Raw genomic sequence first — 56,652 nt, 5'->3', positions numbered from 1 at the left:
GGCCCGCTGAAGGCTGCCGCGCCCCCGCCGAGCAGTGCGAGCAGCAGAAGCCACAGGGCGAGTACGCGCCCTCGGCGGCGGAAGGAGAACCGGCCGAGCCGGTACAGCAGGATAGCCATGCGAAAGAGGCGTCTTTCTCTTCGGTCTGGACGAGACGACTTCTGTCAGCCGGTGGGATGCCCGAGGGTTCTCAGCGCTCCCTGGACCAGTTCGGTGCGCAGGGTGTCCGGTTCGATGCCGACATCGGCCGCGACCGTGACCGCCACACCGCCGATCACCATCTGGGCCATGGCGCGGGCGCGAGGCTGCCGGGACCGCCCGGCCAGCGCGTCCGCGAGCTGGTCGACCGCCTCCGGGATGACGGCGAGCACCGGATGGCTGAGCATGTCGGGAAGTTCGGCGAAGATGATCTTGACTTCCAGGTGGAACCGCATCGCCAGGCCGACGTAGCCCGTCACGGCCGGTTCCACGGCCCGGCCGCCTTCCAGCGGCGCCAACTCCTCCCGCAGCGCGGCGAGTCCCTCCGCCGGCGGGGTCAGCAGCTCGGTGAGGATCGCGTCCTTGCCGGCGAAGTGGTACAGCAGGGACGCCTTGGAGCAGTGGGCCTCGGCGGCGATGTCCTGCAGAGAAGTCCCCTTGAAACCGTGCTCGGCGAAGAGGCGCAGGGCGGAGTCGAGGATGTGCTGTCGCATCGCGGAAGGCGGACGTGGCATGGGCCCACCGTAGCTGACCGATCGGTCAGCCCTGACCGCCCGGTCAGCTACGGTGGGGCCCGGACCTCGCGCCCGTTCCTGTTCCGGGCGTCAACTCCGGTGCTGGCGTTGCCCTTTGGCCTGGGGGAGGACCACGCGTGACGTCGACGGATTTTCGTGTCGGAGGGGACCTGGAGGTGCGGCGGCTCGGTTTCGGGGCCATGCACCTGCCGACGGAACCGGGACCGCCCCGCGAGGGCGCCGTCGCGCTCGCCCGCAGGGCCGTCGAGCTGGGGATCACCCTCATCGACACGGCGTACCTCTACGGCGGCGGAGCCAACGAGGAACTCCTGGCCGAGGCGCTCCATCCGTATCCGGACGGCCTGCTGATCACCACCAAGGTGGGAGTGGCACGCTCGGACGACACCGGCGAATGGGCGCTCGACGGCCGCCCGGCCGTGCTGCGCGACCAGGTGGAGAACGCCCTGCGACGCCTGCGCGTCGAACGGATCGAGCTGCTGCAACTGCATCGGATCGACCCCGCGACCCCGCTCGCCGACCAGGTCGGCGCTGCGGGACCTGCGGACCGAAGGCAGGATCGGGCGGATCGGGCTCTCCGAGGTCACCGTCGCCGAACTCGGCGAGGCACGCGGGATCGTCGACATCGCGAGCGTGCAGAACCGCTACAACCTGCTCGACCGGAAGCACGACCCGGTGCTCACGGCCTGCGAGGAGGCGGGGATCGCCTTCCTGCCGTGGCGCCCCGTCGCCCGGGGTGACGCGGGGGCCGAGGCCGAGGTCACCGCCGTGGCGGCCGAGCTGGACGCCACCCCCACACAGGTGGCGCTCGCCTGGCTCCTCGGCCGCTCCCCGGTCGTCCTGCCGATCCCGGGCACCGGCCGGATCGGCCACCTTGAGGAGAACGTCGCGGCGGAGCGCCTCCAGCTGCCCCGGGCCCACCGTGATCGCCTCGACCGCCTGTCCGGGGCCGGCCGGCCGGACCGCTCGCCCGGTTCATGAGGGGCCCGGCGGCCAGTGCCCGCCGTGCCGCCCGCCGCCCGTAGAGGGAGTGGCCCTACTCCTCCTCGGAGTCCGTGCCCGCGTCGGCCCGCAGCAGCGGGTGCGCCACCCCGGGGAACACCCGCGCCCTGACGACCTCCTCGGCGGCCCCGCCCTGCACGACGGTCTCGGCCACGCCCCAGGGGCGCCCCGCCAGCCGGATGGTCAGGGTGTACGACGCCGAGCAGCCCATGCACTCGTACCGGTCCGCCCACACCTCGACGTCCGTGACGCTGCCCGGGTAACGCTTCACGTGCCGGTGCCGGGCGTGGCAGCGGTCACAGGTCTCGCCCGGCTCGCACGTGCCGCCGCAGGGGCACGGCACGTCCAGGGACTCCGCCGGCTGCCAGCGCTGGACGAGCAGGGCGTCGCGGGTGGCGCCCATGTCCTTCATGGCCTTGAGATTGCGGGCGGCGACGTTGTACGACTCGCCGGTCGCGGCCATCCGGTCCCGGATCACGTCCTTGCGTCCGCGGTTCGTCGTCATGTGTTCCTCCTGGGTGTACGCAGCCCGCCAGGAGGCTCACGAAATCGTCCTCCCTACGGTACCTGCCGCGCCGTGCCCGTGAATCCGGTCCTTGGACGGCCCGGCCGGGGAGACCGGAGCGGGAGCGCCGAGGACACGGAGAATCGCTCCCTCCGGTTCGGAAGGCGGAGCGGCTGGGCAGGACGACGGGGACAGCCCGAGAGAGCTGATGCACCACCTGGGTAAAGGAGCACCCGATGGCAACGCCTCTGTCTGCCGACAAACTGCTCAAGGCCCTGCGGGACGAGGGTCTGCGTGTGGTCGAACACCGGAGCTGGCGCACACACAACCGCAACCACAAAGGCGCGTGGGGCCCCGTGCACGGGGTGATGATCCATCACACCGTGACCTCGGGCACACAGCGCTCCGTGGACCTCTGCTACGACGGCCACTCGACCCTGCCGGGCCCTCTGTGCCACGGAGTGATCGCCAAGGACGGCTCGGTCCACATGGTCGGCCACGGCCGCGCCAACCACGCCGGACTCGGCGACGACGACGTCCTGCGCGCGGTGATCGACGAAAGGGCACTGCCCGCGGACAACGAGGCCAACACCGACGGCAACCGCTCCTTCTACGGCTTCGAGTGCGTCAATCTCGGCGACGGCAAGGACCCCTGGCCCGCTCCCCAGCTGCTGGCCATCGAGAAGGCGTCCGCCGCCGTCTGCCGGGCGCACGGCTGGAACCACCGCTCGGTGATCGGCCACAAGGAGTGGCAGCCGGGGAAGGTCGACCCGCGCGGCTTCACGATGGACTCGATGCGCGGAAGGGTCCGGACCCGCCTCGCCGGCCGCCCGGACGGCCCGCCGCCACCGGCGACGTACGAGCCGTTCCCCGGAGCCGCGTTCTTCCGGGTGGGGCGGCACAGCGCCGTCATCACGGCGATGGGGAAGAGACTGGTGGCCGAGGGCTGCGGACGGTACGCGGTGGGCCCAGGCCCGGACTGGTCCGAGGCGGACCGTGCGTCGTACGCCGCGTGGCAGCGCAAACTGGGCTTCACAGGCAGCGGCGCCGACGGCATCCCGGGCAAGGCCAGCTGGGACCGGCTCAAGGTGCCCAACGTCTGAGCCGCCCGTACCCGGACCGGCAGGTGATCCGCGAGGCTGCCCCCGGGGGCTCTGGGACGACGCCCGGCCGGCGAGCCGGGGGCAGCACGCGGATCACCGGCGGTCAGACGCAGTTCAGTTCCTGCTCCGCGAACGCCACGAACTGCTTCAGGAGGGGAGTCAGGTTCCTCGGCAGCTTGTCGTCCGCCGCGCTGAATGTGCTGATGCGCAGTTCGACGTAGTTCCCGTGTGCGGACGGCGGCTCGGGCGGTTCGCAGACGATGTACGTGAGCACCCCGCCAGGCCAGACGATTCCCTTCTTGCCGACCGGGATGGGGGCGGTCTTCCCCTTCTCGTAGGAGCTCCATTCGATTTGGTCCTCGCGGTCGCGCCGTGTGGCAGCCGCCTGGAAGCGGGTTCGGCCGTCGATGTCGAGTGAGCACGTCGCGCCGTCCAGCTCTTCTAGGAGCACGAAGGTGTCGGAGTAGACGTCGGCTTTGTCGCCGGTCGGCAGGAAAGGAACGACATCCTTCCTGGTGAAGACGTCCCAGCAGATCCGTTCGGGTACCTCCGGGACAGCTTTGATTTCGTCGCTGGAGCAGCCGGTGAGAGTGGCGAGCAGCGTTGCCGTTCCCACGGTTGCCCAGACGTGTGTCCTGAGTGCGTGCACGGTCAATTCCCCTTGGCCTGAGAGCTGGCCACCAGATCGCGCCCGATGGAGTGGGCCGCTGCTGTCTGAGTGGACGCCGACCCCTTGTACGCGTCGATCTGATCAGCGGTGAGGCCGGCGGCTCTGCCGCTCGTCTCGACAGCTGCTGCGGCAGCTCCCCTGGCCGCGCCCTCGGAGTCCGTGTACCCATTGGCGGACTCTCGACGAGCGGCGTCCGACGTGTCGCGATTCGCGCTCTCCAGCGCGGACGCGGTGACATCCTCCTGGATCCATCCCACCACGTCACCGCCCACAGGAATCATCTCGACGTACTTGGCGCCCGCCGCGGTGAGGATCCTGTTCACCCATTTCGCGTTGTCCTCGGTCCCCTTGTTGAACTCATCCGCCTCGTGCGCCTTCGTGTCGTGCACCGCCTGGGCCCGCGCCTCGGTCATGATGCCCGCGATCTCCCCTCCCGGGTGGACTGCGTTCCGCACGGCCTCGCCCATGTCGGGGTGTTTCTCCGGATGGCTGAACACATCGCTCACGAGTGCCGTGGTGTACGCCTGCTGCGCGTTGGTGATCGCACCGTAGGCCTGGGGGTCCTGGGCCACCGCGCTGAGGAATCCTGCCATCCTGGCCTTGTCGAACGTTGCCGCTTCTCCGAACGGCTTGATCAGGCCCGCCTCGTTCTCGGCTGTGGCCTGCAGGTCCGGCATGTACTCGGCGGCCATCTCGCCGAACTGCCGGGAGAGCCCGCTGAGCGGACCGGGTGGATCGCCCGGTCCGGCCGCCACCAGTTGCGGGTCGGTGCCGATCTTGTCGATGACCTTTTCCATGACCTCGCCCATGGCCTTGGAGTGCGGGACCGGGGGCGCGTCGGCGTCGCCCGGCACGCGGCCGGTGACCGCAGCCTCCAGGGCGTTGCCCACAGCGGTCTGGCCGGGGTTGAACTCCCCTCCCACGGCCGTGTCGTACCAGTCCGCGGTCGGCTTCTTGTCGAGCATGTGGTCGACCACGCTCTGGGCGTTCTTGCCCTTGATCTCGGCGTCCGACAGCGTGACGATGCCGTCCTTGTCGGTGTCTTCCCGGACTCCCTCGTTGAAGAACTCCGTGGATGCCGCGGGGTTCTTGCTCATGGCCTCCATGAGGCCGGTCATAGGGTTGAAGCCCTTGCCGCCGGTCTCGTCGAGGTTGATGGCCAGATTCAGGTCGTACGGAAGGTTCTGCGACCAGAGCTCGGGGTTCTTCTTGTCCATCGCCACCATGTCGCGGCCCACCGTGGTGAGGAAGTTCTTGTCGTACGTGCCCTCACGGAGCAGCGCCCCCAGGGCCTGATATCCGTAGACCTTGGTGCCGGAGCCCGCGAAGCCCGAGACGTCGACCTCCTTGCGGCCCGCCTTCATGAGCTCCGTGGTCCAGGTGGCGTCGAGATGGTTCGGCGTCGACGTGTGCGTGGCGAGGCCGAGCATGGCCCCCATGTCGCTCTGCATGTTGCGGACCATGTTCACCCGGTCCTGACCTGCGGGGCCGAGTGCCGTCGCGTCCAGCGACATCTTCGTGTAGGCCTCCAGAGACCCTTCCGCGCCGAGTTTCCGGTAGAAGCCGGTGGCGAACTCGGGGTCGTCGCGGTTGTCGTCGATGATGTCTTCGAGTTCCCTCAGCGCGTCCACGTTGCGAGCGGTGCCGCCCTCGCCCGTGACCTGTCTCGTCAGGTCGGCGGCGCGGGCCACCTGCTCCTCGTCGAGGCTCTCGTACACCGGTGCGGCGAAGTCCTTGCCGTCCTCGACGTTGGCCAGCAGGGCCCGGTTCAGCGACTCGTCGGCGTCGGAGCAGTCCTCGACGAGCCGGTCGACGCGCTTCTGCCAGGCGGTCACCGCGGCCTTCTGCTTGCGCAGGGCCTCCGGATGATCGGGGTCGTTGCGCGCCCCGGCGTCGTCCGCCAGGTCGTACCGGGGTGACACCTTGCCGGTCGCACTCACCACGACGCCGGCTTCCGGCCCCTCCACGTCCCGTACGTGCACGAGAGCGTCCCGGGCCGCCTTGATCGCGGTGTGCGCATCGGCCAGCAGTAGCTTCATGCCTCTGGCCGCTGCCGCGGCGTCCTCGAACTCCTTCGCCGTCTTCGTGACGAACCGCTTGGTGACCCCCGCGTTGACGCCCTCCCACTCAGCCTTGTCCGACTTGGCCTTCATTCCGGTCCGGGCGTCGTCGGCGAGCTGCTCCAGCTTGGTCACCATGTCCGCCCAGTCCTCGGCAGCCGTTCTGAGCTGGTCGACAGGCGCGTTGACGACGTCGTCGAAGTCGAGCACTTCGTTCCCCCGTGAATCCGCGTGGGGCCGGACGATGGCCCGGCCGCGTCACAGCCTAACCGCGCGGAATTTGCCGACGTACGCGAATGCAACGATTTTCGGTCAGCCCCGGCGCACCCGGCCCACGATGCGTTTGCCGAGGCGGCCGAGGGAGCGGGACGGGCGGTTCCATGCGCGGAAGGCGTCGAGGGTGCGGCTGCTCCCCTCGCGCTCCACGGCCTGTTCCACCGCCGAGACGCCCTCGGGTTCCAGCGAGCGAACAGCCGGGCGCAGCACCTCGTCGAGCAGAGCGGTCCGGGTCCGGGTCCAGGCGGGGCCCGCGTGCGGGTGAGCGGTCCACACCGTGTAGCAGTCCGCCACGTACGAGGGGTCGGCCAGCAGCAGGGTCCGTGTCTCCTCGCGGCGGGCCGCCCTGCCGTACGCCGACAGCAGGTCCTCGTCACCGCTGTGGACGAAGGCGTACAGCTCCGCCTCGGGCCGGTCCGGGGCCAGCAGCCGTTCGGCGAGCGCGCCGTAGGCGTGTTCGAGGATCGCGGGCTCCACCGGCTCGGCACGGGCCCGCAGTTCGCGCGCGCGGTCCGCCCAGCCCGGTTCCGCCGTTCCCGTGCGCAGTTCGCGGGCGAAGTCCAGCAGCATCAGGCAGGCGCGCACCCGGGCGGTGATCTCCTGCGGGAAGCCGCGCAGGAGGTCGTGGGCGAGCTGGGGGCCGTCCTCGTCGCCGTAGGGCGCGGCGAGTGCCGCCTCGACGAGACGCGCCCAGGTGCCGGCGGTCCGGTGGGCGTCCGACGTGGTCTCGGTGAGCAGCGACCGGGCCTCGCCCGCCGTGGGGGTCTCGTCGCCCCAGACGAGGCCGACAGCGGTCCGCAGCACCAGCGGTTCGGCGAAGGGGGACATGCCCGCCGCGCGGAGCACCGTGTGCAGGACCTCCACCCGGTCCGCGCCGCGCGCCTTCGCCCCCGGCGCCTCGGCGCACATCCGCAGGTGCGGCAGCGCCTGCGTCCCGGTGAAGGGCAGGGAGACCCGGATCAGCAGCCTCTCCGCACCCGCCGGGTCGTCCGGGGCGAGCCGGTCCAGCTCGCCCAGGAGCGCCGTACGGACGTCGAACTGCTCGTCCAGCAGGTCCAGCAGCGCGGGGCACGCGCCCGCCTCGGGGTCGTCCAGGAGCGCGCGGGCCAGCCGGTGCACCACGTCGGGCAGCAACTCGCCGCAGTCGATGCCGAGCAGCCGCACGATCCGCAGCAACTGCACGGTCCGCGCGACGTCCCGGGAAGCCCCGGGGGAGAGCTCGGCCAGCAGGTCGGCGCCGAGCTCCTCCACCAGCGCGGTCAGGGCGCGCTGTCCGGCGGGCTCCTCGAAGGCCGAGCGCGCGGGCGGCTCCAGGCCGGGGTCGGCGCCCCGTACGGCCTCCGTCACCAGCAGCGCGGCGAGCGGGGCGGTGACGTCGGCGGGGCAGCGGCCGTCGAGGGCGGTCAGCAGCCGGAGCGCGGCGGCGCACTCGCCTGCCGTTCGGTCGTCGGCGGGCGCGGTCAGCGCGTCGGTCAGCTGCCGGGTGCGCTTCTCGTCCAGGGCGTACGGCCGCACGGCCGCCCAGTCGGCGGCCGCGGCGCGCTCGTCGGACCCGAGAGCGATGCCCGCACCCAGCGCGGTCACCGCGAGCGGACCGGCGGCGAAAGGCTCGCCCGGCAGTTCCGCGGCCTCCCGGAACAGCTCGGGGGCGCGGCTGCGCCATATCCGGGCGGCGGTCCCCGCCCAGGCGTCGTCCACCACGCCGGGGCGCGGACCGGAGGCGGCGTGGACGCGGAAACGGGGGTCGCCGAAGTCCGGGGCGTCCTCGGGGAGGACACCGACGACCTGGTGCGTGGTACGCCCGGGATGCCGTGTGTACGTGGTGAAGGTCAGCCGCTCGGCGTGTTCCCTGGGCAGTACGGCCGTGGCGAGCGCGACCCAGCGAGCCACATCCGCGCTCTGCCGTTCCACGAGCACGACCGCGGGCGCTGACGGGTCCTCACTCACCCGGCGCAGATCGCTGAGCACGGCTGCGAGCCACGGGCTGCGGGCCACCGCGAAGTCGCCGAGGCTCTCCCCGGTGAGCCCGCGGGAGGGGCCGTGGGCGGAGCCCATCGTGGTCAGCGGGTCGGGCTGCGCGCGGTCCGGCGTCGCGGACAGCCAGCCGGCGGCGCCCCACGCGGCGACGGGGAGCACCCGGCCCGGCAGCGGCGTACCCGCCGGGAGGTGCACGGCATGGGCGTGGAAGCCGCCCGTGGCGGCCGCAACGGAACGGCTGAGCAGATGGCTGCCGTCGGAGAGCGCCGTGAAGCCGAACGCGACGGGCAGCGCCCGTAGTTGGGAGTCGGTGAGCCGGTCGGGAGTGCCTGCCGGTGCGTCGTAGGCCAGCAGCGGTGCGGCCTCCGCGCGCACCGGCCCGGGTATCGCGGGGGTGACGGCGGTGAACCGGCCGGCGGACTCCCCGTCACCGGCCGCGACGGAGGTGTAGTGCAACTGCGGGAGGCTCATGCGTAGGCCCTCATCGTCCCTGCCACGTGCGTCCCCGTCACACGCACCGGCCGCCGCTCGCCGCCCTGTCGGTGCGGCCCGGCCCGGCGGAGCGACGACCCCGGCGGGGAGCTTTCCGTAGTCGTGCGGGCGACGCTATCAAGCCCTGACGCCCCGTTGGGCCGCGCGCCGTACCAGGACGCCCTAGGTTGGAGGTATGACCGAGGTGACGCTTTCCGCGGGAGTGGTGGAGTACGAGGACACGGGTGGCGACGGGCCCGTGCTGGTCCTTCTCCACGGGGTGGCGATGAACGGTTCGCTCTGGCGTCACGTCGTGGCCGGGCTGCGCTCCGACTTCCGCTGCGTCGTGCCCACTCTGCCGCTCGGAGCCCATCGCAGGCCGATGCGCCCGGACGCCGATCTGACGGTCCTCGGGGTCGCCCACCTGGTGGCGGAGTTCCTGGAGAAGCTCGGCCTCCGAGACGTCACCCTCGTGATGAACGACTGGGGCGGGGCGCAGGCCCTCGTCGCGGAGGGCCGGGACCAGCGGATCGGCAGGCTGGTGATCACCTCCTGCGAGGCGTTCGCCAACTACCCGCCCGGCCTGCCGGGCCGCAACCTGTACGCCGCGGCCAAGGCGCCCGGTGGCCTGAGGGCGGCCTTCGCCCTGCTCAGACTGAGACCGATGCGCAGACTTCCCCTCACCTGGGGGTGGATGAGCAAGCGTCCGGTCCCGCACGAGGTGATGGACGAGTGGTTCACGCCGCTGTGGACCTCCGCCGCGATCCGGCGTGACCTGCGGGCGTACGTGCTGGGGGTGCCCCAGGAGGAGGTCCTCCTGAGCTGGGCCGAAGCCCTGCGTACGTTCGACCGTCCCGCGCTGGTCGTCTGGGCGGCCGAGGACAAGGTCATGCCGCCCGCCCACGGCCGGAGGCTGGCGGACATGCTGCCGAAGGGCGAACTCGTCGAGATCACCGACAGCTTCACCCTCATCCCCGAGGACCAGCCCCAGCGGCTGGCCGAGGCGGTCAGGGCGTTCGTACCGCGGCCCTGACAACGGGCAGGCCGGACGACGGGCAGGCCGGGTACGGGCGCACAGGTGTGCGCGCCCCTACCCGGCCGGGCCGGACGGCAGGGCCCTCAGTCCTCCACGGCCTCCGGTCCGGTCCGGCCGCGCATGCCGATGGCGGCCAGCAGAGCACCGGCGACACACAGGACCGCGGTGACGATCACGGCGGCGTGCACACCGTTCATGAACGCGTTGCCGCTGCCCTCGACGACGGCGGCCCTCAGCTGCGCCGGCATGTCGGCCGACACGGGCGAGACCCCCATCGACACGGCGTCCTTGGCCTCCTGGAAGCCGGCCGCAGCGCCTGCCGGAACACCGGCGGAGGTCAGTTCACCGGTCAGTGTGGACCCCACCTTGCCGCTGATCAGGGAGACCAGGACGGACGTGCCGAGCGCGCCCCCGATCTGCAGCGAGGTGGCCTGCAGACCTCCGGCGACACCCCCGTCCTTCCTGGGCGCGTTGCCGACGATGGCGTCGGAGGAGGCGGACATCACCATGCCGACGCCCAGCCCGATGGCGAGGAAGGGCGGCCACATCGCGGCGTAGGAGGAATCGGCGTCCCAGGTGAGGATCCAGAGGGATGCCGCGGCCTGGAGCACCATGCCGACGGGCATCGTCAGTCGCGGACCGAAGCGCTGGGTGAGGGCGGCGCCGAGCGGAGACGCGACCACGGTGGCCAGGCTGAGCGGCAGGGTGCGGACGCCCGCCTCCACGGGGGTGAAGCCCCGCACGTTCTGCAGGTACAGCATCAGGAAGAAGATGACGCCGAGCAGGACGAAGAAGTTGATCGCGGTGACGGCGGTGCCGATGGTCAGCGACCGGTTACGGAAGAGGCGCATCGGCAGCAGCGGGTGCTCCTGACGGGTCTCGTACCAGCAGAAGACGGCCAGCAGGACCAGACCCGCAGCCATCGACCCCAGCGTTCCGCCGGAGGTCCAGCCCCAGGTCTCGCCCTTGACCACACCGAAGACCAAGGCCACCAGGCCGACCGCGAGCAGGATCACGCCGGGCACGTCGAAACGGTGACTGCCGGTGGAGTCCTTGCTCTTCGGGAGTACGAGCAGGCTGATGACCAGCGCGACGACGCCGATGGGGGCGTTGATGTAGAAGACCGACTCCCAGTTGACGTGCTCGATGAGCAGGCCGCCGACGATCGGTCCGAGCGCGGTGGAGCAGGACGCCACCATGGCCCACAGGCCCACGGCCATGCCGAACTTGTGGGGTGGGAAGACCGCGCGCAGCAGACCGAGGGTGTTCGGTATCAGCAGGGCGGCGAACAGGCCCTGCGCCGCGCGGAAGGCGATCACGCCCTCGATCGAGCCCGAGAGACCGATCGCCACCGAGGCGAGGGTGAAGCCCACGGTGCCGACCATGTAGACCGTGTGGCGCCCGAAGCGGTCCCCGAGCTTGCCGCCCAGGATCAGCAGGGCGGCCATGGCGATCAGATAAGCGTTGGTGACCCACTGGAGGTCGGCGGTGGACGCGTCGAGGTCCCGGCCGATCTCCGGGTTGGCGATCGCCACGACGGAGCCGTCGAGGTTGACCATGAACAGACCGATGGCGACGGCGATCAGCGTCAGCCAGGGATTGGTGCGCCGGCTCTTCCCGGGGGCGCCGGGCGGTGGGGGCCCTGCGGGCATGGAGGACTTGTCCACGGTGGTGGAGGACATGGAGGTGCCTTGTCTGTGTTCGTTACTCGGGGATGCCGGGCGGACGGCGCCCGGGGGCGGCGGCCCGCCGTACGTGTACGGCGGGGCTCGGCCGTGTCCACGCGCACACGTGCCGGCCAGGTGCCCGGGGTGTGTAGACAGCCCGGGAGCCTGGCCGGAAACGGTGCGTGTGTGTCAGCCGGCGGGGGAGTGGAGGCGCCGCGTCAATGACGAGAGTGCGCCCAGAGCCGCACCGAGGGCGTCGAGATCGCCGTCGGTGAGGGTGTTCAGCGCGCGTGCCACGTGCGCTTCCTTGAGGAGGCGCGCCTCGGCGAGACGCTCCCGGGCCGTGGCCGTCGGGTGCAGATGGGCCACCCGCTTGTCGGCGGCGTCCTGCCTGCGCTCCAGCAGGCCGAGCTCGGTGAGCTGCGAGACGAGGGCGCTGACGTTGTTCGGCTTCATCAGCAGGGCCTCGGCCGACTCGCGGACGGTGATCCCCTCGTGCTCCTCGACGAGGAACAGCAGCGCGAGCTGGCCGTCCGGGAGCCGGGGATGCGGGAAGTCCCGCGCGACCTGCCGCTCCATGGCCCGGTGCAGCCCGGGCAGGAACGCCACGAGCGCGGAGGCTACGTGGTCGATGTCCTGCGAAGGCACACGGGGAGCGGGCATCCGCCGACTATAAGTACCAGGTAATAGCTATGTCAAAATACCTAAGTGTCCGCGCCGGGGTGTGAAGCGCAGCTGCGGCGGCGCTTAAGAAATCCTCGATGGACCTGGGGCCCCGCCGTGCGGCACATTTCTCTGTGACGGCGGAGGGCGGCGCCCGCGCACCGGTCCACGGGCGGACCTCAACGCACCGCGCCCCCACTCGCCCGCCGTACCCCCCAGTCGCACCGGGCCGCCGGCCGAATTCGGCGTGCCCGGGACCGGGGTGTTCGCCACGTACCAGGTACAGGGAGCCGCAGCTGTGAAGGCACTCGTGAAGCACAAGGCCGAGCCGGGACTCTGGCTGATGGACGTGCCGGAGCCGGAGACCGGCCCGGGGGACGTGCTCATCAAGGTCCTGCGCACCGGTATCTGCGGCACCGACCTGCACATCCGCGACTACGACGGCTGGGCGCAGCAGGCCGTGCGTACCCCGCTCGTGCTGGGCCACGAGTTCGTCGGCGAGGTCGCGGCGATCGGCGCGGACGTCGTCGACATCAAGATCGGCGACCTGGTCAGCGGCGAGGGCCACCTGGTCTGCGGCAAGTGCCGCAACTGCCTCGCGGGCCGGCGCCACCTGTGCCGCTCGACCCTCGGGCTCGGTGTCGGACGGGACGGGGCCTTCGCCGAGTACCTGGCGCTGCCCGCCTCGAACGTATGGGTGCACCGGGACAAGGTCGACCTCGACGTCGCCGCGATCTTCGACCCGTTCGGCAACGCCGTCCACACCGCCCTGTCGTTCCCCCTGGTCGGCGAGGACGTCCTGATCACGGGTGCGGGCCCGATCGGCATCATGGCCGCCGCCGTCGCCCGCCACGCCGGTGCCCGCAACGTCGTCATCACCGACGTGAGCGAGGCCCGGCTCGACCTCGCGAGGAAGGTCGGCGTGGACCTCGCCCTGAACGTCGGCGGCGCCACCATCGCCGACGGCCAGCGCAGCCTCGGACTGCGCGAGGGCTTCGACATCGGCCTGGAGATGTCCGGACGCCCCGAGGCCATGCGGGACATGATCGCGAACATGACGCACGGCGGCCGGATCGCGATGCTCGGACTGCCGTCCGCGGAGTTCCCCGTCGACTGGTCACGGGTCGTCACCTCGATGCTCACCGTCAAGGGGATCTACGGCCGCGAGATGTACGAGACCTGGTACGCCATGTCCGTGCTCCTGGAAGGCGGGCTCGACCTCGCCCCGGTCATCACCGGCCGGTACGGCTACCGCGACTTCGAGGCCGCGTTCGACGACGCCGCGAGCGGTCTCGGTGGCAAGGTCCTGCTCGACTGGGCCGCCTGACCCCTCTCGTACGCACCCGTATCCACCTGGGAGACACCCGACATGTTCGAATCCGTACGCGACGACCTGCGCACCACCCTCGACGAGATCCGCGACGCCGGTCTCCAGAAGCCGGAACGCGTCATCGGCACCCCGCAGTCCGCCACCGTCGCCGTCACCGCCGGGGGCCGCGCGGGCGAGGTGCTCAACTTCTGCGCGAACAACTACCTCGGTCTCGCCGACCACCCCGAGGTCGTCTCCGCCGCGCACGAGGCGCTGGACCGCTGGGGCTACGGCCTCGCGTCCGTCCGCTTCATCTGCGGCACCCAGGAGGTCCACAAGGAGCTGGAGCAGCGGCTCTCCGCCTTCCTCGGCCAGGAGGACACGATCCTCTACTCCTCCTGCTTCGACGCCAACGGCGGAGTGTTCGAGACGCTCCTCGGCCCCGAGGACGCGGTGATCTCCGACGCCCTCAACCACGCCTCGATCATCGACGGCATCCGCCTCTCCAAGGCGAAGCGGTACCGCTACGCCAACCGCGACATGGCAGACCTGGAGCAGCAGCTCAAGGAAGCCTCCGGTGCCCGGCGCCGCCTCGTCGTCACCGACGGCGTCTTCTCCATGGACGGGTACGTCGCCCCGCTGGCCGAGATCTGCGACCTCGCCGACCGCTACGGCGCGATGGTCATGGTCGACGACTCGCACGCCGTCGGCTTCGTCGGCCCCGGCGGCCGTGGCACCCCGGAACTGCACGGCGTGATGGACCGGGTCGACATCATCACCGGCACGCTCGGCAAGGCCCTGGGCGGCGCGTCCGGCGGCTACGTCGCCGCGCGCGCCGAGATCGTCGCGCTGCTGCGCCAGCGCTCGCGCCCGTACCTCTTCTCCAACTCGCTCGCCCCGGTCATCGCCGCCGCCTCCCTGAAGGTCATCGACCTGCTGGAGAGCGCCGGAGACCTGCGTGAGCGGCTGAATGCCAACACCGCGCTCTTCCGCTCCAGGATGACCGACGAGGGCTTCGACATCCTGCCCGGCGACCACGCCATCGCCCCCGTCATGATCGGGGACGCGGCGAAGGCAGGCAGGATGGCGGAACTGCTCCTCGAGCGCGGTGTGTACGTGATCGGGTTCTCCTACCCCGTCGTCCCGCAGGGGGCCGCGCGCATCCGCGTCCAGCTCTCCGCGGCCCACTCCACGGAGGACGTCAACCGTGCCGTCGACGCGTTCGTCGACGCGCGGGCCGCACTGGAGGCGTGAGCGGCCCCTGCGAACAGGGACAATGAGCGCATGATCGATGTACGGCGGCTGCGTGTCCTGCGAGCGGTGGCCGACCACCGGACGGTGACCGCAGCCGCCGCGGCCATGTACCTCACGCCCTCCGCCGTCTCCCAGCAGCTCGCCGCGCTGGAACAGGAGACCGGCCACCGGCTGGTCGAGCGCGGGGCGAGGGGCACCCGGCTGACACCGGCCGGGGAGATCCTGCTGTCCCACACCAACGCGGTCCTCGCCCAGCTGGAGCGGGCCGAGGCGGAGCTCGCCGACTACGGCGCGGGCGTCGCGGGGACGGTCACCGTCGCCGCGTTCGCCACGGGCATCGGACTGGTCCTCGCCCCCGCCATCGCCGAGCTCACCCGCACCGCGCCCGGCATCCGGGTGCGGGTGCAGGACGCCGAGGGCGACGCGAGCGTGCCCATGGTGCTCGACCGGCTGGTCGACGTGGCGGTCGCCGTGGAGTACCGGGGGGCGCCCGGTGACGACGACCGGAGGCTGACCCGGCTGCCGCTGTACTCCGAGCCCTTCGACGCGGTGCTGCCGGTCGGCCACCGCCTCGCCGGCCAGGAGCACGTAGCCGTCGCCGAGCTCGCCGAGGACGCGTGGATCGGCCCGTACCCGGGCAACCCCTGCCACGACGTGGTCGTCCTGGCGTGCGAGTACGCGGGCTTCGAACCCCGGCTGGAGCACTCGTCCGACGACTTCCACGCCGTGGTCGCCCTCGCCGGAGCGGGGGCCGGAGTGGCGCTGGTGCCCCGCTCGGCCCTGCGCGGCACCGAGCGCGGACGGGTCGTCGTACGCCCCGTCGAGGGTGCCGCCCCGACCCGGCGGGTGTTCGCCGCGGTGCGGCAGGGGGCCGAGGGTCACCCGCTGATCAAGCCGGTCCTGGAAGCGCTGGCCGCGGCGGCGGAACCCGTATGAGAACAGCGGCTCACGCGGGCTGCAGCAGGTCCCAGCGGTTGCCGTAGAGGTCCTCGAACACCGCCACCGATCCGTACGCCTCGTGCCGCGGCTCCTCCAGGAAGCGGACCCCGGCGGCGCGCATCCGCTCGTGGTCGCCGGCGAAGTCCTCCGTGTGCAGGAAGAAGCCGACCCGGCCGCCCGTCTGCGCCCCGACGCTCGCGCGCTGTGCGTCGTCCTTGGCGCGGGCCAGCAGAATGCCGGTGCCGGACGTGCCCCGCGGCCGCACGACCACCCAGCGCGAGCCGTCGCCCCGGTCCGTGTCCTCGGCCAGCTCGAAACCGAGTGCGCCGGTGTAGAAGGAGAGGGCCTCGTCGTAGTCGCGGACGACCAGAGTGACCAGGGCGATGTAAGACATGGGGATCCTCGTGCAGAAGGTGCGTGCCATGACGTGGTTATACGTAACACTAACGCGGGCCGGCCCGTCCGGGGAGAATGCCCGCCATGGACACGAGCGACCTCGCCGCGCTGACCGACCGCGCACGCCGCCTCGCCGGCGCCGGCGGGCGCCGCATCCTCGGCATCGCGGGCGCGCCCGGCGCCGGGAAGTCCACGCTGGCGGCCCGCGTCGTCGACGCGCTCGACGGGTGCGCCGTCCTCGTGCCGATGGACGGCTTCCACCTGGCCGGGGCGGAGCTGCAACGCCTCGGGCGGGCGGACCGCAAGGGCGCGCCCGACACCTTCGACGCCGCCGGATACGCGGCACTCCTGCGCCGGCTGCGGGACCCGGGCCCGGACGCGGTCTACGCACCCGCCTTCGACCGGGCCCTGGAGGAGCCGGTCGCCGGATCGGTGCGCGTACCCCACGGCACGCCGCTCGTCGTGACGGAGGGCAACTACCTGCTGCTGGACGAAGGCCCCTGGGCGCCGGTGCGCGGCCTGCTGGACGAGGTGTGGTTCCTGGACGCCGATCCGCGGGCCCGGATCGGCGGGCTCGTGGACCGGCACGTGCGCTTCGGGAAGTCCCGGCCGGACGCCGAGCGCTGGGTCGCCGGGTCCGACGAGCGCAACGCCCGGCTGGTCGAGCGGCACCGCGACCGTGCCGACCTCGTCGTACGCCGTTCCTGAGCCGCGACGCACGCAGCCCGGATACCGCTCGCGTGCACCGGGGCGGACGGGCAGGATGCTGTGTGCCGCGTCGCCCCGCCAGGAGGTCCTCATGCCCAGCACCGACCAGCCCGTGCCCTTCACCGCCGACGACTACCGGAACCGGATGACCCGGGCCGCCGAGTCCGCCGACGCCGCTGGCCTGGCAGGTGTTCTCGTCGCGCCGGGGCCCGACATGGTCCATCTCACCGGCTACCGGCCGACCGCGGACACCGAACGCCTGACCCTGCTCGTCCTGCGGGCGGGTCACGACCCCGTCCTCGTTGTACCGGCCCTGGAGGCGGCCGACGCGGAGCGCGCGGTGGGCGCTCCCGCCCTCACCCTGCGGGACTGGACCGACGCCGCGAACCCGTACGCCCTGGCCGCCGGACTCCTCGACGCCGAGGGCCGGTTCGGAATCAGCGACAACGCCTGGGCCCTGCACCTGCTGGCGCTGCACGCGCTGCTGCCCGACACCTCCTACGCCTCGCTCACCGAGGCCCTGCCGATGCTGCGCGCGGTCAAGGACGCGGCGGAACTGGAGCGGCTCGCGGCGGCGGGAGCCGCCGCGGACGCCACGTACGAAGAGATCCTCAAGGTGCGGTTCGCGGGCCGCAGGGAGAGTGAGGTGGCCGCGGACCTGGCCGGTCTGCTCACCGAACACGGCCACTCCCAGGTCGACTTCACCGTGGTCGGCTCCGGCCCGAACGGGGCGAACCCGCACCACGAGGCGGGTGACCGCACCATCGAAGGCGGCGACATGGTCGTCCTGGACTTCGGCGGACTGAAGCACGGCTACGGCTCGGACACCTCCCGTACGGTCCACGTCGGCGAACCCACCGCCGAGGAGCAGCGTGTCCACGACGTCGTACGGGAGGCGCAGGAGGCGGGCTGCCGTGCCGTGCGGCCGGGAGTGGCCTGCCAGGAGATCGACCGGGCGGCCCGCGCCGTGATCACCGAATTCGGTTACGGCGAGCGGTTCATCCACCGCACCGGCCACGGCATTGGCGTCACCACGCACGAGCCGCCCTACATGATCGAGGGCGAGGAGCAGCCGCTCGTGCCGGGAATGTGCTTCTCCGTGGAGCCGGGTGTCTATCTTCCGGGCCGCTTCGGCGTCCGCATCGAGGACATCGTCACGGTCACCGGGGACGGGGGCAGGCGGCTGAACACCACGCCCCGCGACATGGCGATCGTCGAGTAGGGAACGCCCGCGCGCCGCCGGCCGACCGTGGCCTGGGGACCGCCCGCGCGCCGCCGTCCGGCCCGGGGTCCGCCCGGGCCCCCGCCGGCCGACGGGGTCCCGGGGGCCACCCGCGCGCCGTGCCGGCGGGACGGGCCCCGGCGTAGAGTATCCGGCTCTTCGCCGGGGACCCGATCCGCAGGGTGCCGTCGGCGTACCGGACCTCGGTCTGCTCCGCCGCCTTGACGTCGCGGCCGTGCGAGGCGTCGGCGGGCAGCACCTCGACGGGGGCATCGGCCCGGTCGGAGGCGATGAACCGGACGCTCCCCGCGGGGATGTCGAGGACGGCGGAGACCGGGGCGGGGGAGGTGAAGGTCTGCATCATGCTCTCCTTGTTCGCGGGTGTTTCCGACATAGGAAAAGCTACGTTGCGTTCAAAGATCCTTCAACGACTTTGCCGCACTTGAAGTGAATTACAGCAGGTGGTGCGCCATGTAGCGTTGCAATGCCACGAAATTTAATGCAACGTCAGGCGCGCGGCCGTTGCAATGGTGTGAAAATGAACGCTATGCTGAGGGGGTCAGGGACGTACGAAGGGGGAGATCGCTGTGCCGGGAGGCAGGCTCACTCAGCAGGAACGTCAGCAGATCGCGCTGGGGCTGGCCGACGGGCTCGCCTACGCGGAGGTCGCCAGACGTCTCGACCGCCCGACCTCGACGATCACGCGTGAGGTGATGCGCAACGGTGGTCCGGCCGGCTACCGCGCCGACCTGGCCCACCGCGCCACCGAACGGCGCGCGCACCAGCGCAGGCAGACCGCGCCCCGCGGGCCGGAGGCGCCCCCGCAGGCCCACGGCCGCGACCCCGAGGCCGTGCGTGCGTACGAGGAGACGTTCACCGCCGTCCTCATGCAGTCGGGGCTGCCCAAGATGACCGCGCGGGTGCTGGTCGCCCTCTACACCGCCGACGCCGGCAGTCTCACCGCGTCCGAACTCGTGCGGAGCCTCCAGGTCAGCCCGGCGTCCGTCTCCAAGGCGGTCGCGTTCCTCGAGAACCAGGGCCTCATCCGCCGCGAGCGCGAAGAAGGCCGCCGCGAGCGCTACTTCGCCGACGACGACGTCTGGTACCAGTCGATGATCGCCGCCGCCCGGTCCCACACCCTGCTCGTCGAGACCGCGCGGCAGGGCGTCGGGATCCTCGGCCCCGACAGCCCGGCCGCCGCCCGCCTCGAGAACATCGCCCGCTTCATGGACTTCGTCTCGGAGAGCCTCGCCCGCGCCGCGGAGCAGGCCCGCGAGATACTCCACCCGAAGGCCGAGGCCGCGCCCGACGAGGCCTCCGGACCGAGCCCGGAGCGCGGATAGCCTGCGCCGGCCGGGGTGCCCGCGCCGGTGTGCCGACGTGAGCCCGCGAGCAGGGGAGCCCTTCAGTCGTCGGCGAGCACCACGCACGACTCCGGCGGCAGGTGCAGCAGCCCGTCGGAGCCCGGAGCCTCCACCGGCTCCCAGGCGGCCAGCACCCGGCCCCCGCCGCGGCGGTGCCGTCCCGCCCCCAGCGGGATGGCCGCCGGCTTCCCCGACAGGTTGACCGCGACCCTCAGCTCGCCCCTGCGGTAGGCGATCCAGCGCGCGTCCTGGTCGTACGCCGTCTTCACGGAGGCGAGGTCCGGATCGGAAAGGTCCGGCAGGGTGCGCCGCAAGGCGATCAGCTCGCGGGACCAGGCGTGCAGCCGGGCGTGCGGTTCACGCCCGGGCTCGCTCCAGTCGAGGCACGAGCGGGCCCGGGTGGCAGGGTCCTGCGGATCGGGGATGTCCTCCTCCGCCCAGCCGTGCGCCGCGAACTCCCTGCGTCTGCCCTCGCGTACGGCACGGGCGAGACCGGGATCCGTGTGGTCGGTGAAGAACTGCCACGGGGTGCGGGCGCCCCACTCCTCGCCCATGAACAGCATCGGCGTGAACGGCCCCGTGAGCACGAGCGTCGCCGCGCACGCCTGGAGTCCGGGGCTCAGCGAGGCCGCGAGCCGGTCCCCGAGCGCGCGGTTGCCGATCTGGTCGTGGGTCTGGGCGTAGCCGACGAAGCGGTGCGCCGGGGTACGGGTGACGTCCACCGGGCGGCCGTGCGTGCGGCCCCGGAAGCTGGAGTAGCTGCCGTTGTGGAAGAAGGCGCTGGTCATGGTCTTGGCGAGCGCGGTGAAGGGGGCGGTGGCGAAGTCCGCGTAGTAGCCCTGGGACTCGCCGGTGAGCGCGGTGTGCAGGGCGTGGTGGAAGTCGTCGTTCCACTGGGCGTGCAGTCCGATACCGCCCTCGGTGCGCGGTGTGGTCGTCCGTGGATCGCAGAGATCGGACTCCGCGATCAGACCGAGCGGCCGGCCGAGCTCGGAGGCGAGAGCGTCCACGGCGGTGGAGAGCTCCTCCAGGAACGTGAGTGCCCGGCCGTCGGCCAGCGCGTGTACGGCGTCCAGGCGCAGGCCGTCCAGGTGGTAGTCCCGCAGCCAGGCCAGCGCGCTCCCCAGCAGATACGCGCGCACCTCGTCCGAGCCGGGGGCGTCGAGGTTCACCGCCGAGCCCCAGGGGGTGTGGTGGGTGTCCGTGAAGTACGGCCCGAAGGCGGGGAGGTAGTTGCCCGAGGGGCCCAGGTGGTTGTGGACCACGTCCAGGACGACGGCGAGCCCCAGGCCGTGCGCCGTGTCGACGAAGTGCTTCAGCCCGGCCGGGCCTCCGTACGGCTCGTGCACCGCCCAGAGCGACACCCCTTCGTACCCCCAGCCGTGTGTTCCCGGGAACGGGCAGACGGGCATCAGCTCCACATGGGTGATACCGAGGTCCACCAGGTGGCCGAGCCGCTCGGCCGCCGCGCCGAAGGTGCCCTCCTCCGTGAACGTGCCGACGTGCAGCTCGTACAGGACGGCGCCCGGCAGGCCGCGCCCCGCCCACGCGGCGGTCCGCCAGGGGTACGCCGCGTGGTCCACGACCGCGCTCCGGCCGTCCGGCCCGTCCGGCTGACGACGGGACCGCGGGTCGGGCAGCACGGGGCCGCCGTCCAGCGAGAAGCCGTACAGGTCGCCGTCCGCCGCCTCGGCCTCGGCCGTCCACCAGCCCGCACGCCGCGTGTCACGGTCCATCGGACTCCGCCCGCCGGCCGTGCAGAGCGCGACCGACTCCGCGGCAGGGGCCCACACCTCGAACTGCATTCACCACTCCTCGTCCATGAACGGGATGCCTCACCCGGAGGCCCCCATGATCGGCGGAAGTCACACACGCGGCCCCGGGACACTGGAGCGAGTCCGTAACTGGCGATTAGGGTCTGGTCCTGATCATTGCCCTGCCGGGTTCTGCTCATACGTAGTGCACCCGGGCAGTACCACCGAGGTCCCTCCCACGGCTGCTGGAGGCCGAGATGACCGTGCCGACCTTCCCACCAGGCTTCCTGTGGGGAGCCTCCGCGTCCGCCTTCCAGACGGAAGGCGCCTTCGACACCGACGGCAAGGGGCTCTCCGGCTGGGACGCCTTCGCCGCACAGCCCGGCCGCATCAAGGACGGCACCGACACCACCCGCGGCACCGGCTTCCACGAGCACTACCGCGAGGACGTCGCGCTGCTGGCAGGTCTGGGCGCGGACGCCTTCCGCTTCTCGATCAGCTGGCCCCGCGTCGTCCCCGGCGGCAGCGGCTCCCTCAACCCCGCCGGACTCGACTTCTACGACCGGCTCGTCGACGAGCTCTGCGCCCACGGCATCACCCCCGCGCCGACGCTCTACCACTGGGACACCCCGCTCCCGCTGGACGAGGCGGGCGGCTGGCTCAACCGGGACACCGCCTACCGCTTCGCGGAGTACGCGGGCATCGTCGCCGAACGCCTCGCCGACCGGGTACCCATGTGGATCACCATCAACGAACCGGCCGAGGTGACGATGCTCGGCTACGCCCTCGGCGAGCACGCCCCCGGCCGCACCCTCCTCTTCGACGCCCTGCCCGCCGCCCACCACCAGCTGCTCGCCCACGGCCTGGCCGTACGGGCCCTGCGCGCCGCGGGCGCCGGCAACATCGGCATCGCGCTCTCCCACACCCCTGTCTGGACGGCGGGGGACACCGACGAGGACCGCATGGGCGCCGAGCTCTACGACACCCTGACCAACTGGCTGTTCGCCGACCCTGTCCTCACCGGCCGCTACCCGGACGAGGGATTCGCCGCCCTGATGCCCGGTCCGGTCCAGGACGACCTCAAGACCATCTCCACACCGCTCGACTGGTACGGGGTCAACTACTACAACCCCACCCTCGTCGGCGCCCCCAGGCCCGAGGCGCTGGACTCCTTCTCCGGCTACTCGATGCCCCCCGGACTCCCCTTCGGCATAAGGGAGATCGAGGGCTACGACACCACCGACTTCGGCTGGCCCGTCGTCCCCGACGGGCTCGCCGAGACGCTCGGCCAGCTCCGGGACCGCTTCGGGGACCGGCTGCCGCCCGTCTACATCACGGAGAACGGCTGCGCCGTCGACGAGCCCGTCGCCGACGGCCGCCGCATCGCCTTCCTCGAAGGACACCTGGAGGCGCTGGGCAGGGCCATCGACGCGGGCGTCGACGTACGGGGCTACTTCACCTGGTCACTCACCGACAACGTCGAGTGGACCGAGGGCGCCAGCAAGCGGTTCGGCCTGGTGCACATCGACTACCGGACGCTGCGCCGCACCCCCAAGGAGTCCTACGCCTGGTACCGCGACCTGATCAGCGCGCAGCGCACCGGCACGGGTGCGCTGCGCCCCGGACTCACACCAGGTGAACACGCTCCTGGATGATGCGATGACCGGCGCGTGCGAACGCGGCGGCCATCGGCACATTGCCCCGGTCCGTCGCGCCGGCGACGGACGTGGCGCCCTCCCCGGCGAGGAAGCGGGTGCACTCCACCAGCAGGTCGTAGCCGTAGCCGTGGCCGCGCGCCTCCGGCACGACCCCGATGAAGCCTATGCACGGCCCGCCCGGATTGCGGGCGGGCACGTGGATGCCCGCGAGTTCGCCGTCCAGGGTGTACGCGAGCTGCCACCACGCGCGGGGCGAGGGGCACCAGTTGAAGAAGTCCAGCTCCTCCTGGGCGGCCTGTTCCAGACCGCCCGGGCCCTCGATGGTTTGCAGGGCGTGGGCGTCCAGCGTCACGGAGTGGACGCGGCGCAGCACCTCCAGGATCACCGCGTCGTCGGGCTCCGCGCGGAACTCCAGCCGGCCCGGCCGCTCCGGCAGCCCGTCCGCCGGGGTCCACTCGTAGCGGTAGCGCTCGACCAGCGGTTTCATGCCGGCCGCCTCCGCCGCGGCGATCCGCGCCGAGGCGGCCGTCCGTACCTCAGGGATCTCCCGCCAGTGCGGCGGCACGATCAGCTCGTACTCGACGGACCACGGGGCGCGGCGCAGGAGTTCGGCGGCGGCATCGTCCTCGCCCTCGGCGAAGTCGAAGTAGTTGAGCAGCAGTGGCTCGGTGTCCTCGGGGCCGCCCCACCAGGCGGCCCTCGCGACGACGACGCCGTCGCGCAGGGCGACCCACGTCCACTCGGGGCGGTACTCACCGCCCTCGTGCACGGTGGCGTAGCGGTGGCCGAACGCGGCCCGTCCGACGAGGAAGGGGCCCGGCAGGGTGTGGAAAAGACGCGAGTCGCTCGGCGTGAGCGCGCGGATGACCGGAGAGGTCATGGGTGTGTCCTCCAGGACTGGGTGACGACGGGCTTGCGCTCCCGGTCAGACCGAGTCCGACACCGCCCTGCGGACGGGACGGGAGCGCGGGAACGAGGTGGTGCGCACGTGTCTCGCCTCCTTCCGCGTCCGGGGCCGTAGTTCCTCCGCGAGGGTAGGGGCCCCGGCGCGCAGGGGCTACCGGTTTACGGCAGGTCCCACACCATGTTGAGGGCGCGCTCGAAGTTCACGTACCCCAGACGCGCGAAGGACTTCGCCATGGGGACGTTGCCGAGGTCGGTCGCCGCCCTGATCCGGTCCACTCCCTGGGCGGCGAGCACCCGGGTGCCCTCGGCCAGGATGCCGTCGACGTAGCCGCGCCCGCGATGGGCCGGCAGCACGCCGATGTAGGCGATCACAGGGTGGTAGTTGTTCCGGGCGGGGACCACGAAGCCCACCGGTTCACCGTCCGGCAGTTCCGCGATCCGCCACCACTCCTGCGGTGTCCTGAAGTGCGCGAACTCGTCGTCGTAGTGCTGCTCCGCCGCCTCCCGGGCGCTGAGCCCGGACGCCAGGTCCTGCTGCCCGTGGGCGTCGAGCGTGCCCTCCAGCACCGGGGTCATCAGGGCGAGGAGGTCCTCACGTCCGGAGACCGGACGGAAGACCAGCCGGCCGTCGTCCTCGGGAACGGGCGTGCCCTTGCGCCACTCCAGGCGCAGCCGTTCCACGAGCATCCGGGCCCCGGCCGCCTCCATGACCCGTGTCCGGGCCTCCACGACCTCGCGTGCCGCCGGGTCGTCGCGCCAGCCGGGCGGGATGAACCGTCCGTACTCGGGACGGGCCGCCCCGGCCGGGACGACGGCCTCCGTCGCCGCCTCCAGCAGCCGGAGCCCGATCGCGCCGCGCTCCGGCTCAGGCAGCGAGTCGTCCAGGTCGAAGAAGTCCAGTGCCTGCGGCCCCGACCCGGGCCGGCCCGTCCACCAGGCGACGCGGGCCAGGACACGGTCGCCGCGCAGCGCCACCCACATCCACTCGGGGCGGCGCCGGCCCGTGGCCAGATCGTCGGCGAGCTCATGGTCCAGGACGTAGGAGAGACGGCAGAACAGCCCGAGTTCGTCCGCTCCGGTGAGCGGACGGACGGTCAGGCCGGTTGGTGCAAGGGTCACAAAATCTCCTCGGCGGGGGTACCGCCCGATCGGCCGGGACGGCGCGTGACCATAACAACTTCCGCGCCGCCGGCGTACGCCATTGACGCGTGCGGTGCAGGTCAGGCCCGCCGGAATCGGGCACCGTCTGGACACCTCGGGCGTCTCGGCCCGACAATCGTTGCGTGACGTCCTCCTTCGAGCCCTACACGCATCCCGCGCGGCTTTCCGACGCCGAGCGCGACCGTGTCCTCGGTGTGCTCAGAGACGGCGCAGCGCAGGGAAAGCTCTCGCACGACACCTTCCTGCGACGCATGGAACTGGCCCTGAGCGCACGCCGGTCCGACGAGCTGCAAGCCCTCACCTCCGACCTGGAGACCCGCGGCCGCTGGTCGCGCGGGCTGTTCCGCGCGGTGGGCGGGGTCTCGGCCTTCCCGGCCCGGCTGCGCATGGCGTGGCAGTCCGAGAGGCTGCCCAGACTCCTGCTCCCGGTGCCCGGCCCGCACCCGTTGCGCATCGGCCGCGACCCGGGCAACGGTCTCCGCCTCGGTCACGAGACGGTGTCGCGGATGCACGCCGAACTGACCGCGTACGGCAGCCGCTGGATCCTGCGCGACCTCGGCTCGACGAACGGCACGTGCGTCAACGGCCAGCGGGTCGTCGGCTCGGTGGTGGTGCGCGACGGCGACCAGGTGAGCTTCGGCAGGGTTGCCTTCCGGCTCACCGCGTCCCTGCCCGTCCCGCCCGCCTGAGCACACACCGCCCCCAGGCCTCCCGAAGCACCGTCCGCCGCTCATCGGACCGGGCGCGCGCCACTGCCCACCGGAGCGGCCCGCCGTCCGAGCGGCCAGGCGTTCGGGGTCCTCAGCGCTCGAGCGGCCAGGCGTCCTCTCAGCGCCCGAGCGGCCAAGGCGCCCGAGCGGCCAGGCGTCCGAGCGGCCAGGCTCCGGCGTCCTCAGCACCCCGTCCGCGTCAGCAGTGCCACCGGCCGGTCCTCGAAGAGCTCCGCCACGGAGACCGCCGCACCCGTGAACTCCCGCCCCGGGCACAGGAGATCGGTCCACGGGCCCTCGTCGGGCAGCGTCAGCTCCGTCCCGCGCCAGCCGCCCTCCTCGTCGAGCCGCAGCGCCAGCCGGGTCACCGCGGTGACCACCTCGCCGGACCGGCAGAACGCCAGGCAGTGGGCGGCGGCCGGCCCCCGGGCCGCGAGCGGGGCGTAGGTGCCCGACTCCCCGAAGAGCTCCGGGCGGTCCCGGCGCAGGCGCAGCGCGGCGGCCGTCAGCGCCGCCTTCTCGTCCTGTCCGCCGGAGGGCCTGGTGAAGGGCCGCCGGTTGTCCGGGTCGACGAGCGCGATGTACTCCCGCTCCGTGCCCTGGTACAGATCGGGCACCCCGGGCATCGTCAGATGGACCAGGGCGGCGCCCAGGACATTGGCCCGTACGAAGGGGGCGAGCGCCTCCGCGAAGCGGGTCATCATCTCCCGGGCCTCACCCGCGTCACTGCCCGGACCCGCCGCCACGAAGTCGGTCACCGCCCGCTCGTACGCCGGATCCGGCTCGGTCCAGCTGGTGAACAGGCCCGCCTCGCGCACCGCCTTCAGCAGTGCGGGCTCCAGCCTGCCCGCCATCTCACCCACGGGAACGCCCGCACAGCCGTACGCCGACTGCCAGGCCTGCCAGGCCAGCTGGGGATCCGGCGCCGCCACCGTACTCGCCCTCGCCAGCTGCGCCACCAGCGTGGACCACCGCTCCGGGCACTCGGACAGGACCGCGATCCTGGCCCGCACGTCCCCACTGCGCTTGGTGTCGTGGGTCGTCAGCACGGTGCCGGTGGCCGGCCAGTCCCGGGCGGTGCGGGCGCAGAAGGCGTGGAAGTCCTCCGGGCTCACCGCCGGCTGCCCCGGGTCGCCGCCGACCTCCGTCGCCGAGATCAGCGGGACGTAGCGGTAGAACGCGGTGTCCTCCACCGACTTGGCGTGCAGCGCGGAGGCCGTCTGCGCGAACCGTGCGCAGAAGGCCGCGTGCTCCGGCCCGTCCCCGAGCCGGCCCAGCGCCAGATCCCGCACCACGTCGACGGCCTCCGCCTCCTGCGAGACGGGGAACACCGCCTTGGCGTCACGCACCGCCTCCGCCGGGAGCGTCGACTCGGCGATCTCCGAGAGCGGCCCGCCCGCCGTGACGTACGGCCGGTAGACGGGGACGCGTACGAGCAGCTCGCGCACCGCCGTGTGCAACGCCCACGGCGCGTGGTCGTGCAGCGCCGGATCAGCGGCGCACGCCTCGACCGCGAGGCGGGTCAGCCACTCCGTCTCGGCGGCCAGCTCATGGGTGACCACGCGGTACGCCGCACGGCGGACGGTGGCCGTCCAGTAGCCGCCGCGGTCCCCGGGCGGCCCCGCGAAGTCGCGGTAGCGGCCGAGCAGGTCCGCGGCGCCCATCGGGTCGGTGAACAGCCCGTCGATCCGGTGCAGCGCGTCGTACCCCGTCGTCCCCGCGACCGCCCAGCCGGCCGGCAGTGCCTCGGGGCCGGTGAGGATCTTCTCCACGACCGTCCACCGGCCGCCGGTGGCCTCGCCCAGCCGTCCCAGGTAGGCGGCGGGATCCGCCAGCCCGTCCGGGTGGTCGATGCGCAGCCCGTCGACGACCCCGTCGGCGACCAGTTCGAGGATCTTGGCGTGGGTCGCCGTGAAGACCTCCGGGTGCTCCACGCGGACACCGATCAGGTCGGAGATGGTGAAGAACCGCCGGTAGTTCAGCTCGGTCCTGGCCAGCCGCCACCACGCGAGCCTGTAGTGCTGCGAGGCCAGCAGCTCCGGCAGCGGGAGGCCCGCGGTCCCCTCCCGCAGGGGGAACTCCAGGTCGCCGTAGCGGAGCACGGGTGTGCCGTCGTCCCTGACGCCCGTCTCGAAGCTGCCGCTCTCCTCACCGATGCGCCCGGCGAGTACGGGCAGCAGCACCTTCCCGCCGCCCGCCGCCCAGTCGATGTCGAACCACCGGGCGTACGGCGACCCCGGGCCCTCGCGCAGCACCTCCCACAGCGGCAGGTTGTGCCGGGGCGCGGCGGCCATGTGGTTCGGCACGATGTCCAGGACCAGCCCGAGGCCGTGGGCCCGCGCCGTGGCGGCCAGCCGGCGCAGCCCCTCCTCACCGCCGAACTCCGCCCGCACCCTGGTGTGGTCGACGACGTCGTAACCGTGCCCCGAGCCCGGCACGGCCTCCAGGACGGGTGACAGATGCAGATGCGAGACGCCGAGCTCGGCGATGTACGGCACGGCGTCCGCGGCGGCGGCGAACGGGAAGTCCGGTTGCAGCTGCAGCCGGTACGTGGCGGTGGGCGTCATGGACTCGTACGTACCCACATGGCCGCCTCTCTCCCACCTTCTCCGCCACCCGGTACCGGCCGGGCGGTGCCCGCCCGGCCCCGGACACCCCGATGGCCTACGCCGGACGCTTGAGCACCGTCAGACTGCGCCCCACCAGCGTCACCCGCTCGCCCGCCGACACCTTCGGGCCCGCGCCCGGCGGCACCCCGTCCGGAATCGCCGTGTCCACGACGACCTGCCACTGCTTGCCGTGGTTCATCGGCACGGCGAATTCCAGCGACTCCGCTCCCGCGTTGAACATCAGCAGGAACGAGTCGTCCGAGATCCGCTCACCACGCGGCCCCGGCTCGGAGATCGCGTGGCCGTTGAGGAAGACCGTCATCGCCTTGGCGTGCGCCGCCTGCCAGTCCCGCTGGGTCATCTCCTCACCCCGCGGGGTGAACCACGCGATGTCGGAGAGCTCGTCGTGCGTGCCCTCGACGGGCCGCCCGTGGAAGAAGCGCCGGCGCCGGAAGACCGGGTGGTCGCGGCGCAGCCAGACCATGGCCCGGGTGAACTCCAGAAGGCTCGTGTCCGTGCCGGAGCCGTCCGTCTCGCCGTCCTCGGCGCGCGAGGCCGCGGCCGGGTCCGGCCAGTGCACCCAGGAGAGCTCGTTGTCCTGGCAGTAGCCGTTGTTGTTGCCCCGCTGCGTACGCGCGAACTCGTCGCCGTGGCTCAGCATGGGCACGCCCTGGGAGAGCATCAGCGTGGCGATGAAGTTGCGCATCTGACGGCTGCGCAGCTCCAGGACCTCCTTGTCCTCGGTCTCCCCCTCCGCCCCGCAGTTCCACGAACGGTTGTGGCTCTCGCCGTCCCGGTTGCCCTCGCCGTTGGCGTCGTTGCGCTTCTCGTTGTACGAGACCAGGTCGTGCAGCGTGAAGCCGTCGTGGCAGGTGGTGAAGTTGATCGAGGCCAGCGGGCGCCTGCCGTCGTCCTGGTAGAGGTCGGAGGAGCCGGTGAGACGTCCGGCGAACTCCGCGAGGGTCCTGGGCTCACCGCGCCACAGGTCCCGCACGGTGTCCCGGTACTTGCCGTTCCACTCGGTCCACAGCGGCGGGAAGTTCCCCACCTGGTAACCGCCCTCGCCCACGTCCCAGGGCTCGGCGATCAGCTTCACCTGACTGACCACCGGGTCCTGCTGCACGAGGTCGAAGAACGAGGACAGCCGGTCCACCTCGTGGAACTGGCGTGCGAGCGTCGCGGCCAGGTCGAAGCGGAAGCCGTCCACATGCATCTCGGTGACCCAGTACCGCAGCGAGTCCATGATCAGCTGGAGGACGTGCGGAGACCGCATCAGCAGCGAGTTCCCCGTGCCGGTGGTGTCCATGTAGTACTTCTGGTCGTCTGCCAGCCGGTAGTACGAGGCGTTGTCCAGACCGCGGAACGAGAGCGTCGGGCCGAGGTGGTTGCCCTCCGCCGTGTGGTTGTAGACCACATCGAGGATGACCTCGATGCCCGCCTGGTGGAGCGCCTTCACCGCCTGCTTGAACTCCAGCACCTGCTCGCCGCGGTCACCCCAGGAGGCGTACGCGTTGTGCGGGGCGAAGAAGCCGATGGTGTTGTAGCCCCAGTAGTTGGCCAGCCCGGCGTCGGCGAGCCGGTGGTCCTGGACGAACTGGTGGACCGGCATCAGCTCGATCGCCGTGACGCCGAGCTCCGTCAGATGGGCGATGATCTCCGGGTGCGCGAGTCCGGCGTAGGTGCCGCGGAGCTCCTCGGGGAGGCCCGGGTGGAGCATCGTCAGGCCCTTCACATGGGCCTCGTAGATCACCGTGCGGTGGTAGTCGGTGCGCGGCCGGCGGTCGTCACCCCAGTCGAAGTACGGGTTGACCACGACCGAGCTCATCATGTGCGGCGCCGAGTCGAGATCGTTGCGCTCGTCCGGCTTGCCGAAGGGATAGCCGTACACCGCCTCGCCCCACTCGATCTGCCCCGAGATCGCGCGCGCGTACGGATCGAGGAGCAGTTTCGCCGAGTTGCAGCGCTGCCCGCGCTGCGGCTCGTACGGACCGTGCACCCGGAAGCCGTAGCGCTGCCCCGGCATCACCCCGGGCAGATAGGCGTGACGCACGAAGGCGTCGGTCTCGCGGAGCTCCACCGCCGTTTCTGAACCGTCGTCGTGCAGCAGGCACAACTCGATTCGGTCGGCGGCCTCCGAGAAGACCGCGAAGTTGGTTCCGGCGCCGTCGTAGGTGGCGCCGAGGGGATACGCGTGTCCCGGCCAGACCTGCATAGATAGGACTCTTCCACTTCTGATCCGGGTGCTGGGGGTTTTCGACCCGATACTCCCCGAAAGACGGTCCTGTACCTAGTACGTCGGGCGGTGCGGCCGGGTTCCGTCGGCGTGTTCCCACCGCACCGGTCAACCTCGGACACGTCATGTCGCCCGAACAGGGGGGCCGGGCCGCCCGGTCGCTCCTCCGTCCGTCGTACGGCGTGCGAGGGGGTGCGCAATCGCTATGAACCATCTCACTCCACCCGATCTCGCCGCAAGGAACAGGCCCTTGTCATGGGGGAGTTGAGAAAGGAGGCTGCGCATCCGGCTGCACGGCTCCCGCTCCCGGAGTACCCTTCCTTGATCGTTGATGGGGGAGTGGAAGGCGGTACGCGGGTGAGCTCGGGAGGGTTCGAGCTGCCCCCAGGTGACGCGGGTCACGAGGGGGAGTCGACCGATGCCCCGCCGGGGGCTGTCTCCCTCGCGCAGCCCATGGAGATCGGCGCCGAGCTGGACTGGGGAGCGGACGCCTGGAACGAGGTGCGCACGCGCGCCCAGCGTGCCGGGCGCGCGTACATCTGGCTGAATCTGGTGGAGCAGCGGCTGCGCGCCGTGGTCTCCGCCGTGATCCGGCCGATCTACGAGCCGGTGCACGGCGAGGACTGGGTCGTGGCCGCCGCGGGGCCCGCCGGGCAGGAATGGGTGCAGCGCGCCGTGGCGGTCCGCGAGGTCTCGCGCCGCAAGGGCTATCTGCTGGACCCGGCCGACGACAACGTCCTGAGCTTCCTGACGCTGCCGCAGCTGCGTGAGCTGATGGTCCAGCACTGGCCCTGTTTCGAGCCGTACTTCGACGACCGCCGCGAGGTGGAGCTCGCCCTGGACGAGCTGGAGGTGGCGCGCAACGTCGTCTCCCGCAACCGCGCGCTGAACGAGGCGGTGCTGGCCCAGGCCGAGCGGGCGTCCGCACGGCTCCTGGAGATCCTCGGCAGCGGCGCAGCGGTCCCGTCCGCCGACCGGCTGCCCGTGGACGCGGTGGAGGAGCTGGTCGGCGACCGGTACGCCGACGTCGTCTCGGTCCACCCCGACCGCGTGCGGCTCCAGCGCCAGCTGCCCGCCGAGGACCTGTTCGGCGGCGCGCGCCGGCTGGACGCGATCGGCATAGGCCTCAACCTCCTGACGCAGAACTTCTCGGGGCGCCGGCTGGTGCGCCTCGCCGAGTCCGGCTGCCGGGTGCGGCTGCTGTTCATCAACCCCGCGAGCAGCGCGGTCAAGCGCCGGGAGCGCGAACTGGGCCTCAAGAAGGGCGAACTGAGCCGCTCCGTGGAGATGAACATCCTCCACATGCGCCGGGTCCGTTCCAAGCTCCGCGACCCGGGAGCCTTCCAGATCCATGTCTTCGACGAGACGCCGCGCTTCACGGCCTACCTGGTGGACGGCGACGGGCCGGACGCCGTCGGGGTCGTCCAGCCGTATCTGCGGCGCGCACGCGGGATGGAGGCGCCCGTGCTGGTGCTCCGGGGCGGCGGGCGTGCGGTGGTCAGGGCGGGGCAGGACAGTGAACACGGCCTCTTCGAGACGTACCGCGAGGAGTTCGAGTCGGTGTGGACGGACTCCAGGCCCGTCTCCTGACGCTCCTTCCCGTGTTGTCAGTGGTGCGTGCGAAGGTGGTCATCACTTGGGGGAGAGCACCACAGGAGGAGGTACGGGATGAGCTGGCACCAGGAGCGCCTGGTCGGCTTCGACCTGGAGACCACGGGGACCGACGTCGAGACCGACCGCATCGTCACGGCGGCGGTCGTCACCGTGGATCCGGACGGGCGGCAGCCCGAACCCCGGACATGGCTGCTCGATCCAGGGGTGGCCATCCCCCGGCAGGCTTCCGCCATACACGGCATATCCACGGAACACGCCCGTGAGCACGGTGCGCAGGCGGCTCCCGCGATCGAGGAGATCACCTCGGCCCTCGCCGAGACCCTGAACTCGGGCATCCCGCTCGTGGTGATGAACGCGCGGTACGACCTCTCCCTCCTCGACCGCGAGTGCAGGCGCTACGGGATCGAGCCGTTGGCCAGGCGGCTGCGTGGCGAGACGTCGCCCGTCATCGACCCCTTGGTCCTGGACAAGCACGTGGACCGGTACAGGAAGGGATCACGGAACCTCCGGGCTCTCTGCGAGTACTACGGCGTGCCGCTCGACAACGCCCACAACGCCGTCGCGGACGCGGTGGCGGCGGCACGGGCGGCGCGGACCATGGGGGTCAAGCACGCGGTCATAGGCGCGTTGGCGCCGACGGACGTGCACAACCTGCAGGTGCGGGCGGCCGCGGAGCAGGCCGCGTCGCTCCAGCAGTACCTCCGGCGTACGTCCGACCCGAAGGCGACCGTCGAGCCGGCCTGGCCCGTCATCCCCTACGCCGGCTGACAGCCGGCCGGCCCGTGGGCGGGCGCGGGCACCGCACTCCGGACGCCGGCCTCGGCGCCCCGTCGGCGGGCCCCCGTCAGAAGGGGTACCAGCGCACCTCGGGGTCGTCCTCGCGCAGGGACGCCACCCTGCGGCGGAATTCGGCCAGGGCCTTGGGGTTCGCCGGGGCGTGCTGGGAGACCCAGGCGCAGCTCGCCGTCTCGCGGGCGCCCCGCAGCACCGCGCAGCCCTCCCAGGCGCGTACGTCCCATCCGTACGCCTCGGTGAACGCGTCGTAGGACTCGGCCGGCAGGCCGTACCGGTCGCGGGAGAGGGCGAGGACCACCAGGTCGTGCTCGCGCAGGTCGGCGGAGAAGGTCTCCAGATCCACCAGGACCGGTCCGTCCGGGCCGACATGGACGTTGCGGGGGAGTGCGTCGCCGTGGACGGGGCCCGGCGGCAGGTGGGGGGCGAGAGCGGCGGCGGCCTTGGCGAAGCCGTCGCGCCGGCCGCGCAGGTAGTCGGCGTCGGCCGGATCGATGGCGTCGCCCGCGAGCCGCAGCCAGCGCTCGACACCGCCCAGCAGCTCACGCCGGGGCAGGGTGAAGTCCGTCGGGGCGGCCAGCGCGTGCACCCGGGTGAGCAGCGGGGCCAGATCGCGGGGCTCGGGCGGGCGCACGGCGTCGGGCAGCCGGTGCCACAGGGTCACCGGGTGGCCCTCCACGAGACGGGCCTCCGCCTCCGCGGCCCGTACGGCGGGCACGCCCGAGGCGGCGAGCCACCGGGCGACGGCCACCTCGCGCGCGGCCCGCTCCCGCAGTTCGGGGTGGTCCGTGGCGTCCCGGCCGACCTTGACCACCAGGTCACCGACGGCGAACACCGCGTTCTCGCCCAGAGCGATGAGCTCCGCTCCGCCGGGCAGCCCGGCGGCCGTCAGTACCTCGCGGGCACGCATGTCGTCCATGGCCGGATTTTCTCATCCCCGCAGGCCCGCCCCGACGCAGGCCACCCCCTTCGGCCGGTGGACGGGCGACGGTCCGTCGCCGGGTTCCGGCACCCCGGGCGGCCCGGGTACCGGACAGCGGACGGCAGAGCGGACGCGGTGCCGGCACAGCGGCGCCATCTCGCCGGAAGGTCAGGCGGCGCCACCTCGCCGGAAGGTCAGGCGGCGCCACCTTGCTGAAAGGTCAGGCGGCGCCACCTTGCTGAAAGGCCAGGCGGCGCCACCTCACCGGAAGGTCACCGGGTGATGAACGGCTCGGTCAGGTGCGGTGTGGCGAGGTGGAGGGTGCCCGCGTCCCGGCCGCCCAGCACCTGCTCCCTCGACGACCTCGCCTGAGCGAGATCCATCTCGTGGGCGTAGGCGAGCTCGGGGTGGAGCAGCTGGATCGCGTGCACCAGGAGATCGCCGGTGACGGCGACCGTTTCGTGCCCGGAGCCGACGAGCACGCTCTGGTGCCCGGGTGTGTGACCGGGCGTGGAGACGACGCGCTCGCCGCTGCGGAGCGGGGTGTCGCCGTCGAGCAGCCGCAGCTGACCGCACTCCCGGAGCGGGTCGATCACTGCGGACCGCAGCTGCGGGTTGACCACATCGATCGCGTCGAGTTCGGCCTGCTGCAACAGGTATGCGGCGTTCGGGAAGAACGGCCGTGCCTGCGCGCCGCCGACCACGGCCCAGCCCACATGGTCGGTATGGAGGTGCGTGAGCACCACGGTGTCCACGTCGGACGGTTCGATGCCCGCGGCGGCCAGCGAAGCCGGGAGCGCTCCGGGCACGGGAGCCCACGAGGCCGCCGGGCTGCCTGCCGGGCCGATCCCCGCGTCGACCAGCGTCACTCCCTGTTCACCGCGGATGGCGAACGCACGGAACCGGAGCCGCCATCGCCCTTCGGCGTCGAGCGCGCCGGGATCGAACCGGTCGGCCGCCGCCCACTGCTCGGCGGTGGCGTCGGGGAACGCCTCGGACCTGGGGGCGAAGAAGGGGCCCTCGCCGTCGGTGAGCGCGATGACGGTGTACGGGCCGATCCGAAGGGAAGGGGGCATCTCACAGATGGTGCCACCGGCGGGTGGCCCGCACCGCCGATCCGGTGAGGTCGAGGCATCTTCGCGCCGGTCGTCCCGCCCGGCCCGCCTCCGCCACCCGTCACAACTCCAACCGGCCACCGGGATCGCAGGCCACCTTGACGAACCGTCGGCCCGTCAGCACGATGACGGGGACCGCCCCGGCGGCCATACAGGTATGAAACCGATCCGAAGAGGCAAAGGGGTCGAATTCATGACACTGGCGACCGCGATGACGCGGTCCGGGCGCAAGGCCCCACCGGGCGGACGGGGCGGGGGCCGCCGACGGGACGGCGCCACATGGTTCCTGGTGCTGCCCGCCCTGCTCCCGATCCTGATCCTGAGCGTCGGCCCGCTGCTCTACGGCATCGCGCTGGCCTTCACCGACGCGCAGTCCGGGCGCACCCGGTCCACCCAGTGGATCGGCACACTCAACTTCCAGGACCTGCTGCACGACACGCTCTTCTGGGACTCCTTCCGGATCGGTCTGCTGTGGGCGGTCGGTGTCACCGTCCCCCAGTTCGTCCTCGCCCTCGGGCTCGCCCTGCTGCTCAACGCGAACCTCCGGATGCGCTGGCTGGCCAGGGCGCTGGCGATCATCCCCTGGGCCATGCCCGAGGTCGTCGTCGGCATCATGTGGCGGCTGGTCTACAACCCCGACGCGGGCATCCTCAACGAGACCATCCGCGACCTCGGACTCGGTGACGGCCGGGACTGGCTGACCGGACTCGCCACGGCGCTGCCCGCCGTGATCCTCGTCGGGATCTGGGCCGGCATGCCGCAGACCACGGTGGCCCTGCTGGCCGGGCTGCAGAACACCCCGCACGAACTCCACGAGGCGGCGGCCCTGGACGGGGCCGGGGCGTGGCGCCGCTTCCGCACGGTCACCTGGCCCGCCATCAGGCCCGTGGCACTCGCCATCAGCGCCCTGAACTTCATCTGGAACTTCAACTCCTTCGCCCTGGTCTACGTCCTGACCAGCGGCGGTCCCGGCGGCCGCACCCGGCTGCCCATGCTCTTCGCCTACGAGGAGGCCTTCCGCTACGGGCAGTTCGGCTACGCCGCGGCGATGGGCTGCGTGATGGTCGCCGTGATCTCGGTGCTCCTCGCGCTCTTCCTCGTCGGCCGGCTCAGGGGAGGCGACGACACATGAGTCTTCGTACCGGCAGGACCGCGCGCGCCGGGCAGTACGCCGCGCTCGTGTGCTATCTGGTCTTCCTGGCGTTCCCCTTCCTCTGGCTGATCTCCACCGCCTTCAAGCCGGCCCGTGAACTGGGCTCCCTGCACCCCACCTGGATCCCCGAGAACCCGACGCTGGACAACTTCCGGCAGGCCTTCGACGAGCAGCCCCTGCTCCGCGCGGCGGCCAACTCGCTCACCGCCGCGCTCTGCGCCGCCCTGATCGCCGTCGTCATCGCCACACCCATGGCCTATGTGATGGCGCGTCACCGGAACAGGCTGTCCACGGCGGCCACCGGCTGGGTCGTGATCAGCCAGGCGTTCCCCTTCGTCCTGGTGATCATTCCGCTCTTCCTGGTGCTCAAGAACCTGCACCTGATCAACTCGCTCTGGGGGCTGATCCTGGTCTACGTCGTGTGGTCGCTGCCCTTCGCGCTCTGGATGCTGGCCGGTTACGTACGGGCGGTGCCCCCCGAACTGGAAGAGGCCGCGGCCGTCGACGGGGCCGGGAAGGGGCGGATCATCGTGTCGGTCGTCGCCCCGCTGCTGGCCCCCGGGATCGTCGCCACGGGGCTCTTCGCGTTCATCACCGCATGGAACGAGTTCTTCTTCGCACTCGTCCTGCTCAAGACACCGGAGAAGCAGACCTTGCCGGTCGTACTGACCCATTTCCTCGGGGCCGAGGGTGTGGCCGACCTCGGCCCGCTCGCCGCCGCCGCCTTCCTCGCCACCCTCCCCTCGCTCGTCCTCTTCGCGGTCATCCAGAAGCGGATCACGGGTGGTCTGACGGCCGGGGCGGTGAAGCACTGATGCGACGTCCGTACGCCGTCACGACAGCGGTGATCACCGCGCTCACGCTCCTGCTGGCCGGCTGCTCGGGAGGCGGCGGGCGGGACACCGAGGACGGCACCGTCCGGCTCAGCTTCCAGTCACTGGCCTGGCAGAAGGAGTCCGTGGACGCCAACAAGGAGCTCGTGCGCGAGTGGAACGCCGCGCACCCCGGCATCCAGGTGGACTACGTCCAGGGGAGCTGGGACAACGTCCACGACCAGCTGCTCACCGCGTTCGAGGGCGGTGAGGCGCCCGACATCATCCACGACGCCTCCGACGACCTCGCGGACTTCGCCTACGGCGGCTACCTCGCCGACCTGCGGACCCTGCTGCCGGACCGGCTGAAGAAGGACATCCCGCAGCAGTCGTGGTCGACGGCCACCTTCGGCGACGGGGTCTACGGAGTGCCGTTCCTCCAGGAACCCAAGGTGCTGATCGCCAACACGAAGATCCTCGAGTCCTCCGGCGTCCGGATGCCGACGCCCGCGAAGCCGTGGAGCTGGGCCGAGTTCCGGCAGGTCACCGAGAAGCTGACGAAGAAGGGGGCGTACGGGGTCGCCTGGCCGCTCAAGGAGCCCGTCTCCGTCACCCTCAACCTGGGCCTCTCCGCCGGCGGGCAGGTCTTCCACCGGGGAGCGGACGGCAAGGCGGTCGTCCGCTTCGGCGAGGACGACCAGGTCATGCCGCGAACGGTCAGGGACCAGGTGAACTCAGAGGGGAGCGCGGCCCGTACGGCGCTCGGCATGGGTGGTTCCGACACCCTCCCCGGCTTCTTCGGCGGCAAGTACGCCATGGTCCCCCTGGGCTTCTCCTACCGCCAGCAGGTCGTCGAGCAGGCTCCGAAGGGATTCGACTGGACGGTCCTGCCCACCCCGGCGGGTGACGGAGGGCTCGCCCAGGGAGTCAGCCCCCAGACCCTCTCGGTGGCCGAGGACAGTCCGCACAAGGAGGAGGCCGCGCAGTTCATCGACTTCCTCCTGCGGCCGGCCAACATGGTGCGCCTCGCCAAGGGCGACTGGATGCTGCCCACGGGGACAGAGGCTCTGGCCGACCCGGCGCTGCACACCACCGAGAACGGCTGGGCCACGGGCGCGGCGCTCGCCCGCGCCCTGCGCCCGGCGCCCGCGCAGTCGGTGCGCGGCTACCCCGAATGGAAGGACAAGGTCGCCACGCCCGCGCTCCAGGAGTACTACAGCGGGGCGATCGACACGAAGGAGCTGAAGAAACGCCTGGTCGAGGACGGTAACCGGGTGCTGGCCCGCTATCAGCGCTGATCCGGACCTCCACCCAACTGGACGAGACGTCTCGTCTCGTTTACGGTAGCGGACATGACGCCGACCGCGCCCTCACACATCGCCATGTTCTCCATCGCCGCCCACGGACACGTGAACCCGAGTCTCGAAGTGATCCGGGAACTCGTCGCCCGTGGGCACCGTGTCAGCTACGCCATCCCGGCCTCCTTCGCCGAGAAGGTCGCCGCCACCGGCGCGGAGCCGGTGATCTACACGTCCACCCTGCCCACCGAGCCGGAGGAGTGGGGCAGCGAGCCCATCGACTACATCGAGCCGTTCCTCGACGACGCCGTCCAGGCCCTCCCGCAGCTCGCCGCGGCCTTCGAAGGGGACGAGCCGGACCTCGTCCTGCACGACATCACCGCCTACCCGGCCCGTGTCCTCGCCCACCGTTGGGGCGTCCCCGCCGTCCAGCTCTGGCCCAACCTGGTCCCCTGGGAGGGCTACGCGGAAGAGGTCGGGGAGCCCATGAACGCCGAGCTGAGGAAGACCGCCCAGGGCCGTGCGTACTTCGCGCGGTTCACCGACTGGCTCGCCGGGCACGGTCTCGGCGACCTGTCCGTGGACGACTTCGTGGCCCGGCCGCGCCGCGGCCTCGTCCTGATCCCCGAGGCGCTCCAGCCGAACGCGGACCGCGTGGACCACTCCAGGTTCACCTTCGTCGGAGCCTGCCAGGGCGAGCGGGCCGACCAGGGGGAGTGGAAGCGGCCGGCCGAGGCCGAAAAGGTCCTGCTGGTATCCCTCGGATCGGCCTACACCGACGAACCCGACTTCTACCGCGCGTGCGTCGAGGCCTTCGGAGGCCTGCCGGACTGGCACATGGTGCTCCAGATCGGCGCGCACGTGGACCCTGCCGCACTGGGCGACGTACCGCCGAACGTCGAGGTCCGCTCCTGGGTTCCGCAGCTGTCCGTGCTCAAGCAGGCGGATGCGTTCATCACCCACGCGGGCGCCGGCGGGAGCCAGGAAGGGCTGGCCACCGGAACCCCGATGGTCGCCGTCCCGCAGGCCGTCGACCAGTTCGGCAACGCGGACATGCTCCAGGCACTCGGTGTAGCCCGGCATCTGCCCAAGGAGAACGCCGACGCGGCTTCCCTGCGCGCCGCCGTCCTCTCGCTGGTGGACGATCCCGAGGTCGCCGCGAAGCTGGCGCGGATCCAGGAGCGCATGGCGGGCGAGGGCGGCACCCTGCGGGCGGCCGACCTCGTCGAGGCCGAACTGCCCGGCTGAGCACCGCTGTCGCCAGCCGTGCCACGAGGCCGGACTGCCTGGCTGAGTATCGCTGTCGTCAAGTCGTGCCGCGAGGCCGGACTGCCTGGCTGAGTATCGCTGTCGTCAAGTCGTGCCGCGAGGCCGGACTGCCTGGCTGAGTATCGCTGTCGTCAGCCGTGCCGCGAGGCCTTCTCTGCGCCGGGGCCGCCGGTGGACGGTCTCACCGTGAGGGAGGTGAAGCGCGGCCGGACGCCGTCCGGATCGCCGTTGCGCACACTGATGGCGAAACCGCCGGACGCGTCGCCGCCGGTCACCCGCCCACCGTGACGTTTGATCTGCACCGTGCCGTCGACGACGACCACGGTCAGGTCGCCGTCCACGGTGACCGTGACACGGTGCTCGGCGGCGTTCCTGAGCTTGCGGCGGCCGACCTCGTGCCAGCGGCCGTCCCGGCGCTCCATCAGGCGGACGTAACTGAAGCTGAGCGCGACCGCCAGCGGGTCGAGACTTCCTTCGCGCACGATCAGGCCGACGTTGTTCTTCGACTCCCGCAGCCGGCCCACCCGGGCGTCCACGGCGTAGGCGGACCAGTCGGCGGTGCTGGTCGGCCGGTACGAGGCGGCGGCGTACTCCGCACGGTCCGGACGAGGGTCCGCGCCGGTGAGCGCTCCCAGACCGGTGGCGCCCGAACGGTCGTTGCGCCGCCACAGCGCAGGCCGGGTGAGCGGGGCCGGGCACGCGTCCGGGGAGACGGCGGTCCAGCGCTCGACACCGGCCAGCAGATCCCGGACACCGGTCCGTGCGGTGACCTCCAGCCGCTGCACCTCGCGCGCCGCCGCCGCCCGGCGGCCTGCCGGCAGCGGGCGGTCGGAGCTGTTGGTCAGTGCTGCGGCGAACCGCGCTTCCAGCGCAGCCCGCAGCGTCGGGTTCGTGGGCAGCTCCGAGCCTTCGCCGCTCGCCTCGGAGAACGGGTAGGCGAAGAGCCGGGGTGCGGGCAGTCCGTGGCGGGTGATGTCGGCGTTCGCGCGGTCAAGGTCCTCCTCGACCCGCTTCCGGTACTCCGCCTCGGTCTCCCGCCGCCTCTCCCCGGGCAGCCACACGCGGGAGGTGAGGACGGAGGACGTGTGGCCGTCCACGTCCACGGTCCCCCGCCGGTGCAGGTCGTGCGTGTGGTTCTGGAAGTCCCAGCGGCCCGACCGGGCCATCCGGCCGATCTCGTTCCAGGAGAGGTAGTACGGACGATGGCTCCCCACCGCACGCGTGATGAGGAAGGCGGCGGCCCGCATCCGGTACTTGGCGAGGATGCGGTCGGCGTGCACCCACAGCCCGTGCGTGCCGTCGTCGAAGGTCAGGAACACCGAGCGCGGTCCGGGTGCCTTCCCGCCCCGGAGGTACGCGACGAACTCCGCGCTGCTCAGGGTGCGGTAGCCGGCCTCCGCGAGGGCGGCGAGCTGGGCTTCGAAGGCCTCGGGGGTCACCGTGTAAGGACTGGAGCTGCCGCGCCCGATGTCGTGGTACGCCAGCACGACGGGCCCCGCCCCACGCGTGCGCGGCCCGGCCGTGGCCCGCTCCCGCGAGGCCGCCGCCCCTGGCGCCGGGCGGGGCGGTGCCTCCTGCGCGGTCACCGTCCTGCGGAACTCGTGGAACCGCCACGCACCGTAGAAGGGGACGCAGACCAGGGTCAGGGCCAGCAGCCCGAGCAGTGCCCGGGCGGGTGCGGAGCGGGTCACGGAAGAGTCCCCCGGGAGAGCACGAGGAGGTACACGGCGGCGACCGCCGCCGTGCTGAGCAGCGCGGCCAGGGCCCGGAGCGCCGGACGGGCCAGTCTTCTCATGCCGCACCCCTGGACCACACGCCGCGCCGCACGGTGAGCAGGGAGTAGGGCAGCAGCCAGGCGAGGAGCACCGAGGAGAACAGGCTCATGAGCGGCCGGTACCGCCACCGCGTGTCCCCCGGGTGGTCGATCTTGTACGCGAGACCCCAGACGCAGCCCTTGAGCACCACCCCGCAGAAGTACAGGAGCGTCAGGAAGAGCGCCCCGTGCACCGGTGCCCAGAGCAGGTGCCGGAACGCCATCACCGGAGCCGCGAGCACCCACAGCGCGTGCCCGTAGTAGAGCGCGGCGGGCCCGAGGCCCCGGCGCCACATGAACGAGCCCGTGAAGAAGAGGTTCCGGATGAAGCTCTTCTTCCATCGGATCTGCTGACGCAGGAGGGGCCGGAGCCGGGCGGGCACATCGGTCCACACCTTCGCGGAGCGTACGTACCCGACCCGCCACCGGCGCTCCGCGAAGTCCTCCTCGACGAAGGGGGAGCCGGCGTACCGGCGCTTGAGCGCCGCGCCCCTCCATGCCTGACCGAGCACGTACCCGGTCAGCTGGCGGTCCGTGGCGAAGCGGAACGGGGCACCCATGAAGCGGTCGTCCGCCCAGGCCGGAAGGTAGTTGTAGACGGCGTCCCGGCGGAAGACGGCCAGGGGACCCGAGACGCAGGAGACCGAACCGAAGGACGCCTCCGCCGCCTTCGCGACCCTGAACTGGCCCTCGTACCAGACGTCCTGGACACGGGCCAGCAAACTCGACTCCGTGTTGAGCGCCCGGCAGTGGCCGCTCACCGCTCCCAGCTCGGGGTGGGCGACCAGGGCGCGTACGCAACGCCGCAGCGCGTCGGGGGCGAGGACGCAGTCCGAGTCGGTGAAGGCGATGATCTCGGTGTCGGCGAGCTCGCAGGCCCTCACCAGCGCGTGCTTCTTGCCGACATTGGCGTCCAGGTGGATGACGGTGATGCCCAGCTCCTGACTCAGCCGGCGCAGCACGTCGCCGGTCCCGTCCTGGGAGTGGTCGTCCACCACGACGATCCGTACCCCCGGGCAGTCGGAGGCGGCCATGGAGCGTACGCACGCCTCGATGCCGTCCACCTCGTCCTTCACCGCGAGCAGGAAGGTGACGCCGGGGTCCGGGGACAGCGGCGGGAAGTCCTCACCCGGACCCGGGCGCACCCGCAGTTCGCCCTCGGCGGGATCCTCGTAACGGCTGTAGGCGATGTACAGCGTCACGATCGTGCCGGCGAGCACGATCAGTCCGTAGCAGACCGGCAGGCTCATACGGGGCAGCAGGCGCGCGGCCTGGGACGCCAGGAGGATCAGGAGCGGCATCAGGCAGAGCAGGACGAGCAGCCGGCGCACCCCGTGGCTGCGCGCGGGGCCGGTGCGTGCGCCCCGGCGTCCCGGTGCCCCGGCGCTGCCGGGTGCGGATGCGGGTGCGGGGGCCTGGGCCGGCCCGGCCGCCGGGCGGTGCAGCGTACTCACCCGCGCCCCACCTCCGGCCAGGGGCTCTCCTGCCAGGGCCACCCCGGGCGGGAGGCATCCGGAGGAGCGCCGGTGCACCGCCGGCCGTCACCGGCCCCCGCCGCCGTGAAGCCGAAGAAGGCCATGTCGGTGTTGTCGCCCCGCAGTCCGAGCCCACCCGGCTCGGCCAGCCTGCCCGGCGCCCGGTCCTCCGCCTCCAGCACCGTCCGCCCGTCGAGGGCCAGCGTGATCCGCACCCGGTGCGTCCCGCAGCCGCTCACCGTGGCGGCGACCTGGTGCCAGCGGCCGTACTCCATGGCGTGTTCGCGGGTCGCGAGCGTGGTGTACACCCCCTCCTCGTCCACGGGGCGGCCGGGCGCGGGGTACTTGCGCTTGAGGACGGCCTTGCCGTCACGACGGCGGAAGCTGAGGGCGTACAGCTCCTGCGCGCTGTGGTAGCGGAGCCAGAGGTGCGCGCCGTCCCAGTCGCGTGCGGGAGTGCGCCCGGTGGCGCCCGGCGGCTTCAGGAACACCCAGCACCGCACGGAGGTGTCACCGAAGTCCCGGCGACGGGTGACCAGCCGGAAGACGGACGAGCCGGTGTGCAGGCCCGAGTCGGGGCCCGGCGCGTCGCCGTCCGGTTCGCCTGTCCATCCGAAGCCCCACCGTGAGAAGAGTGATCCGCTGGTGACGGACCAGTCGTGCGAGAGACGGGCGTCGTCCGCTCCCGGGTTTCGGTAGGCGTATTCGTTGGTGACCAGACCCTCCGAGGGAAAGAACGCGTGGAAGGAGCCCTTCGGCTGCTCCGCGGCCTCCGGACCGGCCTGCGCTCCCGGATCGGGGGAGGACGAGCCGCCGGATGCCTTGCCGTCACCGGGCCGGCCGGCCGTCGCCGGACCGGGCGCGTCCGAGGCGAGGGCTGCGGCCAGCCCGGCGACCGGCGCGGCGACGGCCGCGGTGAGCAGAGCCCGCCGGGTCGTCGTACGGTTCGGTGCCGGTGCCGGCGGGGAGCCCGGGGTCATACGGCGGCCCCGGCCGTCGCGCCGGCCGGCCGGCGGGTGACGTCGAGGACGACCGGGCTGTCCGCCGGCCAGCTCACGTCCACCCCGGGATGCAGGGTGTGCACGAGGACGAGATCCCACTCCGTCGCGCCGGGGACGCCGACACTGTGGCGTACCACTCCGTGCCGCTCCAGGCGCGGCACCAGCGGGTCGGCGTACTCGACGGTGGCGCCCCAGGCCGTGAGCAGGTCCATGATCTCCAGCGCGGGGCTCTCGCGCAGATCCGCCACCCCGGGCTTGTAGGCGATGCCCAGGATCAGCACCCGGGCCCCGGCGGTGCCCAGTCCCCGGGCGGCGAGGGCTTGCCGGGCCTTCGCGGCGACCAGGGCGGGGCGCTCCGCGATCGCCGTCATCGCGACGCCGACCAGCGGGGACGGGACGTTCCTCGCGCGCAACTGCCACAGCAGGTAGTGCGGGTCGCAGGGGATGCAGTGCCCTCCCACGCCGGGGCCGGGGTAGAAGGGCATGAAACCGTAGGGCTTGGTGGCCGCCGCCTCGATGACGTGCCGGGGCTCAAGACCGAACTCCAGGCAGTTCTCGGCGAGTTCGTTGGCCAGCGCGATGTTGACGGCCCGGAAGGTGTTCTCCCACAGCTTGCTCATCTCCGCCGCCTCCGGGCTGTCCACCCGGTGGACCGACGGCGCGGTACCGGCCAGCAGCGACGCGGCCAGCTCGGCGCACCGGTCCGTGACGCCGCCGATGACGCGGGGCGTCCGGTCGGGGGCGTGGGCGGCATTCCCCGGGTCGATCCGCTCGGGGGCGAACGCGACGAAGACGTCGGTACCGGGAATCAGTCCCCGGGCCACGAGAGGCTCGACGAGGAGTTCGCGCGTGGTGCCGACATAACTGGTCGAGGTGAGGACCAGGAGCTGCCCCGGCACCGCGTGGGCGACCGCCGCGGCACAGGCGGCCTTCAGGGCGCGGAGATCGGGTGCGAGCCGTTCGTCGACCGGGGTCGGGACGCAGATGATCACCGCGTCCGCCTCCAGGGCCGCCGCGGGGTCGGCCGTCAGCCGGAAGCCCGGGGCGCGCAGGGCCTCCGCCAGCCGGACCTGCTGGGCGGGCAGCAGGTCCACCCGCACCTCACGGATGTCCGCCAGCCGGGCTTCGCTCGTGTCCACGCCGACCACGGTGCGGCCGGCGGCGAACAGGGAGAGCGCGGTGGGCAGTCCCACGTAACCGAGGCCGACGACCGCGACGTCGGCGAGGCGGCCGTGTTGCGACTGCGCGGGCAGGTTCGCCGTCAAGGAGTCGGGAGACAGGGTGGCGGTGCACCTCGTGCTCGGAGCTCCGTCGTCCTGGTTCGTCGTTCGAGCGGTCCGCCATGTGCCGTCGGGCGGGACATGGGGTGAGTTCTCGTCAGCGATCTGCACAAACGAAACATGCCATTCCGTTGCGGTGTTCCCCCGCATCGAATGAAGCGGCCGTCATTTGTCCGTGCCGAGTTCACCCGTGCGGGAAAGTGCGTTCGCCCTAATGGGCAGGTGTGGCCCGCGTAGAGGCCGCGACTCGGGTGAATTGCGGCGATTTGCTGTGACGGAAGTTTGCCGACTGCGTGACGGCTGCATGAAGGTCTTGATCTGGGCGCGTCAATCGAGCAGGGTTTCGAGGCAGCCCCCGGAGAATTTCCGGCCGAGGGCCAATCCCCCCACAAAGAATGACGAGGAGACCCCTCTTCATGGCAATTCACAAGCGCACACGTTCGGTCAAGCTCACCGCCGCGATAACCGCAGTGGCGGCGGGGGCCGGTGTCACCCTGCTCGCCACCCCGTTCGCCGGAGCCGCACCGGCCCCCGCGACGGGCGTCGTCTACGGCGCGGACGCGGCCACGGCCGTCTCCGGCAGCTACATCGTGATGCTGGACCAGAAGGCCGACAAGGCCGATCTGGCCGAGCAGTACGGCGGCACGATCGAGCGGAACTACAAGTCGGCCATCAACGGCTTCTCGGCCAGCGGGCTTTCGGAGACTGAGGCGAAGCGGCTCGCCGCCGACCCCGCCGTCTCCAAGGTCGTCCAGAACAAGAAGTTCCACATCGACGCCACCCAGGACAACCCGCCGTCCTGGGGCCTGGACCGCATCGACCAGGCGGGGACCGAGGGCGACAGCGCGTACACCTACCCGGACGCCGCCGGCGGCGACGTCACGGCGTACGTCATCGACACCGGGGTCCGCGTCACCCACAACGACTTCGAGGGCCGGGCCACTTCGGGCTTCGACGCTGTGGACAACGACGACGACGCCGACGACGGCAACGGTCACGGCACCCACGTGGCCGGGACCATCGCGGGAGCCGCCCACGGTGTGGCCAAGAAGGCGAAGATCGTGGCCGTCCGCGTCCTGGACGACGCGGGCTCGGGCACCACCGAGCAGGTCGTCGCCGGGATCGACTGGGTGACCGCCAACCACGAGGGCCCGTCCGTCGCCAACATGAGCCTCGGCGGCGGCGCCGACCCGGCGCTCGACGCCGCCGTGCAGAAGGCCATCGCCTCCGGCGTGACCTTCGCCGTGGCCGCGGGCAACGAGTCGAGCGACGCGGGCGAGGGCTCCCCCTCCCGTGTCCCCGAGGCCATCACGGTCGCCTCGTCCACTGTGGACGACGAGCAGTCCTCGTTCTCCAACTTCGGCTCGGTCGTGGACATCTACGCCCCGGGTTCGGACATCACGTCGGCCTGGAACGACAGCGACGACGGCACGAACACCATCTCCGGTACGTCCATGGCGACCCCGCACGTGGTCGGCGCCGCCGCCGTCTACCTCGGAGGCCACCCGGACGCCACCCCGGAGGAGGTCGCCACGGCGCTCACCGGGGGCGCCACCCCGGACGCCATCTCCAACGCGACCGAAGGCACTGCGAACAAGCTCCTGAAGATCGTCGAGTAGCTCGCCCGGTAACGTCACCTGACCGCCGCGCCCTCCCCCACGGGGCGCGGCGGTCGCCACGTGGGCCGGCACCCTGGTGCGGCCGGCACCCTCTAGGGTGGTGACCATGAGCACGATGTACGCGGCGCTGCTGCGCGGGGTCAACGTCAGCGGCCGACGGCGGGTCCCGATGCCGGAGCTCCGCGAGGTGCTCGGCGAACTGGGCCACGAGGACGTCGCCACCTACCTGCAGAGCGGGAACGCCGTGTTCAGCAGCGCGTCGGGTGACGAGAGCTCCCTGGCGGCCGAACTGGAACGCGCGATCGAGGCCCGCTTCGGCTTCCCCGTCGACTGCCTCGTCCGCTCGGCCGGCTATCTCGCCGCGGTGGCCGAGGCCTGCCCGTTTCCCGCCGCCGAGCTGGAAGCCAAGCAGCTGCACGTCACCTACTTCGACCAGCCCGTCGACGCCGCCCGCTTCGCCGCGCTCGACGCCGCCGCCTTCCGTCCCGAGGAGTTCCGGCTCGGAGAGCGTGCCCTCTATCTGTACGCGCCCGAAGGGCTCGGCCGCTCCAAGCTGGCCGTCGCGCTCGGACGGCCGGCACTCACCCGCGGCCTCGTCGCGACGAGCCGTAACTGGAACACCGTGGTCAAACTTGTGGAGATGACGCGTGACTGAGCCTTCGCCCGCCGTGGCAGCAGCGATCGAGGGCGAACTCCGCCTCCTCGATCCCGTGGTGCGGAGCTCCGCGGACGTGCTGGCCGCACTCCTGCATCCCGACTTCCGGGAGATCGGCACCAGCGGCAGGCTGTGGGAGCGCAGGACGATCATCGCCGCTCTCACCGCACCGGACGCCCCGCACCCCGGGCCGCTCACCGCGTCACGGATGCGCGGCGACCAGCTCGCGTCGGACCTGGTGCATCTGACCTTCGACACCGAGTCCAGAGGGCTGCGTTCGCACCGCAGTTCGCTGTGGCGGCTGACCGGGAGCGGCTGGAGGCTCTACTTCCACCAGGCCACGCCCTTCATCGACGATCCCTTCGCCGAGGTCTGAGGGGCCTGCACGGCCTCCTTTCCTCCTCCCCGCGCAGCACACCCGGACCGGCGCCGCAAGAGTGCGGCCCCGGTCTGATCTGTGCCCGGCGACAGGCCGGTTATCGCTGGAAGGGCTGATTCCGGCCACCGCGAACCTTGGGCAAAACGCTGGTAAGCCGCCCGAACGGTCGGTGCCTGCCCGAGCCCGCTCCGGGGCGCCGCGCCGCTCGTGCGAGACCGTCCCGGGCGGCCGGCCTGTGTGTGAACGCGATGCCGGGGGAGAAGTGCGCTCGTCGCACCCGTGTTCGCGGCTTTGCTGCAATTCGCCATCGGCGTCCGTTCGATGAGCGGACGCCGGTGTTCGGAGGCCGGCCGTACGCATTCCGGAGCGAGAGGTCCGCTCTGCGCCGTGGTCCGGAAGCCGACCTTGTCACCGGACCAAGTGGAGTCAAGGATTCGAGCCGTGCGGTTGGCAGGTCCACGACCAGAACCCGCGGTCGAGGACAGTCGCACGGCGCGGGCCGCCCACCCAGCGGTCCGAACACCCCCCATCGACGGAGGATCCTGTGACCTTCAAGCGCTTCGCCCCCCTCGGCTCGATCTCCAGACGCGCCCGCCTCATCGCGGCGACCTCAGGTCTGGTCACCGCCGTCGCGCTTGCGGCCCCCACCGCGGTCGCCCAGGCCGCACCCGACACCACCGTGACGAAGGCGGAACTGGCCGAGGCCAGTTCCGCCGTACGCGGCGCCGACATCGCGGGCACCGCCTGGTACACCGAGGCGAGCACCGGCAAGGTCGTCGTCACCGTCGACAGCACGGTCAGCGCCGCCGAGATCGCGACCATCAAGAAGTCGGTCACCGACTCCGGTGCCAAGGCCGACATCAACCGCACCGAGGGCACCTTCAACAAGCTCATCGCGGGCGGCCAGGCCATCTACGCCGGCGGCGGCCGTTGTTCCCTCGGCTTCAACGTCCGCAGCGGCAGCACGTACTACGCGCTGACCGCCGGGCACTGCACCGAGATAGGCAGCACCTGGTACACCAACTCCGGCCAGACCACCACGCTCGGCACGCGGGCCGGTTCCAGCTTCCCGACCAACGACTACGGGCTCATCCGGCACTCGAACTCCGCCGCCGCGGACGGCCGGGTCTACCTCTACAACGGCAGCTACCAGGACATCACCTCGGCCGCCACCCCTCGCGTCGGGCAGGCCGTCAAGCGCAGCGGCTCCACCACCGGGGTCCACAGCGGTACCGTCACCGGCCTCAACGCCACCGTGAACTACGGCAGCGGTGACATCGTCTACGGCATGATCCAGACCAACGTCTGCGCCGAGCCCGGCGACAGCGGCGGCTCGCTCTTCTCCGGCACCACGGCACTGGGCCTCACCTCGGGTGGCAGCGGTAACTGCTCCTCGGGCGGCACCACGTTCTTCCAGCCGGTCACCGAAGCGCTGAGCGCCTACGGCGTCAGCGTCTTCTAGGACCGTCTCGCACCACCCGCCCCGCGGGCCGCGCTCACCGAGCGCGGCCCGTCGCCGTGTCCGCCCGTCCCGCCCCGGCCGCCGGCGGACGGCTGTCGCGTTTCTTCAAGACCGGTCGCCCGGGCGGCCCGCAGGATGGGGGCATGAAGAACGCGTACACGCACATGGACGAATGCGCCACCGAGGCCGCCAGGGTCGCCCGGGGCGTGGACGTCCCGCCGCCGGTCACCGCCCCGACCGTCTGCCAGGGCTGGGACCTGCGGGAACTGATCAACCACTGGGTGCTCTACACCGGCCACGGCCTGGAGTGCCGTGCCAGGCGGACGCCCATCCCCGACGAGCTGACCGGCCGTGACTTCGTGGCCGACGCGGACTGGGCCGAGCGGTACGCCGCCCAGCTCGAGCGTGCGGTTTCCGCATGGTCGGACCCGGCGGTGTGGGAGGGGGAGATCGACACCGGGAACGGTTCCTCGCCGGCGGCGGAGACCGCCGCGATGCTCGTCATGGAGACGGCGCTGCACGGCTGGGACGTCGCACGGGCCACCGGGCAGGAGTTCCGTCTCTCCGGCCCGGCGGCCGCCTTCCTCCTGGAGACCGTCGAGGGCTACGCCGCTCTCTACCGCCGGTACGAGGGCTTCGCCGGGGAGGCGCGCGCGTCCGGGGCGGCGTCCGACTTCGAGCGGGCGCTCGCACTCAGCGGGCGTGACCCGCGGTGGCCCGCCACGGTGTGAGAACCCGGTGGCCCAGTGGAACGGCGGGTCAATGGCCCAGGGCCCGGGGCCGCTGTCTCCCTAGGCTCTCGGCATGAGCACCGACGTGAACGAGAGCACGGGCCGGACGGCCGTCGACTTCTACTTCGACCCCGCCTGCCCGTTCGCCTGGATCGCCTCCCGCTGGATGCTGGAGGTGGAGCAGCGGCGCGACATCGAGCTCCGCTTCCACGTCATGAGCCTGTACCTGCACAACACCGGCAACGAGCTCCCCGGCTGGTACCGCGAGCTTGTCGACAAGTCGATCGGCCCGGTCCGCGTCGCGGTCGCCGCCGCCACGGACCACGGGCCGGGTGTCCTCCGGGACCTGTACACCGCTCTGGGAACCCGCATCCACCAGGGGAAGAACGAGGACTTCGACGAGGTCACCAGGCAGGCCCTCGCCGAACTGGGCCTGCCCGCCGCCCTTGCGGACGCCGCGCACACGGACGCGTACGACGAGGCCGTGCGGCGGAGCCACGACCGGGGAAAGGACCCGGCGGCAGGGTCCTACGTCGGCACCCCGACGATCCACGTGGACGGCACCGTCTGGTTCGGGCCGGTGCTCAACTCCGTCCCGCGCGGCGAGGAGGCGGCGAGGATCTTCGACAGCTTCCGTGTGCTGGCGGGCCACCCGGACTTCTTCGAGCTCAAGCGCGAACGGACCGGCAGCCTGGACCTCGGCTGACGTCGACGCGTCCCGCCCGCCCGCGGTGCCACGGTCCGCATCGCGCCGGGCCGCGCCGGGCCGCGCCGGGCTCTGTGGCCGTTCCGTGGTGATCGTGCCACCTGTCCTGCGGGTCAGCCCTGTTCCTCGCCGCCGACCGCCGCCTCGTAGGCGAGCAGTGTGTCGACGAACATCTTCCGTTGACCGGGCGTCAGGGGAGCCAGTGCCTGGCGCCATGCGGCCGCTCCCGGGGCGAGCCAGGAGGCGATCGCTTCCTGCTGTTCGGCTGCGATGCCGATGATCCGCCGCCGCCGGTCAGCCTTGTCCTCGCGCCGCTCCAGGATCCCCTGGCGGCTCAGGTCACCGACCAGCAGGCTCGCCGTCGTCGGGGCGATCCCGAGTCGGCCGGCCAGCTCGTTCACGGTCATCGGGCCGTCGAAGAGCAGGTAGGAGAGCAGGGAGAGGTGACGAGGCGCCAGTGAGAAGGACCGCAACGCCTCGGGCAGGGGGATCTTCTTGATCCGGCCGACCATCCGGGGCATGAGCAGCAGCAGGGCCCTGACGGCGTCATCGACGCCGTTCTCGCCGGTCTCGTCACCCTCGAAAGGCTTGTGCGCCCCGGGTGTTGACATCACACACCCCTTCTCATTTATCTTTACCCTCAAAGCTATTTCGCTTTGCTTCCAAAGTGAATGCACCTCATGGTACCCACCTGCGCGAACGGAGACTTCCTCATGCCGCACTTCAGCATGCACATCCGCGAAGAAGCCCTCGACGGGACGGTAGAACCGAAGCTGATCAGCGCGTTGACGGACGCGGTGGCCGCCGTCTACGGCGAGGAGTTCGGCCGGCTGGTCGGTGTGGATCTGATCGGCGTCCCGCAGCACCGCCGGGGTATCGGCGGCGTCCCCTCCGAGACCGACGCGCCGCTCGTCACTCTCAGCATGCGCGAGGCCGCGTATCACCTGCCGGAGGTCCCGGACGCTCCCGCCCGGCTGGTGCGCGCCACGACGGACGCGCTGGCCGGCGTACTCGGCGAGGACGTCCGCGAACAGATCATCGTCACGATCGTCGGAGTCCCGGACGGCCGCACCGGCGTGGCCGGCACGGTGGCCTGACGCCGCGTGGGCCGGGGCCGCCGGCCCGGGTCCACGCGTACGGGCCTTCGCCGGGACGGTGAGCCCGAGCGGCCGGTGCGTCAGGCGCTCAGGGCCGCCGGTGCGAGGACGCGTGCCTCGTCGTAGCGCGTCAGAAGCAGCCGGGCCAGCTCCGGCGAGGGGCCGAGCACACCGGCCAGCACATCGGCGCCCGCCTCCTCGGCGCCCCCGGCGATGCGGTCGGGAAGGCGGCCGGGCGCGATGACGTACGGAGCCACCGCCACCCGCCGTACGCCGTCGGACCGAAGAGCGCGTACGACGTCGGCGGTGCGGCAGCCCTCGGCAACGTGAGCGGAGGCGAACGCAGGCCGCACGGCGCACCAACCGGTGTGCCGCAGCTCCCGCGCGATTTCAGCGATCACTGCGATCGCCTCCGGGTCGGAGGAACCCGCCGAGGCCAGGACCAGCCCCGTCGAGCTCTTGTCGCCGGGGGCCAGCCCGGCCTCGTACAGCCGCTGTTCCAGTGCCGCGTTCAGCAACGGGGACGGGCCGAGGACGTCGGCCTGGCTGATCCGCAGGCGGGGAAGCCGGCCGCGGGCCTCACGCAGTACGGAGGGGATGTCCGTCTTGGCATGGAAGGCCCGGGTCAGCAGCAGGGGAAGCGCGACGACCTCACCCGCCCCCTCCGCGGCCACGCGCTCCAGCACCTGGGGCACGGACGGGGCGTTGAACTCGAGGAATCCCGTCTCCACGCGCAGCCCGGGCCGCAGCGACCGCACCCGCGCGGTGAGCGCGTGGACGGTCGCCGCGTGCCGCGGGTCGCGGCTGCCGTGGGCGATGACGAGCAGGACGGGGGAGGCCATGAGTACTCAGCTCTTGACGAGGAGACCGCGGCTGCGCAGCACCCGCCGCTCCAGCGGGCTGAAGATCAGCAGGTCGATCGCGATGCCGACGAACAGGATGAGGAGGATCGCCAGGAAGATCCCCGGCATGTCGAAGTTGTTCCGGCCGTTCTCCAGCAACTGCCCCAGACCCAGACCCAGATCGGGTGAGGAAGCGATGATCTCGGCGGCCATCAGCGAGCGCCAGGAGAAGGCCCAGCCCTGCTTCAGACCCGCCAGATATCCGGGCAGCGCCGCCGGCAGGACGATGTGGATCGTGCCGCGCAGCCCCGTCGCGCCGATGGTGCGGCCCGCCCGCAGGAACAGCGGCGGCACCTGGTCGACACCGGAGACCAGGCCGTTGGCGACGGAGGGGACCGCACCGAGCAGGATGACCGCGTACATCGTCTTGTCGTCGAGGCCGAGCCAGATGATGGCCGGGGCCACCCACGCCACGGACGGCAGGGACTGCAGCCCGGACAGGATCGGCCCGATCGCCGCCCGGACGACCTTCACCCGGGCGACCAGCATGCCCAGCGGGGTGCCGATCGCCACAGCCATCACGAAGCCGAACAGGCCCCGCGACACACTGGTCCAGATGACCTCGAGCAGGGTGCCCTGCACCCACATGTCGGTCAGGCTGTCCCACACCGCCGCCGGCGGCGGCAGCTTGTAGTCGTCGGTGACCTTCGCCCAGACCAGCAGCTGCCAGACGAGAACCACCAGGACGACCGCGACGACCGGCGGAAGCACCTTGTTGAGCAGGATCTCGCGGGCCGGCGTCCTGCGTACCTGTACGGCGTCGAGCGCGTCCAGGCCGGCTTCGAGACCTGCCAGGTCGTCGGCCTTCGTTTCAGTGCTGGCCATGTCGGCGGATCTCCCCACGCAGTTCTTCGGTGATCTCGACGGACAGTTCCGCCACGGCGGTGTCCTCGATGCGACGAGGCTGCTCGATGTCGACCTTCCACTCCCGGGCGATCCGGCCGGGCCGCGACGACAGCAGGATGACGCGCTGCGCGAGCCGCACCGCCTCGCGCACGTTGTGGGTGACGAAGAGGACGGAGGCGTTCGTCTCGCGCCAGATCCGGGTCAGCTCGTCGTGCAGCACGTCACGGGTGATGGCGTCGAGCGCGGCGAACGGCTCGTCCATCAGGAGCAGCTGGCTGTCCTGGGCGAGCGCACGGGCCATCGCGACCCGCTGGCGCATCCCGCCCGAGAGTTCGTGCACCCGCTTCCCGTACGCCCCGCCGAGGCGTACGAGTTCGAGCAGCCGCTCCGCCTCGGGGCGGCGCTCGGACTTCGGGACCCCGCGCAGCCGCAGGGCGAGTTCGATGTTCTTGCCCGCGGTCAGCCACGGGAAGAGAGCGTGCTCCTGGAACATCAGAGCCGGCCGCCCGCCGGGGGTCTCGATGGACCCCGCGGTCGGGCGGTCGAGTCCGGCGACCAGGTTGAGCAGGGTGGACTTACCGCACCCGGAGGCTCCCAGGAGGGTGACGAACTCGCCCGGAGCGACATCGAGCGTGATGTCGTCCAGGACGAGCTGCTGCCCCGTGGGTCCGGCGAAGGACTTGGAGACGTGGGTGATACGAGCGGCGTGCTCGACCGCTGCACGGTCCTCGGCCTTGGTGAGGGTGGTGGTCGCCATGGTCGTCACCTCCTGGGAGTCATCAGGAAATCCTGGTGCGGTCGGGTGGGCTACTTGACGCCGAGACCGGCGTCGGCGACCTCGGGGCGGCCCGCGGCCTTGAGGATCTTGTTCAGCGGCTTCAGGTCGTAGATGCCGGCGAGGTCGGGCTTCTCCAGCAGACCGGCCGACACCGCGTGGTCGGCCTGCGCCTGCAGCGTGGCGGCCAGCGGGTCGTCGGTGATCTCGATGGACTCCCAGGCCGGGTCGAGGACCTCGGCGGGCAGCGCCTTGCCGCTCAGCTCCTCGAGCGCGGCGTTGGCCGACGCCTTCGCCTCGTCCGGGTTGGCATTGATCCACTTGTTGGTGTTCACGGTGCCGCGCAGCACGGCGTCCACGACGTCCGGGTGCTCGGAGAGGAACTTCTGCGACACGATGATGTTCGTGATGACGAACTTGTCGTCCGGCCACAGCGTCGACTCGTCGAGGAGGACCTTGCCGCCCTCGGCGACCAGCTTCGAAGCGGTCGGCTCCGGGACCCAGGCGCCGTCCAGGGAACCGGCCTTGAAGGCGTCCGGAGTCACCTTGTTGTCCGAACGGACCACGGAGACGTCGCCCTTGCCGCTCTGGGCGTCGACCTTCCAGCCCTTCTCGGAGATCCAGTTGAGGAAGGCCACGTCCTGGGTGTTGCCGAGCTGCGGGGTGGCGATCTTCTTGCCCTTGAGGTCGTCCAGGGTCTTGATCTTCTTCGGGTCGACGACGAGCTTCACACCGCCGGAGGCCGAACCGCCGATGATGCGCAGGCTCTGGCCCTTGGACTTGCTGTAACCGTTGATCGAGGGGGAGGGGCCGATGAAGCCGATGTCGATCGAACCCGCGTTGAGCGCCTCGATCTCCGAGGGGCCCGCGTTGAACGTCGATGGCTTGACCGTGGTGCCGCCGAGCTCCTTGGCGATGAGGCCTTCCTGGATGCCGACCAGGGCGGTGGCGTGCGTGAGGTTCGGGAAGTACCCGATCTTCACGGTGTCCGCCGAGAGCTTCTTCCCGCCGGCGGAGACGTTCGACTTCGCGGAGTCGTCGTCCTTCGCCTCGGAACCGTAGCCGCAGGCGGTGGCCGCCACGGCGAGCAGTGGCAGAGCGGCGGCGGCGGCGAGGCCGCGGCGGAGGGTGGTACGGGTGGCACGCACGGGAGGCTTTCCTCTCGTTGGCCCGGTGCTCACGTCCCCCTGGAATCAGGTGGCGCGGCCGGGCGGTCGGCAGGTCTTCGTCTGAACTGGCGGTGCGGGTGGTACGAGCGGGCGCGCAGGCAGTGCGCGTACGTCATCACGCACATCGCCCGACCCCGCCCTGGCCGCTGCCGAGGGCGCCGCTGCCGACACGGCCGCCCTCCTTCGCGAAGGTCGAGAAGAAGTCGGTGATCATCAGAAGTCCCACTCCGCGTCCTCGGCGGAGGTGTCCGCGTCCGCCTCCCCGTCGTCGACGGCGGCGAACGAGGCGCCCGCCATGCCGGCGGTCAGGGTCGTGCCGTCGGCGGGGTCGATCAGCAGGAACGACCCGGTGCGCCGCGAGTCCGCGTAGGCGTCGAGCGCGAGGGGCTCGGCGGTACGGACGACGACCCGGCCGATGTCGTTGGCCACCAGTTGCCCGGGAGCCGGGTGCTGGGAGAGGTCGTCGAGGGTGAGGCGTGAGGGGATGTCCTTGACGATGGCCTTGACCGTGCGGGTGGTGTGCTTGAGCAGGACGCGCTGGCCGACGGTGAGGGGCTGGTCGGCGACGTGGCAGACGGTGGCTTCGACGTTCTGGGTGGTGGTGGGGGCGTCGTCGGTGGGGGCGATGAGGTCGCCGCGTGAGATGTCGATGTCGTCGGCCAGCCGGATCGTCACCGACTGCGGGGCCCAGGCGATGTCGACACTCTCGCCGAGCGCGTCGATCCCTTCGATCGTGGTGGTGCGCCCGGACGGCAGCACGGAGACGCGTTCGCCGACCCGGAACACCCCGGCGGCGATCTGGCCCGCGTACCCCCGGTAGTCGGGGTGCTCGGCGGTCTGCGGGCGGATCACGACCTGCACCGGGAAGCGTGCGTGGCAGGCGGTGAGGTCGTGGCTGACCGGCACGGTTTCCAGGTGTTCCAGGACGGTGGGGCCGCCGTACCAGTCCATGTGGGCGGAGGGTTCTACGACGTTGTCGCCGGCCAGTGCGGAGATCGGGATGGCGGTGATCTCGGGGACGCCGAGGGAGGCGGCGTAGGCGGTGAATTCCTCGGCTATGGCGGCGAAGACGGGCTCGGCGTAGTCGACGAGGTCCATCTTGTTGACGGCGAGGACGACGTGCGGGACGCGCAGGAGGGCGGCGACGGCGGCGTGGCGGCGGGTCTGCTCGACGACGCCGTTGCGGGCGTCGACCAGGACGACGGCGAGTTCGGCGGTGGAGGCGCCGGTGACCATGTTGCGGGTGTACTGCACGTGGCCGGGGGTGTCGGCGAGGATGAACCGGCGCCGGGGGGTGGCGAAGTAGCGGTAGGCCACGTCGATGGTGATGCCCTGCTCGCGCTCGGCGCGCAGCCCGTCGGTCAGCAGCGCCAGGTCGGGTGC

Annotated in this window: 48 protein-coding genes and 2 pseudogenes (1 of these 50 only partly in view); 24 read left to right on the top strand and 26 right to left on the bottom strand. The window is 71.7% G+C overall.

The genetic code is table 11. The features are described from left to right. Positions 1–119, bottom strand: partial view of an MMPL family transporter gene (locus ACFYQ6_RS14130; protein ID WP_388763075.1) — the start only. It extends 2,074 nt beyond the left edge of the window; the window shows 119 of its 2,193 coding nt (coding positions 1–119); it begins with the start codon at positions 117–119; its stop codon lies off the left edge, out of view. A 45-nt stretch (positions 120–164) separates the two neighbouring features. Continuing rightward, on the bottom strand, positions 165–713 hold the full coding sequence (locus ACFYQ6_RS14125; RefSeq protein ID WP_361583891.1) for a helix-turn-helix domain-containing protein: 549 nt from the start codon (positions 711–713) through the stop codon (positions 165–167). Positions 714–913: 200 nt separating this feature from the next. Between ACFYQ6_RS14125 and ACFYQ6_RS14120 the strand changes: the two are divergent. Then, positions 914–1,712, top strand: a pseudogene (locus ACFYQ6_RS14120) (aldo/keto reductase). 55 nt (positions 1,713–1,767) lie between these two features. On the opposite strand, the gene ACFYQ6_RS14115 reads toward ACFYQ6_RS14120, so the two are convergent. After that, complete coding sequence (locus ACFYQ6_RS14115; RefSeq protein ID WP_361583893.1) at positions 1,768–2,238, bottom strand: hypothetical protein; 471 nt, start codon at positions 2,236–2,238, stop codon at positions 1,768–1,770. Positions 2,239–2,474: 236 nt separating this feature from the next. On the opposite strand from ACFYQ6_RS14115, the gene ACFYQ6_RS14110 reads away from it, so the two are divergent. Further along, positions 2,475–3,341, top strand: coding sequence for a peptidoglycan-binding protein (locus ACFYQ6_RS14110; RefSeq protein WP_361583896.1), 867 nt, complete (start codon positions 2,475–2,477; stop codon positions 3,339–3,341). Positions 3,342–3,444: 103 nt separating this feature from the next. Here the strand turns inward: ACFYQ6_RS14110 and ACFYQ6_RS14105 are convergent, their stop codons facing one another. The 3 genes from ACFYQ6_RS14105 to ACFYQ6_RS14095 form a co-directional block, all read right to left on the bottom strand. Beyond that, positions 3,445–3,990, bottom strand: a complete 546-nt coding sequence (locus ACFYQ6_RS14105; RefSeq protein ID WP_388763073.1) for a hypothetical protein — start codon at positions 3,988–3,990, stop codon at positions 3,445–3,447. Positions 3,991–3,992: 2 nt separating this feature from the next. Then, the gene (locus tag ACFYQ6_RS14100) at positions 3,993–6,281 is read right to left on the bottom strand and encodes a hypothetical protein (RefSeq protein WP_388763071.1); all 2,289 of its coding nucleotides are present in this window, start codon (positions 6,279–6,281) and stop codon (positions 3,993–3,995) included. Positions 6,282–6,383: 102 nt separating this feature from the next. Further along, positions 6,384–8,795: a GTPase-associated protein 1-related protein gene (locus ACFYQ6_RS14095; protein WP_388763069.1), complete on the bottom strand. Its 2,412-nt coding sequence runs from the start codon at positions 8,793–8,795 to the stop codon at positions 6,384–6,386. A gap of 196 nt (positions 8,796–8,991) precedes the next feature. On the opposite strand from ACFYQ6_RS14095, the gene ACFYQ6_RS14090 reads away from it, so the two are divergent. Beyond that, positions 8,992–9,828, top strand: coding sequence for an alpha/beta hydrolase (locus ACFYQ6_RS14090; RefSeq protein WP_361583905.1), 837 nt, complete (start codon positions 8,992–8,994; stop codon positions 9,826–9,828). Between the two features lie 86 nt (positions 9,829–9,914). Here the strand turns inward: ACFYQ6_RS14090 and ACFYQ6_RS14085 are convergent, their stop codons facing one another. Together ACFYQ6_RS14085 and ACFYQ6_RS14080 are read right to left on the bottom strand one after the other, a co-directional pair. After that, a complete protein-coding gene (locus ACFYQ6_RS14085) occupies positions 9,915–11,513 on the bottom strand; it encodes a DHA2 family efflux MFS transporter permease subunit (RefSeq protein ID WP_361583907.1) in 1,599 nt (532 codons plus the stop codon). 174 nt (positions 11,514–11,687) lie between these two features. Continuing rightward, entirely contained in the window at positions 11,688–12,161 is a 474-nt protein-coding gene (locus ACFYQ6_RS14080; protein ID WP_361583910.1) for a MarR family transcriptional regulator, read from the bottom strand. A gap of 298 nt (positions 12,162–12,459) precedes the next feature. Between ACFYQ6_RS14080 and tdh the strand changes: the two genes are divergently transcribed. From tdh to ACFYQ6_RS14065, 3 genes are read left to right on the top strand one after another with little or no spacing between them, the layout of a single operon-like run. Next, entirely contained in the window at positions 12,460–13,488 is a 1,029-nt protein-coding gene (tdh, locus tag ACFYQ6_RS14075) for an L-threonine 3-dehydrogenase (protein WP_388763066.1), read from the top strand. A 42-nt stretch (positions 13,489–13,530) separates the two neighbouring features. After that, complete coding sequence (locus ACFYQ6_RS14070) at positions 13,531–14,724, top strand: glycine C-acetyltransferase (protein WP_388763064.1); 1,194 nt, start codon at positions 13,531–13,533, stop codon at positions 14,722–14,724. A 30-nt stretch (positions 14,725–14,754) separates the two neighbouring features. Continuing rightward, a complete protein-coding gene (locus ACFYQ6_RS14065; RefSeq protein ID WP_388763062.1) occupies positions 14,755–15,660 on the top strand; it encodes a LysR family transcriptional regulator in 906 nt (301 codons plus the stop codon). Between the two features lie 10 nt (positions 15,661–15,670). Here the strand turns inward: ACFYQ6_RS14065 and ACFYQ6_RS14060 are convergent, their stop codons facing one another. Continuing rightward, positions 15,671–16,057 carry a VOC family protein gene (locus ACFYQ6_RS14060; RefSeq protein WP_361583920.1) on the bottom strand — a complete coding sequence of 129 codons (387 nt, stop codon included), beginning with the start codon at positions 16,055–16,057 and terminating at the stop codon, positions 15,671–15,673. Between the two features lie 86 nt (positions 16,058–16,143). Here ACFYQ6_RS14060 and ACFYQ6_RS14055 point away from each other — a divergent pair, with 86 nt between their 5' ends. The 3 genes from ACFYQ6_RS14055 to ACFYQ6_RS14045 all read left to right on the top strand — a co-directional run bounded on the left by ACFYQ6_RS14055 (position 16,144) and on the right by ACFYQ6_RS14045 (position 19,332). After that, the gene (locus tag ACFYQ6_RS14055) at positions 16,144–16,767 is read left to right on the top strand and encodes a nucleoside/nucleotide kinase family protein (protein WP_361583923.1); all 624 of its coding nucleotides are present in this window, start codon (positions 16,144–16,146) and stop codon (positions 16,765–16,767) included. 91 nt (positions 16,768–16,858) lie between these two features. After that, complete coding sequence (locus tag ACFYQ6_RS14050) at positions 16,859–17,989, top strand: aminopeptidase P family protein (protein WP_361583925.1); 1,131 nt, start codon at positions 16,859–16,861, stop codon at positions 17,987–17,989. Positions 17,990–18,576: 587 nt separating this feature from the next. Further along, positions 18,577–19,332, top strand: a complete 756-nt coding sequence (locus tag ACFYQ6_RS14045) for a helix-turn-helix domain-containing protein (protein WP_361583928.1) — start codon at positions 18,577–18,579, stop codon at positions 19,330–19,332. 62 nt (positions 19,333–19,394) lie between these two features. Here ACFYQ6_RS14045 and treZ read toward each other — a convergent pair whose 3' ends face one another. Beyond that, positions 19,395–21,158, bottom strand: a complete 1,764-nt coding sequence (gene treZ / locus ACFYQ6_RS14040) for a malto-oligosyltrehalose trehalohydrolase (protein WP_361583930.1) — start codon at positions 21,156–21,158, stop codon at positions 19,395–19,397. A gap of 206 nt (positions 21,159–21,364) precedes the next feature. Between treZ and ACFYQ6_RS14035 the strand changes: the two genes are divergently transcribed. Continuing rightward, positions 21,365–22,762 carry a GH1 family beta-glucosidase gene (locus ACFYQ6_RS14035; RefSeq protein ID WP_361583933.1) on the top strand — a complete coding sequence of 466 codons (1,398 nt, stop codon included), beginning with the start codon at positions 21,365–21,367 and terminating at the stop codon, positions 22,760–22,762. On the opposite strand, the gene ACFYQ6_RS14030 is transcribed toward ACFYQ6_RS14035, so the two are convergent. Both ACFYQ6_RS14030 and ACFYQ6_RS14025 read right to left on the bottom strand, forming a co-directional pair. Beyond that, entirely contained in the window at positions 22,734–23,645 is a 912-nt protein-coding gene (locus tag ACFYQ6_RS14030) for a GNAT family N-acetyltransferase (protein WP_361583935.1), read from the bottom strand. The genes ACFYQ6_RS14035 and ACFYQ6_RS14030 overlap by 29 nt on opposite strands. A gap of 185 nt (positions 23,646–23,830) precedes the next feature. Next, entirely contained in the window at positions 23,831–24,790 is a 960-nt protein-coding gene (locus tag ACFYQ6_RS14025) for a GNAT family N-acetyltransferase (protein WP_361583938.1), read from the bottom strand. A gap of 164 nt (positions 24,791–24,954) precedes the next feature. Here ACFYQ6_RS14025 and ACFYQ6_RS14020 point away from each other — a divergent pair, with 164 nt between their 5' ends. Beyond that, positions 24,955–25,521, top strand: coding sequence for a DUF1707 and FHA domain-containing protein (locus ACFYQ6_RS14020; protein WP_361583940.1), 567 nt, complete (start codon positions 24,955–24,957; stop codon positions 25,519–25,521). Between the two features lie 203 nt (positions 25,522–25,724). On the opposite strand, the gene treY is transcribed toward ACFYQ6_RS14020, so the two are convergent. Both treY and glgX read right to left on the bottom strand, forming a co-directional pair. Next, positions 25,725–28,109 carry a malto-oligosyltrehalose synthase gene (treY, locus tag ACFYQ6_RS14015; RefSeq protein ID WP_388763057.1) on the bottom strand — a complete coding sequence of 795 codons (2,385 nt, stop codon included), beginning with the start codon at positions 28,107–28,109 and terminating at the stop codon, positions 25,725–25,727. Between the two features lie 97 nt (positions 28,110–28,206). Continuing rightward, entirely contained in the window at positions 28,207–30,363 is a 2,157-nt protein-coding gene (gene glgX / locus ACFYQ6_RS14010) for a glycogen debranching protein GlgX (protein ID WP_361583946.1), read from the bottom strand. 378 nt (positions 30,364–30,741) lie between these two features. On the opposite strand from glgX, the gene ACFYQ6_RS14005 reads away from it, so the two are divergent. Continuing rightward, complete coding sequence (locus ACFYQ6_RS14005) at positions 30,742–31,974, top strand: SAV2148 family HEPN domain-containing protein (protein WP_145811960.1); 1,233 nt, start codon at positions 30,742–30,744, stop codon at positions 31,972–31,974. 78 nt (positions 31,975–32,052) lie between these two features. After that, complete coding sequence (locus ACFYQ6_RS14000) at positions 32,053–32,766, top strand: 3'-5' exonuclease (RefSeq protein WP_388763055.1); 714 nt, start codon at positions 32,053–32,055, stop codon at positions 32,764–32,766. Between the two features lie 76 nt (positions 32,767–32,842). Here ACFYQ6_RS14000 and ACFYQ6_RS13995 read toward each other — a convergent pair whose 3' ends face one another. Next, a complete protein-coding gene (locus ACFYQ6_RS13995; protein ID WP_361583953.1) occupies positions 32,843–33,709 on the bottom strand; it encodes an aminoglycoside phosphotransferase family protein in 867 nt (288 codons plus the stop codon). Between the two features lie 275 nt (positions 33,710–33,984). After that, positions 33,985–34,788, bottom strand: coding sequence for an MBL fold metallo-hydrolase (locus ACFYQ6_RS13990; protein ID WP_361583956.1), 804 nt, complete (start codon positions 34,786–34,788; stop codon positions 33,985–33,987). Positions 34,789–35,020: 232 nt separating this feature from the next. Between ACFYQ6_RS13990 and ACFYQ6_RS13985 the strand changes: the two genes are divergently transcribed. The 4 genes and pseudogenes from ACFYQ6_RS13985 (at position 35,021) to mgt (ending at position 39,338) form a co-directional block, all read left to right on the top strand. Continuing rightward, positions 35,021–35,959 carry a sugar ABC transporter permease gene (locus tag ACFYQ6_RS13985; protein WP_361583959.1) on the top strand — a complete coding sequence of 313 codons (939 nt, stop codon included), beginning with the start codon at positions 35,021–35,023 and terminating at the stop codon, positions 35,957–35,959. Next, on the top strand, positions 35,956–36,795 hold the full coding sequence (locus tag ACFYQ6_RS13980) for a carbohydrate ABC transporter permease (RefSeq protein WP_361583961.1): 840 nt from the start codon (positions 35,956–35,958) through the stop codon (positions 36,793–36,795). Before ACFYQ6_RS13985 ends, ACFYQ6_RS13980 begins: the two co-directional genes overlap by 4 nt. Continuing rightward, complete coding sequence (locus ACFYQ6_RS13975; protein WP_361583964.1) at positions 36,795–38,090, top strand: extracellular solute-binding protein; 1,296 nt, start codon at positions 36,795–36,797, stop codon at positions 38,088–38,090. Before ACFYQ6_RS13980 ends, ACFYQ6_RS13975 begins: the two co-directional genes overlap by 1 nt. Further along, positions 38,090–39,338: pseudogene (mgt, locus tag ACFYQ6_RS13970) on the top strand (macrolide-inactivating glycosyltransferase). Before ACFYQ6_RS13975 ends, mgt begins: the two are co-directional and overlap by 1 nt. A 152-nt stretch (positions 39,339–39,490) precedes the next feature. Here mgt and ACFYQ6_RS13965 read toward each other — a convergent pair. The 4 genes from ACFYQ6_RS13965 to ACFYQ6_RS13950 all read right to left on the bottom strand — a co-directional run bounded on the left by ACFYQ6_RS13965 (position 39,491) and on the right by ACFYQ6_RS13950 (position 44,913). Continuing rightward, positions 39,491–41,050, bottom strand: coding sequence for a polysaccharide deacetylase family protein (locus tag ACFYQ6_RS13965; protein WP_361583970.1), 1,560 nt, complete (start codon positions 41,048–41,050; stop codon positions 39,491–39,493). A 100-nt stretch (positions 41,051–41,150) separates the two neighbouring features. Next, positions 41,151–42,626: a glycosyltransferase gene (locus ACFYQ6_RS13960; protein WP_388763052.1), complete on the bottom strand. Its 1,476-nt coding sequence runs from the start codon at positions 42,624–42,626 to the stop codon at positions 41,151–41,153. Continuing rightward, positions 42,623–43,627, bottom strand: coding sequence for a hypothetical protein (locus ACFYQ6_RS13955; RefSeq protein WP_388763050.1), 1,005 nt, complete (start codon positions 43,625–43,627; stop codon positions 42,623–42,625). Before ACFYQ6_RS13955 ends, ACFYQ6_RS13960 begins: the two co-directional genes overlap by 4 nt. Then, positions 43,624–44,913: a nucleotide sugar dehydrogenase gene (locus ACFYQ6_RS13950; protein ID WP_388763048.1), complete on the bottom strand. Its 1,290-nt coding sequence runs from the start codon at positions 44,911–44,913 to the stop codon at positions 43,624–43,626. The genes ACFYQ6_RS13955 and ACFYQ6_RS13950 overlap by 4 nt, the downstream gene beginning before the upstream one ends. Positions 44,914–45,344: 431 nt before the next feature. On the opposite strand from ACFYQ6_RS13950, the gene ACFYQ6_RS13945 reads away from it, so the two are divergent. From ACFYQ6_RS13945 to ACFYQ6_RS13920, 6 genes are all read left to right on the top strand, one after another. Next, the gene (locus tag ACFYQ6_RS13945; protein WP_361583982.1) at positions 45,345–46,547 is read left to right on the top strand and encodes a S8 family peptidase; all 1,203 of its coding nucleotides are present in this window, start codon (positions 45,345–45,347) and stop codon (positions 46,545–46,547) included. A gap of 106 nt (positions 46,548–46,653) precedes the next feature. Next, the gene (locus tag ACFYQ6_RS13940; RefSeq protein WP_356746089.1) at positions 46,654–47,202 is read left to right on the top strand and encodes a DUF1697 domain-containing protein; all 549 of its coding nucleotides are present in this window, start codon (positions 46,654–46,656) and stop codon (positions 47,200–47,202) included. Continuing rightward, the gene (locus ACFYQ6_RS13935) at positions 47,195–47,578 is read left to right on the top strand and encodes a nuclear transport factor 2 family protein (protein WP_361583987.1); all 384 of its coding nucleotides are present in this window, start codon (positions 47,195–47,197) and stop codon (positions 47,576–47,578) included. Before ACFYQ6_RS13940 ends, ACFYQ6_RS13935 begins: the two co-directional genes overlap by 8 nt. Positions 47,579–48,125: 547 nt before the next feature. Further along, on the top strand, positions 48,126–49,043 hold the full coding sequence (locus tag ACFYQ6_RS13930; protein ID WP_361583989.1) for a S1 family peptidase: 918 nt from the start codon (positions 48,126–48,128) through the stop codon (positions 49,041–49,043). 143 nt (positions 49,044–49,186) lie between these two features. Then, positions 49,187–49,774, top strand: a complete 588-nt coding sequence (locus ACFYQ6_RS13925) for a TIGR03086 family metal-binding protein (protein ID WP_361583991.1) — start codon at positions 49,187–49,189, stop codon at positions 49,772–49,774. 73 nt (positions 49,775–49,847) lie between these two features. After that, positions 49,848–50,480, top strand: coding sequence for a DsbA family protein (locus ACFYQ6_RS13920; protein ID WP_388763045.1), 633 nt, complete (start codon positions 49,848–49,850; stop codon positions 50,478–50,480). Between the two features lie 113 nt (positions 50,481–50,593). Here the strand turns inward: ACFYQ6_RS13920 and ACFYQ6_RS13915 are convergent, their stop codons facing one another. Further along, entirely contained in the window at positions 50,594–51,091 is a 498-nt protein-coding gene (locus ACFYQ6_RS13915) for a MarR family winged helix-turn-helix transcriptional regulator (RefSeq protein ID WP_361583997.1), read from the bottom strand. Between the two features lie 102 nt (positions 51,092–51,193). Between ACFYQ6_RS13915 and ACFYQ6_RS13910 the strand changes: the two genes are divergently transcribed. Continuing rightward, the gene (locus tag ACFYQ6_RS13910) at positions 51,194–51,577 is read left to right on the top strand and encodes a hypothetical protein (RefSeq protein WP_361583999.1); all 384 of its coding nucleotides are present in this window, start codon (positions 51,194–51,196) and stop codon (positions 51,575–51,577) included. Between the two features lie 80 nt (positions 51,578–51,657). Here the strand turns inward: ACFYQ6_RS13910 and ACFYQ6_RS13905 are convergent, their stop codons facing one another. The 5 genes from ACFYQ6_RS13905 to ACFYQ6_RS13885 all read right to left on the bottom strand — a co-directional run. Beyond that, on the bottom strand, positions 51,658–52,419 hold the full coding sequence (locus ACFYQ6_RS13905) for a sirohydrochlorin chelatase (RefSeq protein WP_388763042.1): 762 nt from the start codon (positions 52,417–52,419) through the stop codon (positions 51,658–51,660). A gap of 6 nt (positions 52,420–52,425) precedes the next feature. Continuing rightward, entirely contained in the window at positions 52,426–53,304 is an 879-nt protein-coding gene (locus ACFYQ6_RS13900) for an ABC transporter permease (RefSeq protein WP_356746095.1), read from the bottom strand. Next, complete coding sequence (locus tag ACFYQ6_RS13895) at positions 53,291–54,082, bottom strand: ABC transporter ATP-binding protein (RefSeq protein WP_361584006.1); 792 nt, start codon at positions 54,080–54,082, stop codon at positions 53,291–53,293. The genes ACFYQ6_RS13900 and ACFYQ6_RS13895 overlap by 14 nt, the downstream gene beginning before the upstream one ends. A gap of 50 nt (positions 54,083–54,132) precedes the next feature. After that, positions 54,133–55,248: an aliphatic sulfonate ABC transporter substrate-binding protein gene (locus ACFYQ6_RS13890; RefSeq protein ID WP_388763040.1), complete on the bottom strand. Its 1,116-nt coding sequence runs from the start codon at positions 55,246–55,248 to the stop codon at positions 54,133–54,135. A gap of 234 nt (positions 55,249–55,482) precedes the next feature. Next, a partial coding sequence (locus ACFYQ6_RS13885; RefSeq protein ID WP_388763038.1) for a sulfate adenylyltransferase subunit 1 occupies positions 55,483–56,652 on the bottom strand: 1,170 nt, incomplete at its 5' end.

The organism is Streptomyces sp. NPDC005494 (genome assembly GCF_042872025.1).
Lineage (GTDB): Bacteria > Actinomycetota > Actinomycetes > Streptomycetales > Streptomycetaceae > Streptomyces.
This window is presented reverse-complemented; position numbering and strand designations above follow the sequence as displayed.

Bases quoted from the DNA above. Each gene is read 5' to 3' on its own strand.
- ACFYQ6_RS14125 (WP_361583891.1), bottom strand. From the start codon at position 713: ATGCCACGTCCGCCTTCCGCGATGCGACAGCACATCCTCGACTCCGCC.
- ACFYQ6_RS14115 (WP_361583893.1), bottom strand. From the start codon at position 2,238: ATGACGACGAACCGCGGACGCAAGGACGTGATCCGGGACCGGATGGCC.
- ACFYQ6_RS14110 (WP_361583896.1), top strand. From the start codon at position 2,475: ATGGCAACGCCTCTGTCTGCCGACAAACTGCTCAAGGCCCTGCGGGAC.
- ACFYQ6_RS14095 (WP_388763069.1), bottom strand. From the start codon at position 8,795: ATGAGCCTCCCGCAGTTGCACTACACCTCCGTCGCGGCCGGTGACGGG.
- ACFYQ6_RS14090 (WP_361583905.1), top strand. From the start codon at position 8,992: ATGACCGAGGTGACGCTTTCCGCGGGAGTGGTGGAGTACGAGGACACG.
- ACFYQ6_RS14085 (WP_361583907.1), bottom strand. From the start codon at position 11,513: ATGTCCTCCACCACCGTGGACAAGTCCTCCATGCCCGCAGGGCCCCCA.
- ACFYQ6_RS14080 (WP_361583910.1), bottom strand. From the start codon at position 12,161: ATGCCCGCTCCCCGTGTGCCTTCGCAGGACATCGACCACGTAGCCTCC.
- ACFYQ6_RS14070 (WP_388763064.1), top strand. From the start codon at position 13,531: ATGTTCGAATCCGTACGCGACGACCTGCGCACCACCCTCGACGAGATC.
- ACFYQ6_RS14065 (WP_388763062.1), top strand. From the start codon at position 14,755: ATGATCGATGTACGGCGGCTGCGTGTCCTGCGAGCGGTGGCCGACCAC.
- ACFYQ6_RS14060 (WP_361583920.1), bottom strand. From the start codon at position 16,057: ATGTCTTACATCGCCCTGGTCACTCTGGTCGTCCGCGACTACGACGAG.
- ACFYQ6_RS14055 (WP_361583923.1), top strand. From the start codon at position 16,144: ATGGACACGAGCGACCTCGCCGCGCTGACCGACCGCGCACGCCGCCTC.
- ACFYQ6_RS14050 (WP_361583925.1), top strand. From the start codon at position 16,859: ATGCCCAGCACCGACCAGCCCGTGCCCTTCACCGCCGACGACTACCGG.
- treZ (WP_361583930.1), bottom strand. From the start codon at position 21,158: ATGCAGTTCGAGGTGTGGGCCCCTGCCGCGGAGTCGGTCGCGCTCTGC.
- ACFYQ6_RS14035 (WP_361583933.1), top strand. From the start codon at position 21,365: ATGACCGTGCCGACCTTCCCACCAGGCTTCCTGTGGGGAGCCTCCGCG.
- ACFYQ6_RS14030 (WP_361583935.1), bottom strand. From the start codon at position 23,645: ATGACCTCTCCGGTCATCCGCGCGCTCACGCCGAGCGACTCGCGTCTT.
- treY (WP_388763057.1), bottom strand. From the start codon at position 28,109: ATGACGCCCACCGCCACGTACCGGCTGCAGCTGCAACCGGACTTCCCG.
- glgX (WP_361583946.1), bottom strand. From the start codon at position 30,363: ATGCAGGTCTGGCCGGGACACGCGTATCCCCTCGGCGCCACCTACGAC.
- ACFYQ6_RS14000 (WP_388763055.1), top strand. From the start codon at position 32,053: ATGAGCTGGCACCAGGAGCGCCTGGTCGGCTTCGACCTGGAGACCACG.
- ACFYQ6_RS13995 (WP_361583953.1), bottom strand. From the start codon at position 33,709: ATGGACGACATGCGTGCCCGCGAGGTACTGACGGCCGCCGGGCTGCCC.
- ACFYQ6_RS13990 (WP_361583956.1), bottom strand. From the start codon at position 34,788: ATGCCCCCTTCCCTTCGGATCGGCCCGTACACCGTCATCGCGCTCACC.
- ACFYQ6_RS13985 (WP_361583959.1), top strand. From the start codon at position 35,021: ATGACACTGGCGACCGCGATGACGCGGTCCGGGCGCAAGGCCCCACCG.
- ACFYQ6_RS13980 (WP_361583961.1), top strand. From the start codon at position 35,956: ATGAGTCTTCGTACCGGCAGGACCGCGCGCGCCGGGCAGTACGCCGCG.
- ACFYQ6_RS13975 (WP_361583964.1), top strand. From the start codon at position 36,795: ATGCGACGTCCGTACGCCGTCACGACAGCGGTGATCACCGCGCTCACG.
- ACFYQ6_RS13955 (WP_388763050.1), bottom strand. From the start codon at position 43,627: ATGACCCCGGGCTCCCCGCCGGCACCGGCACCGAACCGTACGACGACC.
- ACFYQ6_RS13945 (WP_361583982.1), top strand. From the start codon at position 45,345: ATGGCAATTCACAAGCGCACACGTTCGGTCAAGCTCACCGCCGCGATA.
- ACFYQ6_RS13940 (WP_356746089.1), top strand. From the start codon at position 46,654: ATGAGCACGATGTACGCGGCGCTGCTGCGCGGGGTCAACGTCAGCGGC.
- ACFYQ6_RS13925 (WP_361583991.1), top strand. From the start codon at position 49,187: ATGAAGAACGCGTACACGCACATGGACGAATGCGCCACCGAGGCCGCC.
- ACFYQ6_RS13920 (WP_388763045.1), top strand. From the start codon at position 49,848: ATGAGCACCGACGTGAACGAGAGCACGGGCCGGACGGCCGTCGACTTC.
- ACFYQ6_RS13915 (WP_361583997.1), bottom strand. From the start codon at position 51,091: ATGTCAACACCCGGGGCGCACAAGCCTTTCGAGGGTGACGAGACCGGC.
- ACFYQ6_RS13910 (WP_361583999.1), top strand. From the start codon at position 51,194: ATGCCGCACTTCAGCATGCACATCCGCGAAGAAGCCCTCGACGGGACG.
- ACFYQ6_RS13905 (WP_388763042.1), bottom strand. From the start codon at position 52,419: ATGGCCTCCCCCGTCCTGCTCGTCATCGCCCACGGCAGCCGCGACCCG.
- ACFYQ6_RS13900 (WP_356746095.1), bottom strand. From the start codon at position 53,304: ATGGCCAGCACTGAAACGAAGGCCGACGACCTGGCAGGTCTCGAAGCC.
- ACFYQ6_RS13895 (WP_361584006.1), bottom strand. From the start codon at position 54,082: ATGGCGACCACCACCCTCACCAAGGCCGAGGACCGTGCAGCGGTCGAG.